This window comes from Nocardioides marmoribigeumensis (assembly GCF_031458325.1).
GTDB lineage: Bacteria > Actinomycetota > Actinomycetes > Propionibacteriales > Nocardioidaceae > Marmoricola_A > Marmoricola_A marmoribigeumensis.
In genome coordinates, this window is sequence record NZ_JAVDYG010000001.1 from 3,040,792 (window position 1) to 3,098,462 (window position 57,671).

Sequence of the window (57,671 nt, forward strand, 5' to 3'; positions counted from 1 at the left end):
GCCGACGACGCCGACATGTCGTCACTTCGCACCTGCATCTCCGGCGGTGCGGCGATGCCCGCGGAGGTGATGAAGGCGTTCGAGAAGACCTTCGACTGCATGGTGCTGGAGGGCTACGGCCTGTCCGAGACCTCGCCGGTGGCGTCGTTCAACCGGCCCGATCGGGAGCGCAAGCCGGGCACGATCGGCACTCCCGTGCGCGGGGTGGAGATGAAGCTGATCGACGACGAGGGCAACGACGTCGCCGGCGACGGGGAGGTCGGCGAGATCGCGATCAAGGGCGAGAACGTGATGAGGGGCTACTGGGGTCGGGAGGACGCGACCGCCGAGGCGATCGTCGACGGCTGGTTCCGCAGCGGCGACCTGGCCACGGTCGACGAGGAGGGCTACTTCACGATCGTCGACCGCAAGAAGGACCTGATCATCCGCGGCGGCTACAACGTCTACCCGCTGGAGGTCGAGGAAGCGCTCTACGAGCACGACGCGGTGGGTGAGGTCGCCGTGGTCGGCCTCCCGCACGACGACCTGGGCGAGGAGGTCGGCGCGGCCGTCGCGCTCAAGGCCGGCAAGGAGGCCACCGAGGACGAGCTCAAGGAGTTCGCCAAGGAGCAGCTCGCCGCCTACAAGTACCCCCGCGTCATCTGGATCGTGGACGAGCTGCCCAAGGGACCGACCGGCAAGATCCTGCGACGCGAGGTGTCGCCTCCCGACTCCGAGAGGAGCGAGTGATGACCGCGACGACGAACGAGTCGCAGGCGCAGGAGCGCATCGACGCCGCGGAGGACGTGGGCCACGACACCGGCGACGAGCTGTCCATGCCGCTGGACCTGCTGCTCGCCGACGCCGCGAGCAGCCCGTTGCGGCGGTTCCTGCCCGGCATGTCCGGGGTCCGCTTCGCGGCCGGCCTGGCGCGGCACCCGCGCCGCGTGGTCCGTCGTACGGCGGGGCTCGGGGTCGAGCTGGCCAAGGTCGGCCTGGGCAGGTCGGAGGTGGAGCCGCACGCCAAGAACCGCCGCTTCTCCGACGAGGCGTGGGCGGGCAACCCGCTGTTCAAGCGGACGCTGCAGGGCTACCTCGCGTGGGGCGAGGCGATGCGCGGGCTGGTCGACGACGCCGACCTCGGGTGGGGCGACGACCAGCGGATGACCTTCATCCTGGACAACCTCGTCGAGGCGTCCGCGCCGAGCAACAACCCGTTCCTCAACCCCAAGGTGATCAAGCGGATCCTCGACACCGGCGGAGGCAACCTGGTCGAGGGCGGCAAGCGGCTGGTGCGCGACTTCGCCACCGCGCCGCGGGTGCCGTCGATGGTCGAACCGGACGCCTTCGAGGTCGGCGAGGACATCGCGATCACGCCCGGCGAGGTGGTGTTCCGCACCGACGTGTTCGAGCTGATCCAGTACGCCCCGCAGACCGGCAAGGTGCGCGAGGTGCCGCTGCTGATCGTGCCGCCGACGATCAACAAGTACTACGTGATCGACCTGGCCGAGGGGCGCAGCCTGGTGGAGCACCTGGTGCAGCAGGGGCAGCAGGTCTTCTGCATCTCCTGGCGCAACCCGGACGCGCGGCACGCCGACTGGGGGCTGGACACCTACGGCCAGGCGATCCTGGAGGCGATGCAGGCCGCGCAGGACGTCTCCGAGCAGGACAAGGTCGCGATGCTGGGCATCTGCTCCGGCGGGATGATCGCCTCGATGGTGCTGGCGCACCTGGCGGCCATCGGCGAGCTCGACCGCGTCGCGGCGTACTCCCTGGCGGTGACGGTGCTCGACCAGGAGCAGGCCGGTCTGCCGAGCGCGCTGCTGTCGCACAAGTCGGCGGCGGCCTCGACCCGGGCCTCGCGGGAGAAGGGCTACCTCGACGGCCGCGCGCTGGCCGAGATCTTCGCGTGGCTGCGGCCCAACGACCTCATCTGGAACTACTGGGTGAACAACTACCTGATGGGCCATGCCCCCAAGGCGTTCGACATCCTCTACTGGAACGCCGACTCGGTGCGGATGACCGCGGCGATGCACCGCGACTTCATGGACCTCGCGATCCGCAACGCGCTGACCGAGGCCGGCGCGTCCGAGATGCTCGGCTCCAAGGTGGACCTGGCCAAGATCGACGTGGACTCCTACGTCGTGGCCGGGATCGCCGACCACCTGTGCAAGTGGGAGTCCTGCTACCGCACGACGCAGCTGTTCGGGGGTGACTCGCGGTTCGTGCTCTCCACGAGCGGTCACATCGCGGCGATGGTCAACCCTCCGGGCAACGAGAAGGCGTCGTTCCAGACCGCGTCGGAGAACCCACCGGAGGCGTCGGGGTGGCTGGAGAAGGCGTCCAAGGTCAAGGGGAGCTGGTGGGAGGACTACGTCGGCTGGCTGGCCGAGCGCACCGGCGACGAGCGGGACAAGCCGGAGCGCCTGGGGTCGGAGGGCTACGAGCCGCTGTGCGCAGCGCCGGGCACCTATGTCCATGACCGCTGAGCCCGTCGCCCTGCCCGATCGCGTCCGCACCGTCACGGTGCGGCGGATCGCGGTGCGCGTCTCGACGCGGGCCGCGGCGGGACGCTACGTCAACGAGCCACCGCTCCTGCTGTGCAACGGGATCGGGGTCAGTCTCGAGGTGCTGCAGCCGTTCGTCGACGCGCTGCATCCCCACCGTGGCGTGGTGCGCTTCGACGTGCCGGGGGTCGGCGGGAGCCCGCTGCCGCCGTACCCCTACACGGTGGCGGGGCTCGCCTCCTGGGTGACGGCGCTGATGGCCTCGCTGGGCCACACCCGCTTCGACGTGCTCGGCCTGTCGTGGGGCGGCGGGCTGGCGCAGCAGCTGGCGGTGCAGTCGCCTCGCCGGGTGCGTCGCGTGGTCCTGACCGCGACCGGCACCGGCTGGATGATGAAGCCGGCGCACCCCCGTGTGCTGGCCAAGATGATGACGCCGCGGCGTCACCGCGACCCGGCGTACGCCGCGTCGATCGCCGCGGAGATCTACGGCGGCACGATGCGCAGCAACCCCGAGGTCGGGGCGTCGCTGCTGCACGCGGCGACGCGGTCGGGACCGAAGCGGGGCTACTACTACCAGCTGCTCGCGATGACGGGCTGGACGAGCCTGCCGTTCCTGGGCCTGCTGCGGCAGCCGACGCTGGTGATGGGCGGCAAGGACGACCCGATCATCCCGGTGGAGAACCCGCTGATGCAGGCGCGCCTGATCCCTCACGCGCGGCTGCATCTCTACGACGGTGGCCACCTGGGCATCGTGACCGAGGCCGCGGAGCTGGCTCCTGTGGTCGACGCCTTCCTGGACGAGGAGCTGTCCGCATGACCGATCTCGAGGGCCACCTGCTCGAGGACTCGCCCGCCTCGGACTTCCTCGGCTTCGAGCTGCTGCTCGAGGAGGAGGACCGCTCGCTCCTGAGCAGCGTCCGCGCCTTCATGACGCGTGAGGTCGAGCCGGTGATCAACGACTACTGGACGCGCGCCGAGTTCCCGCACGACCTCGTGCCCGGGCTGGCGAAGCTCGGGATCGCGGGCTTGGCGTACGACGGGCCCGGCTGCCCTGCCCGCGGCGCACTCGTCGACGGCCTGGTCAACATGGAGATGTCGCGGGTCGACCCGTCGATGGGGACGTTCCTCGGGGTCCACGGCGGCCTGGCGATGGGCTCCATCCAGCTGTGCGGCTCCGACGAGCAGCGTTCTCGTTGGCTGCCGGCCATGGCGCGGATGGAGCTGATCGGCGCCTTCGGCCTCACCGAGCCCGACGTCGGCTCGGCCATCTCGGCCGGCCTCGCCACCTCGGCTCGACGGGACGGCGACGACTGGATCCTCAACGGCGCCAAGAAGTGGATCGGCAACGCCGCCTTCGCCGACCTGGTCATCATCTGGGCCCGCGACACCGACGACGGCGAGGTCAAGGGCTTCGTCGTCGAGAAGGGCACCGAGGGGATGGAGTTCTCCAAGCAGGAGGACAAGATCGCCCTGCGCGTCGTCCAGAACGCCGAGATCACCCTGACCGACGTACGCGTCCCGGAGACGAACCGCCTGCAGGAGGCCGACAGCTTCCGCGCCACCGCGAACGTCCTGCGCGTCACCCGGATGAGCGTCGCCTGGGCCGCGGCCGGCTGCGCCCGGGGAGCCTTCGAGCACGCCCTGCGCTACACCAAGCAGCGCGAGCAGTTCGGCCGCCCGATAGCGTCGTTCCAGATGGTGCAGGACCTGCTTGTCAAGATGCTCTCCAACGTCACCGCGGCGACCGCGATGAACGTCCGTGCGTCGCAGCTGCAGGAGGCCGGGCTCCTGCGTGACGAGCACGCGTCACTGTGCAAGGCGCACTCGACCGTGCGCATGCGGGAGACGGTCGGCTGGGCGCGGGAGGTGCTGGGCGGCAACGGGATCCTGCTCGAGCACCACGTCGGGCGGTTCGTGGCGGATGCTGAGGCGCTGTACTCCTACGAGGGCACGCGGGAGATGAACACCCTGATCGTGGGGCGCGCGATCACGGGAGAGAGCGCCTTCGTCTGAGCGCTCTGTCGCGCGGCTAAGAGGTCGGTTCGCCCAGGTCCACGTCGCTGATTGCCGCAACGACCGGTCGCTTCTGGGGCACACTGGTGTGATGACGACCTGGGTGACGTACTGGTCCGGACCCACAGCCAGCGACGCCGAGGGCGGACCCGTTGACCACGTTGCATCAAGCCAGTTCGGCGACGCCGGTCTATCTACGGACGACACCGTCTACGTCATCAGCTACGTAGCGGGGACTTTGCATGTGGTGACGTCTCTGAGAGTGGATTGCGTCGTCTCCGGGCCGGTGGCCGAGCAGATTCTCAAGCGCAAGGACCTGTGGTCAGCCCCTTGGCACGTCATCGCACAGGCCGAGTCGGTGCAGGAAGCGACAATGGCAGCGACGCTGACGAGTCGGCAGCTTTCGCAGATGAGGTTCATCAACAGAGACGGCAGCACGGCTCCTCCAGCACGCAACAAGAAAGGCCAGATCGATCCGCAGACGTTCCGCAGCACACGGCAGATCGATGGGTCGACCGCAGCCATGCTGGAGGCAGTGCTGACAGGAAGTCGCTGACCCGATCCAGGGCTTACTGTCGCGCTGGTCGGAGCAGTCGGCCACCTTCAGTGCAGCTGTTGGATAGCTGACGCGTGCCATGGACATGATGGCTGCATGGCATCCAGCAGCGGTATGACGGCCGCAGGTCACGTCTTCGTCGTTCATGGACGAATCGAGAACCTGACCCACGACGTGGCTGTGCTCCCGACCAGCACGAAGTTCAGCTTCAGGCCTTACTGGCACCCCATCCTCAGCACGAACACCGAGCAGTGGCGACCTGATGGCTGGCCCGCTGCCGGATTCGCTCGCGCCAAGGGGCGGGACGACATCTGGTTCGTCAATGTCGGTGGCAGGTCGAGCCACGGTGCCGACGCCCTCGTCGACCGATCCGTCGGCGCGCTGCGCGACATCGCCGCTACACGTCCCACTCCGTCGCGCAACCGCACCAAGGCGCTCGTGGCGTTTCCTGTCATCGGGATCGAAGGAGGCGGCCTCGGGCAAGAACGGGGCGACGTCGTACGGCGACTGCTGCCGGCGCTGACCGAAGCGGCTCGCGAGCTGGACCTCGACATCGCGCTGGTGACGCCAGATTCGTCGGTGTACGCCGCGGCTCAGCACCTTCGTCGCCAGGCGTCGAGCTGGGCGCTACCCGAGAACCAGATTCGGGAGGCCGAGCGGCTCGGAGAAATCGCTAGAAGCGGCGGACTGGCCCTGTTCATGGGCGCGGGAGTGAGCATTCCCGCTGGACTACCGACTTGGGGCGGACTGCTCGCTCAGCTCGCGGAGCGCCACCGCGTCGACACCTCTGGCAAGTTCCAGAAGCTCAGCGGTCTCGACCAAGCCCAGTACCTCCATAACCATGTCGAGAATCTCGGGATGGACGTCTGCTCCATCGTGGAGACGGTTCGAACACCCGCGCTCGGCCACGCCTTACTGGCGTCCCTCGGCTGTGCGGAGGCGGTCACGACCAACTACGACCGCCTGTACGAGGCGGCAGTGCTGATGCAGCGCGGGCCCGGCAACGTGGCAACCGTCCTTCCCTGGGAGCACCCGGACGCCGGCAAGCAGTGGATCCTCAAGTTGCACGGGGACGTGCAGAAGCCGGCAAGCATCGTCCTGACCCGACAGCAGTTCGTCAGCTTCGATGCACAGACGCGGCCCGCGGGAGCCCTGCTGCAGACCCTGCTGATGACCCGGCACGTGCTTTTCGTTGGCGCGTCACTCACCGACGACAACGTCATCCGTCTCGCCTACGAGGTCGACCACTTCCGCCGCAGCCACGATCTTGCCGGCACGGTCGGTACGGTGCTGGACGTTGAGGACGACGAGGTCAGGCGCGAGCTCTGGCGCGACCAGCTCTTCTGGGTCTCAATGGCAGGCGACGACGTCCAGCAGCGGTCTCGCACTCTCGAGGTCTTCCTTGACGCTGTGGCTGCTCATGCGTCGAGCGATGCCTCGTGGCTGCTCGACGAGCGCTTCAGCGGTCTCTCGGATGCCGACCGTGACCTTGCAGCGGCTGCCCGTGAGGTCTACAACCGCGCCTCTGGGGCTGGCCCGGAGTGGAAGGGACTGGCTGACTCGCTTGCACGGTTCGGCGCCCGCTCAGGTCGCTGAGCCCGAGACAGCGCCGAGCGCGGCTCCGCGCCGTGTCGAGGACCAGCTTCGGGTCGGTCTGCCCGGCGTTGGTTGTTACAGGCCGCCGGAGGAATCCCAGATTGCAGCGAACTCTGCCTCAACGGTGGGCCAGATCTGAACCATCGCATCGTCAATGCTCGTAACGATCGCGGTTTGCGGCGGGAAGATGACGAACTCGTGCGGGATCGTCCGGCCAGCCGAGTCTGTTCGCCCGAGCGGGTCGGGAAAGCGAATTGCGACCGTCGTACCAGTTCGGTAGCAGACACGGTCGACGGTGGGTGCGCCGGCAAACGCGTTGTCGTACACGGGCAGCGGATCCGCGAAGCCTCCGTCACGGAGGAAGCGGAAGCCCCATGTCCGGCCGCGAGTAGCCCAGATCAACTTCATCCGACGCTCTTGACGAGGACCGCTTCTTCCTCTGCCGTTTGCAGGTCCGCACGGAAGCCCGCCAGGGTCCCCGAGAGGTTCTCCTGCGTGGACGCTGCGGCGGTATCGAGGTCCTCGAGCCGGCTGCCGGCGGATTTCAACGCCTTCTCCACCCGAGGCAGCAGTCGGGTCAACGCGAGGCTGACTACGGTGGCGACCTTCCCCCTTCGGCCCGCGAGGATGGCGGCGAGGCCGGTGATGCTCCCGAGGGCGGCGGCCACGATCTCCGCTCCGCTGACCAGCTCGATCGCCACCTTGCGCGACACCCTGCCGGCCTGCACCCACCTGACGTGGCGCTCGAAGGGCAGGATCGCCGCCATCGGGAGGACCAGGTCGACGCCCACGCGGCGATCGACCTCGATGGCGCCTGGACTGAACTTCGCTGACGACATGATGACGAAGTCCTCACCGACGGACAGCGCACCGTCAGACTCGACCAGCCCGCCCAGCACGCTGCGCAGGTCGACTAGCTCGTCACCGACCTTCTCGATGACCAGCTCCTTGAACGCGTGCACATCCAGGTCGGGCAGCAAGTCGGACTTGGACAGAGCCACCACCCAGATACGTGGGAACACTGCGAGCGGCTCGCCGTCCACGAGCAGGTCGTCCTTCAACCGGATCAGGCTGTTGCGGAAGTTGCCGAGCAGCGACTTCAGGTAGCGCTCCTCCTCCCCGACATTGTCGAGGAGCTTCTGGCCGTCGACCAGGATCAGGGCTACGTGTGAGCTGAGGAGGTCCCGAAAGGTCGCGACCCGCCGTTGCTCCTCCTCAGGCCCGCTGACGTCATGCTCGAACCACTCGCCCGGGTAGTCGTGCCAGGCCAGGCGCATCGCGTCGTAGCTCCGGCCCGCTAGTGGCCCTGTCGCCTGCTCGCCCTTGAACTTCAGCAGGAAGCAGTAGGTCGTGGCCTTGAACTTGTTGGCCGCGGGGACGGTCGCTGAGTTTTTCATGCCGAGGTAGTTCTGGTGGAGATGGGTGCCCTGTCCGCCACTTTCGGCGACAAGGTGGAACGCGCTCTTCTTGATGTTGCGTGGCTCCTGGGCAGACCCGTAAAAGCTGGAGAGCATGACGGTCTTGCCGCTGCCGCTCTCTCCGAAGACGGCGATGTGCTGGTCGAGCACTTTCCTGCTGGGCATTCGTGGGACCTCAGTTCGGCTGTGCGGACAGATGGGAGGCGTGATGAGCGATCAGGTCGTTGATGACGGCGCTGGCTCCGCCGACGTACTCCGCCGGGACCCGTGACCGGGACCCGCTCGCCAGCATGAGCAGTGCCAGCCGCTGGGTCACCGGCTCGAGCAGCTCGAGCTCGGCGTCAAACCGGTCGGGGTCCTCCTCGACGACGTGATGCCGTTCGGCATAGAGCGAGACCGCCCAGCGGGCGTCCTGAGCGAGGTCGACGCGCACCTTCTTCGTCTTGCGCTGCTTCTCCAGCAGTCGCGCGGCACCCGGTGGTTCCTCGAAGGTCTCGTCGAGCACCTCGACGGATCGGATGTTGGAGAGCAGGAAGGTGCGCAGCGTGCCGTTGTACTCCACCGGTCCGGCGTCGACCTCCCACCCGCGACGCGTCTGGACGAGCCGGAGCGGTTCGATGACTCGCTCGCTGACGCCTTCCCGCCAGGAGCGGGAGTAGACGATGCGCACCCGCCGGTGCTGCTCCTCGGCCTGGCGTAGCGCGGCGACGAACTTGTTCCACGGGCCGACCTCAGGCTGGGTCGTCGGCGCGCCGTACATGGTCTCCGCGATCAGCTCGAGCGCACCCTCGAGGTCATTGTCCGACGGGTCGGACTCGAGCAGGGCCATGCCCGCGGTGTAGAGGACGGCGAGGTCACCGGCGCTGAGGTAGTCGGCGCCGAGCAGGTCCTGACGCCCCTCGCTCACCAGGCGTACGACGGTCGCCTCGCTCCGCTCGGACTCGGTGCCGCCGTCGTCGGTCTCGGGCTGCACGAACTCGATCGCGGGCCTTTTGAAGAGGTCGTAGTCCCACCCCCACGAGTCGAGCCCGACGTACGTGACCAGGTCCTCGCGAAGCGTCTCGACATCGACGCCGAGCTGCTCAGCGACCGTGTGCAGCGGGAGACCATCGGGGTACCCGGCGAGCAGCGTGAGGACCTGGGGCAGACGCGCGATGCGCTGGACGAACTTGGGGGCGGCCATCAGGCACCGACCAGGTCGCGCAGCTCGTCCAGGACCTCGTCGCGGAACTCCGGCGGGTCGACGATCTCCACCCGCCTCCCGAGCATGTAGATCCGTGCCCGGAAGGCCGCCCGGTGGGTGACGGTGTAGGTCAGGTCGACGACGCCGTCGTGCTCCTCCTCCTTGGCGGGTGGGAGCAGCCAGCGCTCGACGTCGGGCGTGAGCTCGGGGGACGTCCGCAGCGTCACCTCGAGGGGTGGGTCGATGTCCCAGCGCAGCGGGTGCAGCGCGAGCGGGGGAGTGTCGACCGGCTGCGCCGTGTCGGGCAGGTCGAGCGTCACCGCACTCATGCGCGCGACGGCGAAGTGCTTGAAGACGTCGCTCCCGTCCTCCTGGCCCGTGAGGTACCACTGGTTGTTCTTGAACCGCACCGCTCCCGGGTGCACCACTCGCGGCGTCCCTTTGTAGGAGAACCTCACCAGCGCCCGCGTCGTGACCGCCGTGAGGCAGAGCGACAGCTCGGTGGACTGCGGGATCACCTCGGAGTCGACGTCCGCCGGCAGGCTGCTCGCCTTCACTCCCAGTCGCTTCGCGAGGTCCGCACGCTCGGAGAGGATGACCGCTCGGTGGAGCGCGTCGAGCTGTGCCGGCGTCAGCCGAAGGCGGAGGCGGTTGTCGCCCGACACCATGCGGTAGCGCGCGGCCTCACCGGCGCCCGCGATGTTGTCGATCTGCCAGCCCTGGTCGCGCAAGTGCTTGAGGTCCTTGCCGAGCTGCGTGCCCGGGTCGGCGTCGCCGTACTCCGCGACCTCGAAGAGCCGGTCGCGTCGCACGCCCACGCTCCCCGCGTCCTCGAGCACGGCCATGATCCGCACGAGCCGGGTCATCGCCTTGAGCGCGTCGCGCCCCGGTGCCGCCAATGCAACCAGCCCCCGATCGTTGGTTGAGGTGCGAGCGAAGCGAGCCTCGACATCTCTTAGACCCTTGTGTCGGACCCCTCCCGCACCCTTCCGTCACCGACCACACCAGGTCAACCGCACGACCACAAGGGGGACCCCCATGAAGATCAACACGCTGCTCGACGTCGACCTCGTCGCCCACGAGGCTGAGGACGAGGTCGCGCTGCTCCTGGAGCTGCAGGCTCCGTCCGCGCCCATCGACGCGACGCGGCCGCGAGCCTCGCTGGAGGTCGTGCTCGACCGCTCCGGCTCCATGGCCGGCGGGCCGCTGGAGGGCGCGAAGAAGGCGCTCGTCGCGCTCGTACGCCGCCTCGAGCCGACCGACAACTTCGGCCTGGTCGCCTTCGACGACCACGCCCAGGTCGTTGTGCCGGCGGGCCCGCTCACCGACAAGGACGCCGTCATCGCACGGATCCAGTCGGTGCTGCCGGGAGGGATGACCGACTTGTCAGCGGGCTACCTCCGCGGGCTGCGCGAGCTCAGGCGAGTCGCGGGTGCCGGTGGCACTGTGCTCGTCGTCTCCGACGGTCATGTCAACTCCGGGGTCAAGGACCCCGACGAGTTCGCGACCATCACCGCCAGGGCGTATGCCGACGGCCTCGTCACCTCGACCCTCGGCTACGGCGAGGGGTATGACGAGACGCTGCTCTCGACGATCGCCAGGGCCGGCTCGGGCAACCACGTCTTCGCCGCCGACCCGGACGGGGCCGGGGCCGCCATCGCGGGCGAGGTCGACGGCCTGCTCGACAAGGTCGTCCAGGCAGTGTCCCTGACCGTGCACATGGGTCCGTCCGTCGAGCTCGTCCGCCTCTACAACGACCTCCCCGCCGAGCTCCTGGCACCGGGAGTGCTGACGATCGAGCTCGGCGACCTTTATGCCGACGAGGCCCGCAAGGTCCTGTTCAAGCTCATGGTGCCTGCGAGGACCGCCCTCGGTCTCGCTCAGGTGGCGACCCTCGAGGTCGCCTACGTCGAGGTGGCCAGGCTGGTCGAGCACGTCCACACGATCCCGATCACGGTTAACGTCGTCCCGGGCGACGAGGCGGCCGGTCGCGTCGCCTCACCGACGGTCACGTCTGAGGTCCTCTTTCAGGAGGCTCAAGACGCGAAGAAGCAGGCCTCCGAAGCGTTCGAGCGGGGTGACGTCGTCGCCGGCACTCGTCTGCTGGGCGAGACCAAGTCGCGGCTGGCGGAGGCGCTCGAGGTCGCACCGCAGGACGCGGTGCCCGACATCCGGGCCCAGCTCGAGGAGGTCGACCAGATGGAGACCTACACCCAGATCCACGGGGCCTCGTACGTCTCGAAGATGAGCCGGGACTCGTTCCACCGGAGCAACAGAAAGCGGGGCCGCGGCACGCCGCTATGAGGTACCTCCGGGCGTGGGTCAATCGAGTTTTGGGTCAGCACCGACCTGTTGAAACGGTCCGCGCATCGTTAACATCGCGGGCAGAATCTAGAGGAACCGACTCGGCGGGAGACAGGCAGGTCATGACAGAAGTAGCACCATTCGGCATCGAGATTTTCTCAAATGCTGCGCTGTTGAAGGTCGAGGCAGACTGGGGCCGCGGCATTCTTCTGGTCGATCCGCCCCGTCCGCACCCGGCGTTCGCGACCTACCTCGTTCAGATCGACAAGCGTGGTGAGGTGGTGTGGGTTAAGGGGATCTCCCGAGAGTTCGATGACGACGCTTACGGCTATCAAATCCGGTCCAAGGTCGACGAGGTGGCCGGGCAGGTGCGACGGCGTTATGGGTTTGGGTCGCAGAAGGACTTTCTCTACGCGGATTCGATTTGGGACGAGCCTCGCGACTGGGAGATGAGCATGCGGCAGAACGAGCGTGTCTATTCCTATGTCTGGGACCACACCTGCGCCAACTTGCCCGACCAGCTAGCGACCGTATATCTCGGTGCCTCCTGGTTGTCCGACGCAATGGTGATGATGATCGAGTACGCGTCTCCGAGGCTGGAGGCGGCGGAGCGTGAGCAACAGGAGGACTTGTCAGACCTGCTGTAGTCACCTGCCTCACCCGTGAGGTGACAGCCGGAGGCGCCGGGGGTCAATAGGTGTCGGTTCCTAATAGCCGCTCGCGTTCCGCCGCTACAACCTCACGTGCGACCTCGGCGTCCGTGATGTCCAGCGCCTCCGGCGCGCTTCCAGCTGTCTCAGACTCACGGGCGAAGTCCTCGAAGAGCTCCTTCTTGCGCGCCAGGATCTCGGTGATTCGCTGATCGACTCCTTCTTCAGACAGCAGCCGGTGCACCTGGACTGAGTCCAGCTGTCCCATGCGGTGTGCCCGGGCGATCGCTTGCCACTCCATGGTCGGCTTGAGCTGAGGTTCGCAGATCACGACGACCGAGGCCGCCTGCACGTTCAGCCCCACACCACCGGCGACAATCTGCGCGACCAAGACCGCTCCACGCTGGGCTGTCGAGAAATCGTCGACCATTTGCTGTCGCTTGGCTGGGGGCACGCCGCCATGTAGGGGTCCGATGACGCGGCCGGGCATCGCAGCAGAGACGATGTCGAGTACGTCTTTGAAGTACGAGAAGACCAGCACCTTGCGGCCGTTGTCTTCGGCCTCCTGCACGATCTCAATAAGCCGGCGCAGCTTCTCGGACTCGGCACCGCCTCTAAGAGCCGCTTGCCGCATTTGCATGAAGTTCCCGGCCAATACCGCCGTTCGATAATGACACCGGTCCTGGGCGGAGAGCGGCAGCCACTCGGTGACCTCGACGAGCGGAGGCAGCTCAGTCAGCACATCCTCCTGATTGCGCCGCAGGTACGCGGGAGCCACTTGCTTGCGGAACTGACGTGGCGCGAACTCAGTGGCAGTCACGGACAGGTCTGGACGGAGGTAGCCCACCAGGTTGCGGAACTCGTCGATTCGATTCTCTAGGGGAGTTCCGGTGAGCAAGATGGTCCGGCTGGCCTGTCGGATGAGACCTGCCGAACGCCGGCTCCGCTGAGCGTCTGGGTTCTTGATGTAGTGCGCCTCGTCGAAGGTGAGGCAGGCGACTGTGAAGCCGGAGGGAAGGCGGCCCTCGAGCCAGCCGAGGGTGTCGTACGTCGTGACAGCGACGCCACCGTGCCTGGACCATGATGCGAGGGCCTGGTCTCGCCCGGGACCGTGCAAACGATGTGCGCGCAGCTTCGACTTGGCCTGGATTTCACGCACCCAGTTCGTCACGACGGCGGCCGGGCAGACGACGAGGTGGTGATGGTCGCCCTTTGCTCGCAGGTGGGCCATTACGGCGAGAGCTTCGACAGTCTTTCCGAGCCCCATCTCGTCCCCGATGATCACCTTGCGTTGAACGAGCGCGAACCGAGCAGCGAAGGATTGGTAGCCGCGCAGCGAAGCTTTGAGCTGGGAGGTGTCGAGCTTGAGCCGGCGAATCGCGTCGACGATCTCAGCCGGCAGGTCTCCTTGCACCTTGGCTTCGTCCTCGACGAGGAAGCCAAGCTCGGCGAGAAGCGCATAGAAGTCGGCCGGCCGGGCGAGGAAGTCATCCCAGGGATCTTTCGCGGGTCCAGCTGAGCGCTCGCCGCCGGCGGCCAGCCGCTCAACGGTGGCCAGAGCCGCGCGTAGTTGCGGAACGCTCCGGGTCTCGGGAACCACGATCAACTGTCGCGTCTCGCGCGGGAGGCCACGGAGAAGGGGCCGGACGGTCGACACGGTCTCCAGGTCGTCGCTGGCTCCGCGGATCGAGCGGACGCGGTCCCAGTCCTGCAGCGCTCGCAGTAGCGCGGTCGCCTCCCGCGAGCGGTTCTTGAGGTCGAGCCGCACCGGCAGGTCGTCGAGGACCGTCTGCCAGAGCGTGCGTGCAGCCCCCAGCATCCGGTTTCCCGTGGTGTCTCCGACTCCGGGCAAGGTCAGGATGCGCGGACCTTGGTCGAGGACTTGCTGGACGGTAGTGATCCCCGCTGTCGTGAGTGCTCCCAGGCGCAGCTGCCCCTTGGTCGTCTCCTTCAGTCGGTCAACGGGCATCTCGCTGATCAGCCTGCGAGCGTCCGCCTGCCGTACGACGTCGCCCGCCGCCTTCGCCGCCCGCCTCACCTCGGTCTCACGCCGCAGCGCGCGGTCGATCTCGTCGAGGGCTGCCAGCGGGCCGGCAAGGCGGATCTGGGGCAGGAGCTCTGCCGCTGCCCCCACCAGCTTCCGCAGCCCGACGCCCCCATCGAGGGCGCTCTCGAGCGGGACGGTCGGCGTGCTGCCCGCGTGCCAGGTCTCGACCCGAGTGAGCTCGGCCTCAACCTCGGGGTGCCCCAGCCAGTGATGAAGATTCACCAGATAGGAAGCAGCCTGGCGCCCCTGCTCTCGGCGCTGCGCACTCGCGAAGCGGCGCCTGAGGCCGCCGAGGGCCTTCACGTCGTGCAAGGCCTGCTGGGCCCCGCCCGCCAGCTGGTGGACGCCCTGGCGCACGGTGGGGCTCCATGCCGGCGCGGTCTGCCGGCGTGCCAGCGCGGTCAGGAGTCGCAAGTCGGAGTCTGAGAGGGCCAGAGTCCGCCAGGCCACTCCGCCGCCGACAGCCTGGGCCGCCAGCCGGTCTCTCAGAGTTTGAGCGGCATCATGAGCATCGCCTTCGACTCGTTGCTGCTGGTTGGTCAGGGCCAGGCTGCGCCGCCGCCACGACCGCACGTGGTCGATGGCGGTCTGGAGATGTGGGTATTCCGCAGTTTCCATGGCTCCCCGAGTCGCTGGACGAGCAGCAGAGTAGTGAGTCCGGGCTGACAGGCGCAGCAGACCATGGAAGGGTCGGACCCTGTCGGTAGCGTTCTCGAACTGCCGTCCAGGGAGGTTGCTCGTGCAGTTAGAACAGCTCAAGGCGGGTCTGCGGATCGACGGCCTCATCCCGGCTGAGGTCATCACGGTGGTCGCTGCGCAGTGGCATGGCTCCGACGCCGTGGAACTTACGTACAAGAACTCTGCCGGTGGGCTGGGTCAGCAGGTCGTCTTTCGCAAGGACGAGGAGAAGCTCAGCATTGCCCAGACCGGCAGCCGAGCCTTCGACGCCTCCGCAAGCGACTTCAAACTCGTGGCCGAGGCTCAGCGGATCACGCTGGCCGGTCTCTTTGACCCGATGCTCGCAGTGGCGACGAGCGATGTGCAGCCGCTGCCGCACCAGATTCGGGCGGTATACGGCGAGTTGTTACCTCGCACTCCGCTCCGGTTTCTGCTTGCCGACGACCCCGGTGCCGGCAAGACCATCATGGCCGGCCTTTACATCAAGGAGCTGTTGCTTCGTGACGACGTGAAGCAGTGCCTCATCATCGCGCCCGGTGGACTTGTCGAGCAGTGGCAGGACGAGCTGTTCTTCAAGTTCGGTCTCCGGTTCGACCTGCTCACGAACCAGCTGATCGACGCCCAGGTCAACTTCAACGTCTTCGAGACCAACCCGCTGCTGATCGCGCGGATGGATCAGCTCTCCCGCAACGAGCAGCTCCAGGCGCAGCTCAAGGAGACCGAGTGGGACCTCATCATCGTCGACGAGGCCCACCGCATGGGGGCGCACTACTTCGGCGGCGAGCTCCGAAAGACTAAGCGCTTCCTGCTCGGCGAGCTGCTCGGTCAGATCACCCGTCACTTGCTCCTGATGACCGCCACGCCGCACTCCGGCAAGGAGGAAGACTTTCAGCTCTTCCTCACTCTGCTCGACCGCGACCGTTTCGAGGGAAAGCAGAAGAAGAGCGCTGACGTCAGCGGCATCATGCGCCGCATGGTCAAGGAAGACCTCCTGACGTTCGAGGGCAAGAAGCTGTTCCCCGAGCGCATCGCCGAAACGGTCCCGTACGAGCTCACGGCCCTGGAGTACGACCTCTACGAGGACGTAACCCACTACGTCCGCGAGGGGATGAACCGCGCCGAGCGCATCGGCGGCAAGCGCAAGAACACAGTCGGCTTCGCCCTCACCGTCCTCCAGCGACGCCTCGCCTCCAGCCCCGAGGCGATCTACAAGAGCCTGGTGCGACGCGCCGAACGGTTGGAGCGCAAGAAGCAGGAGATCCTCAACGGCACCTATCGCGAGGTCGAGCCCGACATCGACCTGAGCGAGATCGACGACGACGAGTTTAATGCCGAAGAGATCGAGGCAGCCGAGGAGGAACTGCTCGACGCTGCGACGGCTGCTCAGACAGTTGAGGAGCTCAACGCCGAGCTCATCGAGCTCGGCGAGCTCGTTAAGACAGCGCGTCTCGTACGCGAGGCCGGCACGGACCGCAAGTGGACCGAACTGTCCACCATCCTCCAGGACAACGCCCTCGTCACCGACGCCAACGGCTGGCCGCGGAAGTTCATCATCTTCACCGAACACCGCGACACCCTCGACTACCTCCAGGGCAAGATCGGCTCCCTGCTCGGCAAGCCGGACGCGGTTCGCGCCATTCACGGTGGAGTTCGTCGGGCCGAACGACGGCAGATCACCGAGGAGTTCACCAAGAATCGCAACTGCCAGATCCTGCTGGCCACCGACGCGGCCGGCGAAGGTCTGAACCTCCAGGCCGCTCACCTGATGGTCAACTACGACCTCCCGTGGAACCCCAACCGGATCGAGCAGCGCTTCGGCCGCGTCCACCGCATCGGCCAGGAAGAGGTCTGCCGCCTCTGGAACCTCGTCGCCTCCAACACGCGCGAGGGCGAGGTCTTCACCCGCCTGCTCGAGAAGCTCGACCAGATGCGCAAGACCTACGGCGGCAAGGTCTTCGACGTGCTCGGAGAAGCCTTCACCGACACCCCGTTGCGCAACCTCCTACTGGAGGCCATCCAGTACGGCGACCGCGCGGACGTGAAGGCCAAGATGCACGAGGTCATCGATGCCTCCGTAGGCGACGGGCTCAAGGACCTGCTGGACGAGCGCGCCCTCGCTTCGGACCACCTCGCCGACGCCGACCTGCAGGCCCTCCGCGCCGCGATGGACGAGGCCCGGGCACGTCGCCTTCAGCCGCACTACATCGAGCTCGCCTTCAAGGCAGCGTTCACCAAGCTCGGCGGACGTATCGCCAAGCGTGAGCAGGGCCGCTACGAGATTGCCAACGTGCCTCAGCACATTCGGTCCGGCGGCACGGGACCGATCGCCACCAAGTACGATCGGGTCACCTTCGACCTCAGCCACGTCCAGCCCGATGACCTCGCGCGGGCCGACCTCCTTGCACCCGGTCATCCTCTTCACGACGCGGTCATGACCGAGGCCATCCGCAACTTCGGCGGGGCACTCAACCAGGGCACGATCCTCGTCTCGTCCACGCTGGAGGAACCGCAGCTCCTTGTCGGCGTTGTCGAGGAGGTCGCCGACGCGACCGGCGAGTCCGTGGCCAGACGCTTCGGGTACGCCTTCGTCGACAGCTTCGGCACAGTTAGCCCCGCCGGGCCTGCGCCGTACCTGGATTGCGTCGCGGCACCAGCGGGTCCGGCAACGGACGCCGCGAGGCGACTGGGCTGGCTCGGCGACGCCGAGGACAGGGCGACGAGCTGGATCATCGCCAACCAGCTTCCCGAGTACCTCGCCGAGGTCCAGCCGCGCCGCCTTAACGAGCTGACCAAGGCACGCGACCTCGTCACCAAGCGCCTGAGCGCCGAGAGTGAACGACTCCTGCTCGACGCCGCCATTGCTTCGGAGAGGGAGCAGAAGGGTGAGAAGCCGAAGGAGTCCTCAGACAGCCTGAACCGCAAGGCTGTCGAACTCGACTCGCGACTCCGCAAGCGCCTCGCGCTCCTCGATCAGCAGCAGTTGATGTCGACGAAGCCGCCGCACATCGCCACCGCGGCACTGGTACTGCCCATCGGGATGATAGAAGGCGCGATCCCGGCGACTGCGCCGATCCACGCGAAGGAGACCAAGGCAGTCGAGCGTCGCGGCGTCGATCTTGTCCTTGCCCGTGAGCGGGAACTCGGGCGCAAGCCAGTCGAGCAGGCCTTCAATAACAAGGGCTTCGACATCCTGTCGGCCGACGCGAACGGCGACACCTATCGGATCGAGGTCAAAGCGCGCATTGAGGGCGCGAAGGACTTCTTCGTGACGCATAACGAAGTCATGACCGGCAAAAATGCCGTACCGCGCTACCGACTCGCGCTCGTTCGGGTCGATCAGCGCGGGGCGCAGTACGACGAGGTCCGCTACCTCAGTGACCCGTTCGCCACCACAGACCTTGGCGACTTCGAGGCCACCGGCGTCCGTGGCGACTGGGCAAGAACCTGGTCTAAGGGAACGGCGCCGTTCTGATGGGAACGAGTGGCTCAGGTCGTAGGACGCTGGTTGCTGTATTGAGTAATCCTCCGGTGACAGATGGTCAACGCACGCTGCGCCGCGTCGAGCTCGCCAGATCCATCCTTGGCTTCGATGCGCACGCTGTTGTCAACATTTTCGCGATTCCATCGCACGCAACTGGAGCGCTCGGCACTCTCGGGGTGGCGGAATCAGGATGGATCGATGCCCGACGGGAGATGTGCGCTGGGCTTGCCGGCGCAAAAGGGGTGCTGCTCGGCTACGGATCGTCCCCGCCTTCCGGCGCAGCGCGCGCGCAGTTCCGCGGACAGGTCGATTGGCTGGCTAGTCAGCTGTCAGAGTTGGCCGTGCCCGTTTGGCAGTTTGGAGACGGTCCCAGACATCCGTCGCGATGGCAGCGCTGGACGCATCGCGCATATCCCGGGATCGGATTTGAGGAGGCGGTGAGGCGCAGCCTTGTCCTGGTTGATCCCGAATCAACCATTGGCGCCCACCAGGTTTTGATTTGAGGGTCGAAGAAGAGCCGCACGATCAGGGTCGAGGACGAGCAAAGGGACGAGGACGTCGGTGCAGAAGCGGAAGTTAATCGAAGTGGCATTGCCGCTGGAGACCATCAACAGGGAGTCAGCTAGGGAGAAGTCGATCCGGCACGGCCACCCGTCGACCCTGCACCTGTGGTGGGCGCGGCGGCCGCTCGCCGCCGCTCGAGCGGTGATCTTCGCTCAGCTGGTCGATGACCCGTCCTCACGCCCAGACGAGTTCCCCACCGAGGAACTTCAGCGCAAGGAGCGAGAGAGACTGCACTCCCTGATTGAGCGACTCGTGGTGTGGGAGAACATCCGCGACAAGAAACTGCTCGCTGAGGCCCACGCCGAGATTCTCAAATCCACCGACGGCGAGCCGCCGACGATCCTTGACCCGTTCGCGGGTGGTGGCACCATCCCGCTGGAGGCCCAGCGACTCGGTCTCGAAGCCCGTGCCTCGGACCTTAACCCTGTAGCAGTGCTAATCAACAAGGCGCTCATCGAGATCCCACCGACATTCCGGGGCCAGCCGCCGGTCTATCCGGGCCTCGCCGATGCAGAGATCCGACTTTGGACGGGCGCAGAGGGGCTTGCCGCCGACGTGCGTGCCTACGGACGGTGGATGCGCGACGAGGCGGAGAAGCGTATCGGCCACCTCTACCCTCAAGCGGCCCTACCTGACGGCGGGAGGGCGCCAGTCATCGCTTGGATCTGGGCCCGCACCGTCACATGTCCCAACCCCGCGTGCGGGATTGAGATGCCCCTCGTCCGCTCGTGGTGGCTGGGCAAGAAGAAGGGCAAGGAGGCATATGTCGTCCCTGTGGTCGTCCCCGACACCAGCAATCCTTCGGGGCAGCGAGTGAGGTTCGAGATCGGGCACGACAAGGCCGGTGCCCCCAGCGCTGCCGGTGACGGCACTGTGTCCAAGACCGGAGCGGTGTGCCTTGCCTGCGAGGCCGCTGTCGACCTCAACTACGTCCGCGCCGAAGGGCGTGCAGGGCGCATCGGGGTTACGCTCATGGCCGTCGTTGCCGAGGGCAACCGTCAGCGAATCTACGTTGATCCCACCGACGAGCACAGTTACGCAGCCGACGTTGATCGACCCGACGACATCCCGGACACGCCGTTGCCAGCCGAGGCTCTTGGCTTTCGGGTCCAGTCATACGGCATGAAGAGCTGGGCGGACCTATTCACCAACCGTCAACTCGTGGCCCTGACTACCTTCAGCGACCTAGTTACGGAGGCCCGCGCCCGCATCATCGCTGACGGGGGCACCGACGCATACGCCGACGCCGTCGCCACCTACCTCGGCATGGGCGTGAGCCGAATGACGGATATCGCCAACGCTCTGTGCCGTTGGGAGAACACGAAGGAGCAGGTCCGGAATCTGTTCGGTCGTCAGGCGATCTCGATGCTTTGGGACTTCGGCGAAACTCGCCCATTTGGGAAGGCCGCAGGCGCTTACGAGGTGAGCCTCGGAAACCTGGTGAAGACGATCGCGGACACCGGCGGACCCATTGGCGAGGTCCGCCAGGCGGATGCGTCAAGCCGGTCATACGACGGCGTTCTCATCAGCACGGACCCGCCGTACTACGACAACATCGGCTACTCGGACCTGTCCGACTTCTTCTATGTGTGGCTGCGACGGTCCTTGCGCAAGGTGCAGCCAGATCTCCTCGCCACGATGCTCGTACCGAAGGCCGAAGAGCTCGTTGCTAACCCATACCGTCATGACGGCAAGCAGGGCGCGCGGGAGTTCTTCGAGAACGGCTTCAGGGATGTCTTCGCACACGCTCGGGAGACCGCATCCACGGAATACCCGATCACGGTCTGGTACGCGTTCAAGCAGAGCGACAGCGATGAGGCCGGAACTGCATCGACCGGCTGGGAGACACTCCTTGAAGGCATGATCCACGCAGGCTGGATGATCACGTCTACGTGGCCGACCCGGAGTGAGCTCGGTAATCGGATGCGGGGCCAGGAGTCGAACGCCCTCGCATCGTCGATCGTGTTGTCTTTGCGGCCTCGCCCCGACGGCGCTCCGACTACGGATCGACGCGGCTTCATTGCCGCGCTGGAGGCCGAGCTGCCCGCCGCGCTGCGAAAGCTTCAACAGGGACTGATCGCCCCGGTCGATCTTCCACAGGCGGCCATTGGACCGGGGATGGCAGTTTTCAGCCGCTTCGGTGCGGTGCTCGAGCCTGACGGTATGAAGATGACGGTTCGATCAGCGCTGTCGAGGATCAACGAGATTCTGGATCAGGTGTTGAACGAGCAGGAAGGCGACTTCGACTCGCCCTCACGGTTTGCAATCGCGTGGTACCGCCAACACGGCTACAACGTCGGGAAGTTCGGTGACGCGGACAACCTAGCGCGCGCGCGAAACACGAGCGTAGACGTCATGGAGCGAGACGAGATTCTCACAAGTCGCGCCGGCAGCGTTCAACTCGTCAAGCCTGGCGGCCTCCGCTGGGACTACGACATCCTTAAGGACACACACACCAGCAACTGGGAGGCTCTCCACCACCTGATTAAGGTTCTAGAGCGAGACGGCATCGCCCCGGCCGGTGACTTCCTTAATGGTGCGCTTACGCGTCCCGACGGCGCAGTTGACGCCGACCTCATCAAAGAGCTCGCTCACTTACTGTTCCGGATCGCTGAAGGCAACGGGTGGACGAAGGATGCGCTCAGTTTCAACACACTGGTCACTACTTGGCCCGAGATCCTCGTGATAGCCCGGTCCGTGAATGAGCCCACCGCGCAGCAGGGCGCGTTCGACTTCGACGGGGGAGATGAGGACTGATGGCTTTCCAGACACCGCAGCATGAATTGTCCGACTACTTGAAGTGGACCACCTCGGGGAAGATCCAGCTCCCTGACTTTCAGCGCAGTTACAAGTGGGAGGACGAGCGGATTCGTCAGCTGCTCGTGACTGTGCTTCGCGGGCACCCCATGGGAGCCGTCATGATGCTGGCCACCGGCAACGATCAGGTCCGATTCAAGCCTCGGGCAGTAGAAGGGGTAACCCTGGCCAACGGAGTTGAGGCTGACTGGCTGCTGCTCGATGGACAGCAACGACTGACCTCCCTTACCCAGGCGTTAACAGGCGACGGCGTAGTCAATACCAAGGACGCGCGCGGGCAGAAGCTGCAGCGCAAGTACTACCTCGACATGGATCTCGCTCTTCAGGGCGACGACCGGATGGACGAAGCTGTCAGATCCATTCCGGCCGACGGGACGATACGCAGTAACTTCGGCAAGCAGATCGACTTCGACATCTCGTCCGAGGATAAAGAGCTCGAAGAGCGTCACTTCCCGCTGCGTCTGCTCTACGATCCCCTCGGCGCTGCGACCTGGCTCACCAAACTGCCCGACGTTGCGACGACCATGCCCGCCTTCATGGCGCAGGTGATCCAGCCGACGAACACCTACGACATCCCAGCCATCCAGCTCGACAAAACGACCAGCAAGTCTGCCGTGGCGACGGTGTTCGAGAAGGTCAATACGGGTGGGCTGCCCCTCAACGTCTTCGAGCTCCTCACGTCTGTGTTCGCTGGTGATGCGGACTACTACGCCGAGCACGGTGAGGACTTCCGGCTCAACGACGACTGGCACCAGACGCAGGAGCACTGGAAGTCGCAGCCCGTTCTCGAGACCGTCGTCAGCACAGACTTCCTCCAAGCGGTCACCATGCTGACCACCCTCAAGCAGCACCGAGCGCACACGGGTGACCGACCCCCAGCTGTGTCGGCGAAGCGTGAAGACGTGTTGAAACTGACGTTGAAGGACTACATCGAGTGGCGGGACTCGCTGCGAGCGGGCTTCATCTGGGCCGCGACCTTCCTGGCCGACCGGCACGTGTTCAAGGCGAAGGAGGTGCCCTACGCGAAGCAACTGGTGCCGCTCGCCGCGATCAAGGTCGTCCTCGGCGCCGACGCTGACCTCATTGGGGTCAAGGAGCGCATCATCCGCTGGTTCTGGTGCGGAATTCTCGGCGAGCTCTATGGCAGTGCCAACGAGACCCGTTTCGCGCGCGACATCGAGTCGGTCCCGGGGTGGGTCAAAGATCCGAGTGCAGCCGTGCCGCGCACGATCGCTGACGCGAGCTTTGTTGAGTCCCGCCTGCTCTCGCTGAGTAGTCGGCGCGCAGCCGCGTACAAGGGAATCGCGGCGCTGGTGCTGGCGCAGGGCGCACGTGACTGGATGGAGGACAAGGCTCTCGACAAGGTGCAGTACGTCGATCTTGCCGTCGACATTCACCACATCTTCCCCCAGAAGTGGTGCGAGACCGCCGGCATCGACTGGTCCCGCTGCGACAGCATCGTCAACAAGACCGCGATCGGTGCGCATACGAATCGCGCGATCGGCGGGGTGGCCCCATCGGAGTACTTAGGCAAGATTGAGAAGCGTGCCCAGGTCGGCGCGCACAAGCTGGACGGTCTCGTGGCTGGACACCTTATCGACGCTGACTTGCTCCGTAGCGACGACTTCAACGGCTTTTTCGAAGCCCGTAGAGAGGCTCTCTGTCAGCTGATCGAAAAGGCAATGGGCAAGGACGTTCAGCGCGACCTGACGGCTGGTGAGGCTACCGAAGACGCGTCAGCCTTCGAGATTGAAGACCTGACCGACGGGGAGGACCACTTCGATGGCGTTGAGTAACCGCGACCGCATCGACCGCATGTTCCAGGTGCTCGCCCCGGCACTTGATGACTTCATCTCGACCGTCGTTGGGCAGGGCGACCCCGCCCTCGGCGCCGTCTGGACCAAGCTCGTGCAGGCGAAGGACAGTAAGAACGGCGCACCCTCGACGAAGACCTACGACGCGCTTGACCCCCAGGTGCAGTTCAGAATCCTTACCGAGGGCAACATTACCGCGGGCTTCAAACCGGGGTGGTACCCGTTCCACCAGGCCATAGGCCGCACTGGCGAGACCTTTGCCAGCGAGCTCCGCGAGGTCCGGAACGAGTGGGCGCACAACAAGACCTTCACCGACGACGACGCCTACCGAGCGCTCGACACCGGCGAACGACTGCTGAAGTTGATCGGTGCCGCCAAGGAAGCCGATGAGGTTCGCGGTATCCGCCTAAATCTGCGCCGCGTCACTGCCGACAAGGACGACAAGAAGGTCCTGAAGGCTGCCGTTGACAATCCCGAAGCCGCAGGCCTCCGGCCCTGGCGCGAGGTCCTCCAGCCTCACGACGATGTCGCCACGGGCAACTTCCATGCCTCCGAGTTTGCTGCCGACCTCTACAAGGTCGCCACCGGTGGCGAGGTCGACTCCGACTACGCCGATCCCGTCGAGTTCTTTCGGCGTACCTATCTAACGGAAGGTCTCCGTGACCTGATCGGCCGTGCCGTCCGTCGGCTCGCAGGAGACGACAACGCCTCGCCGGTCATCAATCTCCAGACAAACTTTGGCGGCGGCAAGACTCACTCGATGCTCTCGCTTTGGCACGTGGCAGCCGGGCTTCCTGTGGGCAACTTCCCGCAGGAGACCCAGGAACTCCTGAACGCGAGCGGCTACACCGGCACGAAGGTCAACCGTGTCGCCGTCGTCGGAAACCACTTCAGCCCGTCGGGCATGGCCAAGGACGACGGAACCTATGTCAACACCATCTGGGGCGAGCTTGCCTGGCAGCTCGGAGGTCCCGAGGCCTACGCGATTGTGGCCAAGGCCGACCGGGACCGCACCCACCCCGGGGACGCTCTCCACGAGCTGCTCGCTAAGTACGCGCCCGCCGTCATCCTGATCGACGAATGGGTTGCGTACGCCCGCTCGCTCGTCGGCCGTGACGACCTGTCTGGGGGCACGTTCGACGACCAGTTCACCTTCGCCCAGTCGCTGACCGAGGCCGCCAAGGGCACTAAGGGCGTCCTGCTCGCCATCTCGATCCCGGCCTCGGAAACCGGCGACGCGACGGACAAGATCGTTGCAGGCAACGCCGAAGAGGTCGGTGGCCAGAACGGCCTGGAAGCTCTCAAGCGCCTCCAGAACGTGGTCCGCCGTGTCGCGGATCAATGGCGCCCCGCGTCGTCTGACGAGGCCTACCACATCGTCAAGCAACGGCTCTTCAAGCAGCCCGATGCCGCTGCGCTGGCAGCCATCGGCGCCACAGCTCGGACGTACGTGGAGATGTACCGCAAGTACTCCGACGACTTCCCGCGCGAAGCACGCGACAGTGCCTACGAGGACCGGATCAAGCGGACCTACCCGATCCACCCGGAGCTCTTCGACACCCTCTACGAGGAATGGTCGTCGCTAGAGCGCTTCCAGCGGACTCGCGGTGTCCTCCGCCTGATGAGCACCGTCATCCACGCCCTGTGGACCGGAGAGGATCAGTCGCCGCTGATCATGCCCGGGTCCATCCCGCTGGCGACTTCGAACGTGAACGCCGAGCTCACGCAGTATCTGCAGGACTCCTGGAAGACGATCATTGATGCGGACGTCGACGGCCCCAAATCAGAGCCGGCCCGCATCGATAAAGAGAAGCCGCTCTTTGGCCAGCGCGCGCTCACCAAACGTCTCGCTCGCACGGTGTTTTTCGGCGCTGCGCCGACGATTGCTCCCGGCTCTGTCCACAAGGGGATCGGCACTCAGCGAGTGTTCCTCGGGACCGCGATCCCGGGCGATGTCCCGGGTAACTTCCACTCTGCCCTAACACAGCTGGGCGACCGCGCGACGTACTTCTATTCGGGCTCCGGCAAGTACTGGTACGACGTCCAGCCCAACATCACCCGCACAGCCAAGGACCAGGCTGAGCGTCTCCATAAGGAAGACGTCTGGGCCGAGATTGTCCGACGGCTCCAGGATCAGGGCCGCAAGCGCGGTGACTTCGCGGGCGTGCACGTGTGCCCCGAGTCCAACGCCGACATCCCCGATACCGACGAAGCTCGTCTCGTCATCCTGCACCCCAAGGTTGCGCATAAGCGTGGGGCAGAGTCGGCGGCCAAGGAGTTTGCTCACAAGGCGACCGAGCACCGCGGCAGCTCGAACCGCACCCACCGCAATGCCTTGGTATTTCTCGCGGCTGATGAGGCTCGGCTCGAAGAACTAGATAACGCCACCCGCGACTACCTCGGCTGGAAGCACGTCTTGTCGAACGAAGCGGATCTCGACCTCACGCAGAACCAGAAGAATCAGGCATCGCAACGGGCGACTCAGGCCGACCAGACGGTCACCTCGCGCTTGCTCCAAACGTTCACGTGGGCGCTCGTGCCGGCCCAGCCGGACCCGGGCGCGCCGTTCCTCATCCGGGAGACCAAGGTCGAGGGACAGTCAGACTCGCTGGCGGACAGGGTGTCTCGTCGGCTCGGGAATGACGGTGATCTGTCCACCCGACAGGCGGCGGCGACGATTCGGCTCGCCATCGGCAAGGTTCCCCAGATTTGGAAGGACGGCCACGTCTCCCTCGGCGCCTTGTGGGGCCTCTACAGCCAGTACCCATACATGCCCCGGCTCAGGGACCGGAGGGTGCTCAACGAGGGCATCGTGGACCTGCCGATGCTGTGGCAAACCGATGCCTTCGCGTTGGCCGTCGGTTTCGACGAGGAGACCGGCCGCTACGTAGGTTTGTGGACTCCCGAAGACAAGGAGGCTGCGCCTGTCGCGAAGGACTCGCTCCTGCTCGTTCGTCCCGAAGTCGCGCAAAATCAGAAGCGGAACGAGCCGCGCACTGACCCCGACCCAGATCCGCGGCCGGATCATCCGGGTCCGAGGCCCGACACGCCCAAGCCTGTTGACATCGCCTGGACTCGTTTCTATGGCGTCAAGACGCTGAACTCCGAGAAGATCGCGCTGGAGTTCAAGAATGTTGCTGACGAAGTGCTCGCTCATCTCCGCTCGGGAGAGAACACCCAGGTCACCGTTCGCATCGAGATTGAGGCAACTGACTCCTTGGGCTTCAGCGAGAGCCGGGTCCGCACGGTGTCGGAGAACGCCCGCACGCTGAAGTTCGACCAGTCCGGCTTCGAGAAGCAATGACCCTCGTCTATCGCTCGGTGTTCTCTGACGCGGACGGTCGCATCGTCGAGGCCGTGCTGCCCGCCTTCCGCTCGTGGTTGAGCTCGAAGGGTTTCAGTCCGCCCGAGGACGTTCCGGCGAGCGGGGTGGCCTTGGAGGCCGACGGCGGTGGCGACATGGCGTGGGTGGCCAGGTCCGCTCTCGACCTCCCGACAGGGGGAGTCCTGACGAGGCTCCGGCTGGTCGAGGAGTCGGAGTCGGCTCGCTGGGTCACGACTCTCGCCTGGACCAGCGAGTCCGACGGCAAGGAGGGTCGCCCCTGGGTATGGCTCGACCTCGAGCACGAACCAGTCGGCACCCAACCCCCGATCAGACCCGGTAGCCCGCGAGTTCTGCGTGACCTCCTAGCCGCTGGCGAAGCCTTTGATGACCAGGTGCCGCTGACAGCTGAGGCATGGACTGTCACAACTGGTCAGGTGGCTGAGCTCGGGCGCTACATCCTCTCGCCTACTCGTCAGATCCCCATTGTTGTCTTCGCCCATGACGGACAGTCCGCCTACGACCAGGACCAGCTGGCCCGCCGGCTCGCTCGGGACTTAGCTGGCGTCGCTGCGGTGTTCATCTTGGCTAGCGGTGAGGCGACAGACCGGTTGGCTCAGTCTCTACCGCCGGACTACGCCGTCTACGGCGGGTCGCTGCGCACGTACCTCGCTGGTGTCGGCGGCGAGCACGATGTACCCCTGCGCCACAGGGTTCTGGGACGGGCAACTCTCAAGGCGCTCAAGGCGCGCGCCTTCCCCGCCGTCAAGGACCAGATCCTGGAGCTGTCGACACATCGGGCGGCGCCGCTCCGCCTCGTGAGCTCAGCGCAGCAAACGCAGCCCTCACCCCGCCCTGTCGAGTCCAGCCCATCAATCCCAACCAGTGCGCCGCCCCAGCCGGTCGTACCAAGCCAGGCTGATGTCGCGGACACCCTCTCGGTGCCCAAGCTCTGGTTCACGCAGCGTGTCGCCGCCATCCGCGAGGCGCTCGGCCGGCGGGCGTCGGCCACGACCGACGCTGGTGAGGTGGACGAGCTCGATCACGCGCTTTCCGAGCTCGTCGAGGTGGTGCGTTCCGGCTCCGCTCCGCCCATCGATCATGTGGGTGCCGCCTCCATTCAGCTCGAGGAAGTCCGTCGCGACCGTGAGCTACTGGATCAGCTGCTGTCCACTTCGCAGGACGAAGTCGACCAGCTGACGGCCGAGCTCGCCGACGCGCGCCGCCAGCTCGATGAGACGCTGTTGGAGGCGACCGAGGCCGCTGAACTGGCTGACCGAGCCGAGCGGCGGGCTCGCTGGCTCCTAAGAGGCCAGATCGAGTCCTCTGAGCAACAGACGCCGCTCGCTCTTCCCGATGCGCCTCCTTCGGTCGCGGAAGTCCTTCTGCTGGCCAGAGAGCACCTGAGCGAGCATCTGTGGGTGGGCGACACTGATGAGACCGCGGCGGAGCTGGACCTAGCAGGCGCCTCCCAGCTTTATGCGATCAAAGCGTGGAGCGCGCTCATCGCTCTCGACGCCTACGCGCGAGCACGCTCAGAGGGACGCTTCTCCAACAACTTTTATGCGTGGTGCCAAGACGTCCCGTCGGGAGAACCAGCGATCTCTGCCACCGCAGTCGCCCTAGTCGAAAGTGAAACGGTGGCCAATCGGCCCGACCTTCGCGACGCACGCACCTTCCGAGTGCCGACCGAGGTCGAGCCCGGCCAACGTCTCTACATGCCGGCGCACATCAAAGTCGTGAAACGAGGCTCGCCCTGCCCGCGTCTTCACTTCCATGACGGCTCCGGCAAGACTGGCAAGGTCTACGTGGGGTATCTCGGAGAGCATCTTCCAACAGCCCGCTTTTCCTGACAGGGTTGATCGCCTGGCGTAGTTCTCGGTAGCCAAGGGGGTAACGAGTCGTGACCGCGACTGCGGATGAGATCAAGCTCGAGCAGGACTACTTCGACCGAGCCTGGGAGGCCCGCGAGGACACGCGACGAACGCTCTCATCGGCTCACGAGGCCGCCGCGGGGGGACGCGCAGCAGCCTCAGCGGTCAACAAGGGGGCGAAGGAGCGGCTAGCTAAGCTGGCTGATCCGGACGAGCCGGTCGCGATTGGCCGCTTCGACCAGGAGGACGAGACCTGGTATGTCGGACGCCACGCCATTAGTGACGATGAGAGCAATCTTCTCGTCATCAACTGGCAGGCGCCGGCAGCGGCGCCGTACTTCCAGGCGTCGGTGGACGATCCCTGTGGAGTGCTACGACGCCGTAAGTTCGAGACCGACCGCAATCGCGTTGTCAGCTTCGAGGAAGCGATCTTCGCCGAGCTAGCCGCGGCCGTCGGCGGGCTGACCGAGGCTCAGCGGGAGGGCATCGACGACTCCGTGCTGCGCGATTTGCAGCAGGATCGCACGGGCGAGATGCGCGACATCGTGCAGACCATCCACGAGGCGCAGTACGAGCTCATTCGTTCCGAACTCGGTCAGTTGCTTGTGATCCAAGGCGGACCAGGCACCGGCAAGACCGCCGTTGCCCTGCACCGCGTCTCCTGGTTGTTGTTCAACCACCTCGGGACTCTTAGCCCCGAGGACGTTCTGGTGGTGGGGCCGAACCCCACCTTCACGCGCTATATCCGCAACGTCCTCCCCGGGTTGGGAGACGCCGACGTCCAACATCAGGACGTTCGCTCCCTCGGACCTCAGAGCAGCACCGGACGTGCAGAGGACGTCGACGTCGCCCGACTCAAAGGCGCAGCGAGGATGGCAGGCTTGCTCGCCGTAGCTTTGCGCCAGAGAGTGCGCTTCCCGGCAGGATCCGAGTCCTTTGACGTGGGTTCCGGTAGACAGCGCGCCACCATCACCCGGAGCCAAGTCGAACCCCAATTACGTCGCTTCCTGCAGTCGCCGGGGGGCTACAACTCGGGTCGGACTGCCTTCCGAGGCTGGTTGAACGCCCAAACCGGCGACCAGCTCAGCCCCTCCCAGCTCGATGCCGCAGCAGAGCGGATTTGGCCGTCCCTGACGGCTCAACAGTTCCTGCGAGACCTATTCGGCTCCCGCGAGCGTCTCGTCGGAGCGGCCGGCGACGAGTTCACTGCGGGTGATGTCAACCGGCTGCTGAGGTCGGCCGCTCAGCGTGCTGCCGATGAGCAGTGGAGCGACGCGGACGTGGCGCTCCTCGACGAAGCCGACCATCTCATCAGCGGCACCAGCAGGCGGTTTCGTCACATCGTCGTAGATGAGGCTCAGGACCTGTCACCGATGCAACTGCGCTCTCTCCGTCGGCGATCGGTCAGCGGAAGCATGACGGTCGTAGGTGACATCGCACAGTCCACGGGCCCTTGGGCGCGGGACTCTTGGGACGAGGTTATCGGTGCTCTGCGCCAAGACCTGCCGGTAGCGAAGCGGGACCTCCACCTGGGCTACCGCGTCCCGCAACAGGTATTTGAGTTGGCCGCACGCTTGCTGCCACTAGCCGCCCCCGGAGTGGTGGCTCCGCGGGTCGTCCGGCGCGGGCCCGCGGACCCGCGCTTGGTGGCGGCGGACGAGGATAACCGTCATGAGCTGGTGATCAAAGAAGCTCAGGAGTTCGCAAGCCGCGGGCTCTTTGTGGGGATCGTCTGTCCCTTATCTTTGCGTGACGACCTCGTGACCGAGCTGACGGACAGAGACGTGGTCTGGAGTGACGCAGCGAAGGGCAATCTGAGCAAGTCGATCAATGTCGTTAGCCCCGAGGAGGCGAAGGGGCTTGAGTTCGACGCCGTGATTGTGGTCGAGCCTGAAGAGATCGTGGCCGAGTCTCCGAGCGGCTTCCGGCTGCTCTATGTGGCCCTGACCCGCACGACGCGTTACCTCTCAGTCGTGCATGTCGGCGCGGCACTTCCGCTGACTGCAGCGGCCGCTGCAGTCGCTCCCTCGCTGGCGCCGCCGTTGACGGAGGGCTCCGGGGATCAAGACGGATTGTTCGAGGTCGTAGCTGAAGCCGTCGAGCCTTCGGAGGGCGCCGAGACGCTCCTCGCCACCCGCTTCAAGACCCCGACGGAGGACACAGCCACGACGGAGTCGACGAACGCTAGCTCCGGCACTGCGAGCGCATCCCCTCGCGGTACGAACGGGTTGAGCTTACGAGAGCCTGGTGCGGGAGATCCTGGAGATGCCCTAGCGCGGGTCGTGTCGGAGAGCGTGGCGGCGTCTCTGGCTCAGAGCGTGCGCCAAAGCGTGGCGCCACCCTTATGGCCCTATGTCATCGATCGGTTGCGACGGGAGCTGGGGGTCTCGGACGCGGAGGTCTTCGATCTCTTCGGTGATTAGTGGTGGGCGCTGACCCGTCAAACCCGGGCGTCGATCCCTACTCGTGGAGCGGGTCGGAGCAACTAGTGCACCGGTCCTTGCCGGGCTCTGCCTTGAAGCCGCACATCTTGCATCTGGCAACTGCGGGCGGGGGTGGGGGAGGCGTGCGTCGCGGCAGAGGCGGAGCTGGGGTCGTCCTACTCGGAACTACACGTCGTCGGTGCGTCCGCGGCGACGCTACGTCCTTGCAGGCCCGGCAAACGATGGCTGATCGTGACCCGGCGTCCTCGGCGGTGATCTCGACCAGACTGGGAGAGTATCCATCTCTAGCCCGAGCGCGAGCCTGCAGAAGAGCACAGGCATTGGTTTCGTGGTACCAAGCCTTCACGCCCACATGAGGTGAGTGGACCAACCAACCCATGAGTGTCTCCGAGAGGACTCGCTGCGTGTTGCTCGCCCATCATGCCTCACAGGTCGAGATCGTGACATTGGCCGGACGAGCTGTCAGCATGCCTGAGTGACGATCGGGGGTCGCGATGGAGCCAGCTGAGGAGCGTGCGGCGCGCGCCGCAGCTATGCAGTGGTTGGACCAGCGTCCGGCTCCGCGCGTGGATTACAACTGGCTGCGCGACTTTAAATACAACGGTGTCCAGATCCCACTCATGGACCGCCAACGCGGCATCCGTAAGCCAGCAGGCATGCAGGCGGCGCTAGCGATCCGTACCACTTTCACCCCACCCGGTGGCACACCGCCGTACGCAGACTCGATCGGTCCCGACGGGCTGCAGCGCTACAAATACCGTGGCGACGACCCCAACCACGCTGAGAATCGAGCACTGCGGCGCGCTGGTGAGTTGAAGCTCCCGCTCATCTGGTTCGTGGGGGTGGCCGAGGGTGTCTATGAGCCCATCTACCCCGTGTGGGTGGTCAATGATGAGCCGGCGCAGCTGCAGTTCGCTCTTGCGGTGGACCCCGCTCAGCGCTTCCTGAGCCCAGCGGCGACCTCAGACCCGGACTCCCGCGCCTACGTTGAGCGGCTTACCAAAGCGCGCCTTCACCAACGGGTCTTCCGAACGCAGATCATGCTCGCGTACGAGACTCGGTGTGCTGTCTGCGCACTTCGCCATGACTCTTTGCTCGATGCGGCGCACATCATTGCGGATGGTCAGCCCGACGGGCTTCCGGTCGTGCCTAACGGGCTGGCGCTCTGCAAGATCCACCACGCGGCGTACGACGGCCGCATTCTCGGAATCCGACCAGACCTGACGCTGCACGTCCGTGAAGACATCCTGGCTGAAGTAGATGGGCCGATGCTGCGCCACGGACTGCAGGAGATGCACGATCAACGCCTGATGGCGATCCCCAAGGTGAAGGCGGCGCGACCGGACGTCGACAGGCTCGAGAGGCGCTATCAGGCATTCTTGGCCAGCTGACGCTCAGAGCCTCGGCAGGGTTGTGTCGGGGGTGGGCCTTACGGTCGGGCCCGCGCAGGGTAAGGCCCACTTCCGTCCGAAAGGCCACGCATGTTCCACCTCGACGACCAGGTCCACTGGAGTGCCTCGGACCTCACGGCGGCGGTGACGTGCGAGTACGCCCTCCTCAGGACGCTGGACCACAAGCTCGGGCGGGCCGCGAAGGCTGAGGTACCAGCGGATCCGCTTCTCGACCACATCGCAGCCTTGGGGGACCTGCATGAGCAAAAGTGGCTGGCGGCGCTCGAGGCTGCGGGCCAAGTCATCGGCCTCGAGCCGGTGGTCTTGCCCTACACGGCGGCGAAGCTCGTCGCTGCTCGGAACGCCACGCTCGCCGCGTTCGAGGCTGAGCCGGAGATCGTCTACCAAGCTGCGTTCTTCGACGGCGAGTTCTTCGGCTACGCAGACTTCGTTCAGCGCAGTGACGACGGTTGGGTGGTCTGCGACGCCAAGTTGGCGCGCTCAGCGAAGCCGAATGCCTTGCTGCAGCTCGGGGCGTACGCCGACCAGATTCAGGCGCTCGGACTGAAGCTGGCTCCCGAGGTTTCGCTCCTCCTGGGAAATGGCGAGCGGACTGACTTTGCGGTGACCGACATCGTCCCCGTGTTCAAGGAGCGCCGCGCTCGACTCCGCGCCATCCTGAGCGAGCACCAGACCGAGGGCCAGCCGGTGATCTGGGGGGACGAGCGCTACCTCGCTTGTGGGCGGTGCCCGGAGTGCGCGGCTGCGATCAACTCAGCGGACGACCCCTTCTTGGTGGCCGGTCTACGCCTGGACCAGCGCACGAAGTTGAGGGCTGCCGGGATCCTGACGACCGCAGCTCTCGCGACCGCGGCAGAGAAGCCTGAAGCGATGGCGCAGGCCACTTTCGACAAGCTGCGCTCGCAGGCAGCGTTGCAGCGGAAGCAGTCTCAGGCGGGTCCCGACGGTCCGGTCGAGTACGAGCTCCTCGAGTCGGCGCCCACGATGCTCTCGCTGCTGCCCGCGCCCTCCGAGGGCGACCTCTTCTTTGATTTCGAGGGCGACCCACTCTACGACGAGGGCGACCTCAGCAAGCTCGGGCTGGAGTACCTCTGGGGCATCCTCGATGCCTCCGGCCACTACGTCCCGGTCTGGGCGCACACCTCGGCTGAGGAGAAGGCGGCGTTCGTCGCCTTCATGGAACTGGTCGTCCAGCGGCGCGCACAGTTCCCCGATCTGCACATCTACCACTACGCGCCCTACGAGACGACGGCGCTCAAGCGCCTCGCGATGCGCTACCAGGTGATGGAGAAGGAGCTCGACGACCTGCTCCGGTCGGAGGTCTTCGTGGACCTGTATGCGACTGTGCGCGGAAGCGTCCGCGTCGGCCAGCCGTCGTACAGCATCAAGAAGCTGGAGCCGCTCTATATGGGCGACGAACTCCGCTCGGACGACGACGATGCGGTGGGCGACGGCGGAGCCTCGGTTGTGGCTTATCACGAGTATCGCGAGTGGGTCGGGTCGGACCCCGAGGGGGCAGCCAACCGACTTGAGGCGCTCGCGGACTACAACGAGTACGACTGCCTCTCGACGCTGCGGCTGCGCGACTGGCTGCTGCAGCGCGCCGACGAAGCGGGCGTTCGCGACCAGATCGTCCCTCGGATCAAGGACATCCAGGGCGAGGAGCTCGTCGCCGGAGGCGATCCCTTGTTCGTCGACTTGATGGCACGATCCGGACCTGAGCTGCCTGCGAAGCGCACGCCCGAGGAGCAGGTCTACGCCATGCTCGCGACGGCGCTGGGCTATCACCAGCGGGAGTCCAAGCAGCAGTGGTGGGAGCACTTTGAGCGTCTGTCGAACCCGCTCAGCGAGTGGCAGTCCGCACGTGACGTGTTCATCGTGGAATCGGCGGAGGTCGTCGAAGACTGGACCCTGCCCGGTGGGACAGCGAAGAACGAGCGCCGCATCGTCCGCCTGGTTGGTGACTGGATGCCGGGGAGCAAGCCGGGCTCACAGGCGCGCGTCGCCTACCGCACCCCGGCCCCGCCAGGTTCCTACGGACCGGACGGGGCGCCCCACGCCGCTGCCGATTGCAGCGCGCTCGCCCTGGACGACGACGATCCTCGGGTCGTGCTCCTGACGGAGTCGAGGGAGCCGTCGGACACCTTCGAGGACCTGCCAGTTGCCCTGGTCCCTGCTGCGCCGCCGCGGACCGCCTGGCTCGAGGCAGCCAGCCGGGAGATTGGCATTGCTGCCAAAGGCGCCGGCTCGCTGCCTGGGAGCGCTGTGCTCGACCTCATGGCGCGGCGCTCTCCGCGACTCAGTTCAGCTGGTGCGCTACCCGCGAGCGGGATCGCTAGGGATGACGTGGTGGCCGCGTTGACGGACATGACCGACTCCTATGTCGCGATTCAGGGACCGCCGGGTACCGGGAAGACCTACACCGGTTCGCGCGTCGTCAAGGAGCTCGTCGAGCGCCACGGCTGGCGGGTCGGGGTCGTCGCGCAGTCTCACGCCGTCGTCGAGCACATGCTCGGGGCGATCGTGAAGGCCGGCGTCGATGCCACGCTCGTGGGAAAGGCGAAGACCAAGAGCAAGAACCCGACCTGGACCCCCCTGAGCAACGTGTCGAAGTTCCTGAAGGACCATGCCGCCTCCGGCTGCGTGGTCGGCGGGACTGCCTGGGACTTCGCCAATCCCAACACGGTCCCGCGCGGAACCCTGGACCTGCTTGTGATTGATGAAGCCGGCCAGTTCTCCCTGGCGTTCACCCTCGGAGCATCGGTCGCGGCTCAGCGCCTGCTCCTGCTGGGCGACCCTCAGCAACTTCCTCAGGTCAGCCAGGGAACCCACGCCGAGCCGGTCGACGAGTCTGCGCTCGGGTGGCTGATGAACGGACACGACACGATTCCGAGTGGGTTGGGCTATTTCCTCGGCGAGACGTTCCGTATGCACCCAGCACTGTCGGCGAAGGTCTCGGCCCTGTCGTACGACGGGCGGCTTCAGTCGGCTGATTGCGCGTCGGATCGCACGCTCGACGGGACCGAGCCGGGGTTGACCGTGGTCGAGGTGGACCACACCGGCAACAGAGTCGAGTCGGTCGAGGAGGCTGCTGAGGTTGTCCGCCAAGTCCAGGCTCACCTGGGACGGAGCTGGTCGGACCCGGCCGATGGCGATGCTCCGCGGCCGCTCAGGGAGGCCGACATTCTCGTCGTCGCGCCCTACAACGCACAGGTGGCTTGCGTCCGAGACGCCCTCCGAAGCGCGGGTTTCGATGGTGTGCGGGTCGGGACGGTCGACAAGTTCCAGGGGCAGGAAGCGCCGGTCGCGATCGTAACGATGACGGCCTCGTCCCACGGTGACGTACCGCGAGGAATGGGCTTTCTATTGAGTCGGAACCGGGTGAATGTCGCGGTGTCGCGCGCGCAGTGGAAGGCCATCATGATCAGGTCGTCGTTGCTGACCTCCTTCATGCCTTCCAGTGTTCACGGTCTGCTCGAGTTGGGGGCTTTCATCGGTCTGTGTGCAGACCGGCCTCAATGATGCGTCGGGGAGTTGGACGGTGGGTTTGCCCTCGGATCCTTTGAAGGGGCACTGAAGGTCAGCGACTCCGAGACTTGGCTCCCCGCCAGCCCGACCGGGTGGTCTTGCCAGCACGGCGCCGATTGGCTTGGCTAGACCAACTCGGAAGAAGGGTGGGGGCGTGGCCGACGAGGGCAGTGCGCGCAAGAACAAGACATTGAGACGCTTCAACGGGGCGGAAGCGAGATGACCGGACAGACACAGACCCTCGTCTTCGTGCACGGCGTGGGCGGCATGATCTCCCGTGAGAATTGGCTCGGGCCGCTCAGCGAGTCCATGGTCCGCGCCGGACACTCCCGACCGGAGAAGTCCGGGATCAAGATCATGTCGATCCGGTATCAGAACAGCCTGACCGAGCCGACCGACGGCAAGCCGCCGGCAGAGACCTGGCACGGACGATCGGACGCGGCGGCCCACGCCGACTTCCAGCGAGGGCGACACTCGGCCGAACGACTGCTCGTCCAGCATCGCTACGACCCGCCGTTGTTCGGCCTGGAGGATCTGCAGCCGGGTGCACCGCTCCTGGCGGGGGCTGTCGAGAAGCTGTCGCGCTTGCTGCGTGAGGAGGCGCGCCGTTATCGCACGGACGCCCGCGCGCGGGCGAGTGTCGGACGTTCTGTGGTGGGACAGCTGCCGGACCAGGGCCGGGCGGTCATCGTCGCCCACAGCCTCGGCTCGGTCGTGATGCTGGACCTGCTCAAGAAGCTCCCGCCCGACCTCACCGTCGACCGGCTCATCACGATCGGGAGCCCGCTTTCGTTGGCGAGCTTCTGGCCGTTCATCAAGCCGGGTGGGGACTTTCCGCACGATCGGGTGAAGTCCTGGGTCAACGTCTTCGATTCCCTCGATCCGGTGAGCGGTGGTCTCGGCGTGGCCCACCTCCATCCTGAAGCCGTCGACGCGGCCGTTCACGTGGGCAGCCTGCACCGGCTGGTCAGCAACCACGCGGCGAGTGCCTACCTGTCGCTGCCGGTGCTGGGCGCGTTGGTCGGCGACGCGCTGTACGGCGTCCCAACGCCGAAAGCATCCACCTCCGACTCGTTGCCCGACCGAGTTCGGGGATCCGCCTGGATGCCCTTCCTCCTGGCCTCGGCCTATGCCCGTCAGCTCTCCCTGACGTGCGGCGACCGCAGGACACGGTGGCGCGGTCGCTTCGACACGGCGCGGTCGACGTCGGTGCGTCGGCTCCTCGACGGCGTAAATGACCAGGTGCTCGAGCAGCCCGACGCGCACCCAGTACCCACCGAGAGTGACTTCCTTGACCACGCTGCCCACCTGGTGGAGGGGCAGTGGGACGACCAGGAGCTCGTCCCCCTCGTGATCGGCCTGCTGCTGGGGTCGCCTGTGCCGCCGTTCCGTCTCGACATTCATCGGGACCATCAGGGCGAGGCGCTCGTTTCCCTGCTCAACCGGGTCCGCCGGCGAGGCAGCGACCTCAGCGACCAGCGCTTTGCGACAGCACTGCTGGAGTCGCTCGAGGACGCCAAGGACGCCCTTGGTGACTCCTCGCTCCGAGGGTTCCTGCTTCTGGGCGGAGCGCTGGTTCTCGCCGCGACCGGGGTCGGCGTCATGGCTGCGGCGCCCACGGGGCTGGCCGGCGCCGCACTCCTGACCTCGACGCTGGCCAGCTTCGGTCCGGGCGGGATGGTGGGCGGCATGATCACGATCGCCGCGGCCTCCGGGGCTGGCTCCGCCCTGGTCGGCGCGGGCATTGCCGCGTCTGGCGCCGAGCAGGCAGCGGAGATGCGCGCCTTCGTCCGCTTCGCCGAGCAGCTCGCCCAGCAGAGCCCCGAGCGCTTGGCCTCCGCGATGCGCGGTGTCCTCGCTACCGTGCTCGTGCAGGAGCGTCTACGGATGCCCTCCAAGGCCGATCAACTCAGGCAGGTCGTGACCCAGGCCCTCGCCAGCGTGGTCAACGAGCAGAACCTGCACCACGAGCTCCGGTCGCGCGAGGCGACCGAGTGGGAGGCCCGGCGCAAGATCCTGCTGCGGGGACTCGAGTTTCTCGACCGTCGCTTCCCGAGTCCGGGTCGGGACCTGGTCGTGCGAGCGGTGACGAAGGAGTCCGGTGAGCTCACGCTCAGTGCGAAGGAGCGCCAGGCACTGCCCCACGTGGATCGCCCTGCGATCTCATCATAGGGCTCGACGCCGCGGGTTGAGTCGGAGGGTGGGCCTACCTTCGGACGACACGAAGGGGGGTTCAGATGAACGACAACACTAGTGAGACCAACCGCCGCGACGCCGAGCTCGACGAGCTGTGGAACCAGCTAGAGGCCGGGCTCTCGGCGTACCTGGTCCGCATGACCGACCCCGATGAGCAGGACCACCTGCTGCTCGAGGTGCCTGACCCGTACGACGACGGGTGCGGCTGCCCGCCCTACGCCCAGTTCGCGGCGTTCGGCGACGGGCTGATGGTGCGGGCCGAGATCTCCGGCAACGCCTACCTCCGGCCGCAGTTCCACCTCGACCGTGCCGGTCAGGCGGTGCTGACGGGCTTCGGCTGGCTCGGCCACGACGAGGGGGAGCCCAACTGGTTCGTCGAGGTCGAGCTCGGCGGCGTCGAGGCGGTGGCCAGCCAGGTTGTGACGATGCTGCGCGACCACTTCGGCGTGGCGCACCCTCAGCTGCTCACCCACCAGGCGTGGGGGCCGGCGGCGGAGCACGTCGACCTGCTCGGGCTCTGCGCGACCGGCGATGTGCCCGAGGAGACGGTCGCGACGCCCGCTGTGGTCTCCGCGGACGCTGTCTTCCCGGACGGCCCGGCCGAGCTCAATGCGCTCGTCGCCGAGGTGCTCCGCGCGAAGTACCAGGCGGAGCCGAAGGCCGACGACGACGGCGACTTCGTCATCCCGCACCTCGGGCAGCCGGTGTTCGTCCGTGCTCGGGACGAGCAGCCGGCCGTCGAGGTCATCGCTCGGGTGGCGCATGGCGCCTACTCCCGGCGAACGGCGGCCGTCGAGGTCGGGCTGCTCAACCGTGACCACGGCTGGGTGAGGTGGGAGCTGCACGACCGCGACGTCTTCCTGCGGCTGCTCATCCCGGCCATGCCGTTCGTGCCGAGGCACCTCGACGACCTGCTCGACGTCTTCCTCGAGAAGCTCTCCGAGACGCGCGACGACCTCGCCCTCCGACTGCGGGCGAAGGTCGCCTGAGGTGCGGCTCACCACGGCCCAGATCGACCGGGCCTGCGGCGCCGTCCTCGGCTCGGCTGTCGGAGACGCACTCGGGGCGGGCTACGAGTTCGGGTCGGCCACTGTCGGTCCTGACGGTCCGCAGATGATCGGCGGGGGACTCGGCAACTTCGAAGCGGGGGAGTGGACCGACGACACCACCATGGCGTGGTGCATCCTCGATGTCGCCGCCACCGGTGCCGACCTGCGCAGCGAGGACGCGCTCACCCAGGTCGGCAGACGCTTCCGCGGCTGGTACGACACGCACCCGCCCGACATCGGCAACCAGACCCGGACGATCCTCGGCCAGGTCGGCCCCGAGCCGACGGGCGCGACGCTGACCGCGGCGGCCCACGATCTCCACGCTCGGACCGGCCACACGGCCGGCAACGGCTCGCTGATGCGGACCGCCCCGGTGGCCCTGCGCTACCTCGAGGACCCGGTCGGGTTGACGGAGGCGGCACGCAGGATCGGAGCGCTGACGCACTACGACCAGCGCGCCCAGGAGGCATGCGTGTTGTGGTCGCTGGCGATCCGGCACGCGATCCTCCACGGCGAGCTCGACGTCCGCGTCGGGTTCAAGCACCTGGACGAGGACGCCGTGGCGTTCTGGGAGGAGCACCTTCGCGCTGCTGAGACGCGCGAGCCCAGCACCTTCGTGCCCAACGGGTGGGTCGTCACAGCCCTGCAAGCGGCCTGGTCCGCCATCGCACAGAGCTCGACCACCGGGGGAGCCAAGGACTGCGCGCACCTGGTCGACGCGCTCGACACCGCCATCCGGATCGGCGACGACACTGACACGGTCGCGGCGATCGCAGGCGGGCTGCTCGGCGCCCGCTGGGGCGCCTCGGCCGTGCCCGCGCGGTGGCGCCGGGTGCTCCACGGCTACCCCGGGATCACCGGTGATCGCCTGGTCGAGCTGGCTCACCTGGCCGCCACCGGTCGTCCTGGGAAGCACGGGTGGCCGGGTGTCGCACGGGTCGACTACTCGCCGTACGTCTGGAGCCCAACCCTCGTGCGTCACCCGTACGACGACGGCGTGTGGCTGGGTGACGCTCTCGCGCTGGACGACCTGTCGCCAGACGTGACCGCGGTGGTGAGCCTCTGCCTCCTCGGCAGCGAGCAGGTCCCGCCGGACATCGAGCACATCGGGTTCCGGCTGATCGACGAGGCTGACCCGGCCTCGAACCCCAACCTCGACTTCGTGCTTCGCGACACCGCCGAAACCGTCGCAGCGCTGAGGGCGGAGGGTCACGTCGTGCTGCTGCACTGTGTCGCAGCCCAGAGCCGTACGCCGACGGTCGCGATCGCCTACGCGGTGCATCAGGGCGCGTCGCTCGAGAAGGCCGCGCATGCGGTGCTCCAGGCGCTTCCGAGGTCTCGCCCCAATCTCGGGTTCCGGGCAGCGCTCGGCCGGATGGAGTCGTATGTTCGGAGCTCAGACGAGCGCAGACACTCGGGGGACGCGTGACGATCGACCTGGCCTTCGGACCGAAGCTGCTGGACGACACTCCGGCCTTCGCCAACGGGGCCGAGCGGGTGGTGTGGCAGGCCCTGCGCGACCAGCTGGGGCCCGACGACGTGCTCGGCGCCGGAGTGCGGTTCACCCACCAGGGTCACGACCGCGAGGTCGACCTGCTCGTCGGGATCGCCGGGGCCGGCGTCACGACCGTCGAGGTCAAGGGCGGGTCCGTCTGGCTCGAGGGCGGCGACTGGTGCATGCGCCGCGGCGGGGAGGTCGTCACGGTCGACCCGGTCGGGCAGGCCCGCAACGGCAAGTACGCGCTGCGCGACTACGTCAACGCCGATCCCCGCTGGCAGCGGCGCCGGATGCGGATGGCCCACGCCGTCGCGCTGCCGCACACTGACGTGCCGGCGGACTTCGCCACGCCGGACTGCCCGCGCGACTCGGTGTTCGGACGGGGAGACCTCGACGGCCTGGTCGACGGGTTGCGGTGCCTGCTCGACCAGCAGACCGGTCACCCACCCACCAGCGCCGCCGACCTCGCCGTCCTCGCCGACGTCCTCGGTGGCCGCTTCCTGCCGCAAGCCACCCTGCTCGCCGAGGCCTACGAGCGCGAGGACGACGCCCAGCACCTGACCGAGCAGCAGGCGATGATCCTGGACGCGATCCGTCACCTCAACCGTGTGGAGGTCCGCGGGGGAGCGGGCAGCGGCAAGACGTGGCTCGCGATCGAGCAGGCGCGACGGCTGGCGGCGCAGGGGCAGCGAGTGGCGCTGGTCTGCTACTCACGCGGGCTGGCGTCGTACTTCCACCGTCGCGTGGCGACCTTCAGGAGCCACCGCCACCGCCCGGCGTACGTCGGGCTCTTCCACGGGCTCGGGGAGCACTGGGGCGCCCGGCTGCCCGAGTCCACCGACGACCGCGAGGGCTGGGAGGTCCGGCTCCCGGCCGAGATGACCCGCCTCGCGGAGGACCTGCCGGAGAACCACCGCTTCGACGCCGTCGTGGTTGACGAGGCGCAGGACTTCTCCGACACCTGGTGGCCGGCCCTCCTCAGCGCTCTCAGGACCGAGGAGTCGGGGATCTACGTCTTCTCCGACGAGAGCCAGCGGGTGTTCGCCCGGTTCGGCGGACCGCAGGTCTCCCTGCTCCCGCTCATGCTCGACGCCAACCTCCGCAACACCAAGCAGATCGGCCAGACCTTCACCGACCTGGCGCCCTTCCGCATGCGCCTGCGTGGTGGCGACGGGCCGGACGTGCGCTTCCTGCCGTGCTCGGCGGACGAGGCCCTCGACCTCGCCGACGAGGCCGTCGACGACCTGCTCGACGACTGGCGCCCGGAGGACGTCGCGCTGCTCACCACCGGCAGCCGTCACCCCGAGCAGAAGGCGAGACAGGAGCGCGGACAGGACCACTACTGGGAGTCGTTCTGGGACGAGGACCAGGTCTTCTACGGCCACGTCCTCGGGTTCAAGGGGCTCGAGCGGCGCGTGGTCGTCCTGGCGGTCAACGACACCCACCTCGAGCGGGCCCGCGAGCGCCTGTACGTCGGGCTGTCGCGCGCCCGCGACCAGCTGGTCGTGTGCGGCGATCCCGACTACATCCGGGAGGTCGGCGGGGAGTCGCTGTGGCGGACGCTGCAGGCCTGAGGAGCAGGCGTCCCCAGGGACTCCACGCTCAAGCCGGCGTCACCGGCTCCCCGCAGTCGTGACAGAGCACCTGGTCGGTCGTCTCGCCGTCCGGCGTCGTGCCGGTCTGGCCGCAGAAGTCGCAGACCCAGTCAGCCATCGGGCCGACCTCAGTCGCAGCTGTCGCAGATCCCCGTCGCGGGGAGCGCCATCTGGCACGTCGGGCAGAGGGTGGCGGCCTTCTCGGCGTGGTACTTCTTGCGCGCCCGGGCGCGGGAGGCGGTGAGCTTGTCGGTGAGCGCGCGGTGGCCGCCGTTGCTGGGCAGGCCTGCCGCGTCGCACTGCTGGTAGCACTTCAGCCGCTCGTCGGCCGCGTGGACGTCGGGGTCGGCGGGACGTTGGCCGGTGACGGTGAGGACCGTCTCGGCGTAGTCCGTGCCGACGCTGCCGTCGGTGTTGATGCACAGCGCCGACAGCAGCGGCTCGTCGCGCTCCGCGCAGTCGCGTGCGACACGGGCGAGGACGGAGCCCATCCAGTGGTGGGCGGGCTTGGAGGTCCGGATGCCGCTGCGTCGCTGGACGGCGGTCGCGAGGTCCTTGGTCGAGATGACCGCGTGGTAGGTCTTCGCCGTCTCGAGCAGCTCCTCGCGGGCCGCCAGCGCCCAGGCGGCGTGCGAGTCCTCCGTGCCGACGTCCGTGGACTCCTGCCACGAGCCGGTCGCGGACTCCCCGCGGCGCAGGTCCTCGACAGTCATGACCTCGAAGCCGAGATCGACCAGGATCTTGGCCGCCGCGTCCTTGCTGCCCGAGAGGTCGGACGAGGTCGCGGGACGGCCCTCGGCGTGCTTGAGCGCCACGCCCAGCACCGCCTTGGAGTCGTAGGTCCGGCCCTCGTGGACCACGACGTAGTCGCGTGACGGGCCGAACCCGTAGCGGTTCAGGAACGAGGTCGCGCCGCGTGCGTCGTACTCCTGCATCGCCAGGTGGACATGGTCAGCCGTGACGGCATCGAAGAGGGGCACCCTCCGAGCCTATGCCCGACCTGCCCTCTTCCCCTCATCGAGGCGTTGCGAGGTGACGCAGCGCTCAGTCAAGTCTCACGCGCTCACCCATCTGGGGTACGACGGCCGGCCAGCCCAGCTCGTCCTCGATCCGCCGCGCGAAGGCCACCGAGGCCGTGCGCTCGCCGTGCACGACGAAGGCCGTGCGGGGTGGCGAGGGCATCCGTCGCAACCAGGACATCAGCTCGTCGGCGTCCGCGTGCGCGGAGAACTCGTCGTCCACGACGACCTCGGCCCGCACGGGCACGTAGCGGCCGTGGATCTTGACGTGCCGCGCCCCCTCGGCCAGGTCGCGGCCGCGCGTGCCGACCGCCTGGTAGCCGGTCAGCACCACGCAGTTGCGCGGGTCCGGCAGCTGGTGGGCGAGGTGGTGGACGACGCGACCGCCCGAGGCCATGCCGGAGGCCGACACCACGATGCAGGGGTACGACGGCGCGTTGAGCTCCTCGGACTCCAGCGGCGAGGCGGCGGTCCGGAGGTCGGGCAGCCCGAACGTCCGCGGCAGCCCCTGGTCCTGCAGCGCCCGCTCGTAGACCCGCAGCGCCGCCAGCGCCATCGGGCTGTCCACGAACACCGGCGTCCGCGGCACCGCGCCGGTGCGCATCAGCTCGCCGAGCTCGAGCAGCACCAGCTCGGTCCGGTCGACCGCGAAGGCGGGGATGAGCACCGTCCCACCCCGCTTGATCGTGCGGCGGATCGCGTCGGCCAGCGTGGACGACCGCGGCGGGTGCCGGCGGTCGCCGTACGTCGACTCGACGACGACGAGGTCCGCCGCCGGCGGGTCCTCGCGCACCGGGACCAGCGGGTGCCGGGGCCGCCCGAGGTCGCCGCTGAACAGCACCGCCGACCCGCCGACCTCCAGCGTCGCGGTGGCCGACCCGAGGATGTGCCCGGCCGACCGCAGGGTGACCGTGACGCCGTCGGCCGCCTCGGTCTCCGCGTGGAAGGCGACCGGCACGAACAGCCGGCGGGTCCGCTGCACGTCGTCGGCGTCGTACAACGGCAGCGCGGGGGAGTGCTTGGAGAACCCGGCCTGGTTGGCGTAGCGCGCGTCCTCCTCCTGCAGGTGCGCGCTGTCCTCCAGCACGATCACGGCGAGCTCCGCGGTCTCGGGCGTGCAGAGGATCGGGCCGTCGAACCCGTCGCGCACCAGCCGCGGCAGGAACCCGCAGTGGTCGAGGTGCGCGTGGGTCAGCACGACCGACCGCAGCGTCGCCGGGTCGATCGGGAACGCCTCCCAGTTGCGCTCCCGCAGGCTCTTCACCCCCTGGTAGAGCCCCGCGTCGACCAGCACCCGCTCGCCGCCGTGCTCCACCAGGAAGCGGCTCCCGGTCACCGTCCCGGTCGCGCCGAGGAAGGTCAGCATCGGCGAGCTCACGCCTCCACAGTGCTGGCCCGACGACCGCCCTTCACGAGCCGACCGGACGTCGTACGCCGCCGAAGGTCACCACTTCTCCCGCCGACCCGCCCTGTCCTGCCCCGGCGCCCGCGCGCAGGGTGGAGGCGGGGGACCAGCGAAGCGGAACGGACGGAGGACGTCATGCATGCCCACCAGTGGAAGGTCAGCCTCAACCTCAGCGAGAGCGGTCCCCACACGGTCGCGGAGGCGGTGCTCCACACCGACGCCGGCACCGAGCTGCGCCACGAGGGCCGCGCGCGCCGCCACCCCACCGACCGCGACGTCCCCGAGATCGGTGACGAGCTCGCGGTGAGCCGCGCCCTCATGGGGCTGGCGCAGGACCTGTTCGAGGCGACCGTCGCCGACGTCGAGCAGAACACCGGCGCCGAGGCCGCGATCTCGCTCTGAGGGCCCACGCCCCGCCGGGTTAGGCTGCGGCGATCGTGACCGCGGACAGGACCACGGGGGTGGGGGTGGCGACCAGGTGCGCTGAGTGCGGGACGTCCTCGACCGGCTTCCCCACCTGCCCGATGTGCGGCCTCGAGCTGCCCGCGGACCCCGCGCCCGACCGTCCGGTGCGTTCCCGCTCGATGAGCTCCCTGCCGAGGCCGCCACGGCGTCGCCGCCGCCTGGCCCTGGCCCTCGTGCCGGTCCTGCTCGTCGCGGGCGTGGCCCTCGTGCTCCAGCCCTGGGACGGCGACCCCGCCCCGACGAGCGCGCCCGCCCGCACCACCACCGCCACGCCCACCACCCGGGCCCCGGCGCCCAGCCCGACCCCCCGCGCCCGACCCCGGCGCTGCTGGAACGGCGCGACGGTCACCGGCACCGCCCGCTGCCCCCTCCCCACCGGCGCCCAGGCGATCGCGGTCTCCTCCTCGACCTTCGCCTCCGCCCGCCGCGCCGGTCGCTGCCGGCCTGCGAGCAGCACGCCCGGGGTGACGAGCTTCCTCTGCTCGGTCGGTGGGGCCCAGCTGCGGTTCGCCTGGTTCGCCTCCCCCCGCCGCCTCGCCACCCACGTCGCGCGGACCTACCCGTCCTGCCGGCGGGTCAGCTACGTCCTGGTCTGCCGCGGCCCCGGCCGCCAGGCGCTGAGGTACGCCGACCCGCGCCTCGGCCTGCAGGTCTCGGCCCCGACCTCGGCCCGCGCCACGCTGCTCCGGGTGCCGATCAACCCGAGTCGACGAATCCTCCACGGCTCGCTGCTGCTGCACCGATAATCGACCCGGGGGTGGGAGGGTCACCCCCAGGGTTGGCTCGCGTGTCTTCTGGGCACACTGGCCGCGGGAGAGGGTGGGAGGCCCATGCACCGGTGTGAGCGCTGTGGGACGAGGGGGACCGGAGGCTCGGTCTGCCCCCGCTGCGGCGCGCCACTGGTCGCCCGGCGCCGCCGTACGACCCTCCTGGTGGGCCTCGTGCTCGCCCTCGCCGGCGGCCTGGCCGCCGTCCTGCTCAGCTCTCCCGGCGCGACCGAGGCCGAGGACGTGCGCGGCAAGACCTCCGCCTCGGGCGGCCCGGACCTCGTCGCCACTCCGAGCCGGACCCCGTCGGCCACGCCCGCCCCGCCGCCGCTGCGCACCTGCTGGGACGGCTCCACGATCCGGTCCACCGCACGGTGCCCGGTCCCGCGGGGCCACGAGGGCCTCGAGGTCGTCTCGCCGACCTTCGCCGAGGCCCACCGCGCCGGCCACTGCCGTCCCTCGCCCGACGACCACACCGCGGGCGGCTACCTCTGCCTCGTCGACGGCGCCGAGCTCCACTTCGCCTGGTTCTCCGACATCGAGAAGCTCGACGCGCACTTCGCGGGCATCTACCCGACCTGCCGCCACCGCGGCACCGTCGCGATCTGCCACGGACCGGAGCGCGAGGCCCTGAGGTACGTCGACCAGCGGTTCCTCTTCGAGGTCACGTCGCTGCGCTCCCAGCGCGACGTGCTGCTCGGCGTCCGCCTGAGGCCCGCCGACGAGCTGCTCGAGGGCGACGAGGTCAGCTGACCCCCGCGGCCTCGGGCACCCAGGTGCCACCGGTCGCCCGGTAGTCCAGCCACGCCGGCGTGCCACCGGCGGCCTCCCGCAGCGCCTCGGCGTCCTGCGCGCTGGAGGGGACCGCCGACGTCCCCCGCTTCTCGGCCGCGCAGCGCTGCTGCGCCTTGTCCCACGTGACGGTCTGGCGGGTGAGGCTCCACGACCGGTCCGCCGCCCGGCAGGCGACCCGCAGGGGAGTGCCGCAGCCCCGGGAGACGAAGCGGCCGGTCGCGTCCGTCGCGGCGCAGTCGCGGGTGCTCGGCTGCCCCTCGGCCCACGACCAGACGAAGGCGTCGAGCCGGCCGTCGGCCGGACGCAGCTGGTCCACCGAGAGGAAGTTGAGCCCGCAGCGGTCGAGCTCGCGCGCGGCCTCCGGCGTCATCACCCCGGCGCCCTGCGTCGAGCCCACGACCGTGCGGTCCTCCCACTGCCGCTTCCACACCCCGTCGCCCCACACCGACGGCCCGAGCGGGTCGCAGGTCGGGGAGCCGGACGTCGCCTTGAAGACCGCCTGCTGCCGCGGGAGCGGGCTGCTCCACGACACCCCGGTCCAGGCCGTCCCCTGGCCGCACCCGGCGACCAGGACCACGCGCGCCCCCGAGGCGCGGATGTCGTCGGTGGAGAGCGTCGGGTCCAGGGTCTGGCAGGAGCCGCTCGCGGCCGGGCGGTAGAGCTCGTCGCCGAGGACCTCCTGGAAGTCCGCGGCGGCCGCGTCCCACACCGCGGAGCCGGACGGGTCGGCATAGCCACCGCCCACGTCGCCCTCGAGGAACACGACCTCGTCCTCGTTGCCGGGGGTGTCCAGCCAGTCGCGGACCTCCTGCAGGCGCTCGGAGAGCGGACGCTCGGTGGTGCAGAACTCGTGGCACGCGCCCGCGTCCTGCCCGACCAGCCCCGGCAGCGCGTGCGTGTCGAGCTCGAGGTGCCGCACGTCCATCCGGAGCTGGTCGCCGAGCTCGTAGACCTGGTTGGGGTCGAGCTCGGCCACCCCTGGCAGCGGCGAGTGCATCGTGTTGAAGCTGTTGTGCGTGCTGAGCACGTGGACCTCGGCCAGCGGGAGCGACGCGCCCAGGTCCTCCTGCAGCTGCAGGGCGCGGTGCGTCCAGGAGCCGTCGTACGCCGCCACGGCGGCCGGGTCGGGCCCGCCGGTCAGGGCCTCGACCCCGTTGGTGAGCTGGCCGGTCAGCGAGCCGACCGGGTCGGCGTACGCCGTGGGGGTGGCGAGCGCGACGAGCGCGGCGGCGGCGAGGGCGAGCGTCTTCACGGGTGGGCAACGAGCCGGCGCCCGGAGCCGTTACGGCGAAGGGCCCCGGGGACCGAGTCCCCGGGGCCCTTGCCAGCAGCAATTACTGCTTCGGGTTCGTGACCTCCACGGTCAGGAAGCCGTCGTCCTCCGACAGGACGGTCGCGACGACGCCGGCACCGGCCACCTTGGTGGAGTTGAGCGGGTTGCTCGAGCTCCAGTAGCGGTTGGGGTCGGAGTCGTTGAACGACCGCTGCTGACGACCGGTCGGGCCACAGGCCTGCTGGGTCTGGACGGTCTGGTTCTTGCCCTTGCCGACGAGCACCTCACGGTGCAGGCAGACGGGGTCGACCTGGTCCAGCCCGAAGGTCGCGTCGAACGGCTGGCGGCGGTTGCTGGGTGCAGCCGTCGTGCCCTCGTAGGAGAACTTCGCGGGCGAGGCGTCGACCGGGAGCGACTGGCCGTAGCCGTTGTGGTCGATCGTGTTGTTGTCGACCTGACGCTTGTCCTGGAACCACACCAGCAGACCGTCCTGGAACGGGAAGTGCTCCACCCAGTTGGGGGCCGTGTAGCCCTTGCTGAACTGGTAGGGGCCGTTCTCCAGCGTGGCGTCGGCGCCGACGTACTGCCGGTTCTCCAGCCAGTAGTACTGCGGCGCGACCCGCGAGGCGGTGCCGTCGGTGGCCTTGAAGCCCTTGGGCGTGAAGCCGGTGCTGCCGTCCTCGGCGCCGTCGGACAGGACGGTCTTGTTGCCGGCCTTGAACACGATGTTGTCGAGGAACGCACCGGCCAGGGCCACGCCCGTGTCGGTCTTGTAGAGGAAGCGGAACTTCGACGCTGCGCCCGGCGAGTAGGAGTACCTGATGCCGGTCCACTTGCCGTTGGAGCTGCCGGTGATGGAGCCCGCGTTCTTCCAGTGGATCCCGTCGGTGGAGTACTGGCCGATCAGGTAGTCGTAGTTCTTCTCGATGTCGTACCACGCCTTGGCGGTGACGGTGATCGTCTTGGCCGCGGGGAGCTTCTCGGTCGTGGTGAGGCGGTTGGCGAGGTCGTCGCCCGTGCCGGTCCACCAGGACTTCGCGCCGGCGTAGGGCTTGGTGTACTCCGCCGACATCTCCTTGTCCTCCAGCGGCACCATCACGGCCTGGTCGGCGCCGTCGTAGGTGTTCGCCGACGGGCCGAGCTTGAACGTGGCCGCCTTGCCGTCGGGCTGGGCCACGGAGTAGTCCAGCCAGCCGAGGAAGAACTTCTCGTCGGGGCCGAAGCCGTTGGCGTGCGTGCCGATGCCGGTCGGGTCGCCGTACGACATCCACGAGCCGGACGACATGACGGTCCAGAACGACGTGCCGTTCTCACCGCCGGCGGTGTCGTAGAAGTCGGGCAGGCCGAGGTCGTGGCCGAACTCGTGGGCGAAGACGCCGAGGCCGCCGTTCTCCGGCTCCACGGTGTAGTCGCCGACGTAGAGGCCGGTCTCGCCGATCTGCACGCCACCGAGCAGGGAGTACTCGCCGTTGTCGCCCGCGAGACCCGGGCCGGTCTGGCCGTACTCGTCGCCGTGGACGTAGGAGCGGTGCGACCAGATCGCGTCGGCGCCGCCGTTGCCCTCCTCGCCCTCGCCGGCGTGCACCGACTGGAAGTGGTCGATGTAGCCGTCGGGCTCGTTGTAGTTGCCGTCGCCGTCGAAGTCGTAGCGGTCCCAGACGTCGAACTGCGAGAGGTAGTCGGCGATCTGCGCGTCGGACTTGCCGGCCGCCTTCTGCTGGGCGTACCAGGTGTCGACCGCGTCGTTGACGTAGTCCCAGGCGCCGCCCTCGTCCTCACGCGGGTTGGCCCCGTAGTAGGCGCCGTTGTGGGGCAGCGTGACCCAGTCCTCGGTGGTCACGTCCACCGAGTAGCGGCCGCCGGACTGCTCCTTGTAGTAGCCGGCCATCGACTCGTTGGAGTCGCCGCTGAAGATGTTGTCGTAGTACGCCTTGGAGAAGTCCTTCTCCCACACCGTCGAGTTGTCCTCGGCGCGGACCGGCTCCTTGATCTGGTTGTGCTCGGGCCCGGGGGTGCCGCCGTAGGTCTTGTCGACCTGGTCGCCGTACTCCGCCAGGACGGTCCAGATCTTGTCGGTCTTCTCGCGCGGGAACTCCACGAACGCCGACGGGTCCTGCGGGCTCGCGGCGCCGACGCGTACGACGGCCCCGCCGCCCGCGCGCTGGGTCAGCTTGGCCTTGCCGGAGGTGAGCAGCTCCAGGGCCCTGGCGCGCTTGGCGGCCACCTCGTTGGCGAGGGGCCCGGGCCGGTTGTCCGGCCGCTTGGCGGTCGTGTTGGTGGCGGTGCCCGGATCGGTCACGGCCTGGGCGGTCGTCGGCTGCATCAGCGCGGCGGTGACGGCTGCCGCCACCACTGCTGCCGACGCGCCCTTGCGGGGTGTCTTCACGTGTCTCCTCGAGTGCGGTTCACGACGAGGACCGGCGCGGGAGGTCTTCCCGCTCGACCGGACCTCGGAGCGGACGCTACGTCAGGAAGGACGTGATCGGAACCACCCCGGGGCGGCGAAAATCTCGGTTTCTGACCGATTCGTCGCCGGATCGTCCCGTGGACCATGCCCCTGGACGCACGACAAGGCCCGCCGCACACGAGGTGCGACGGGCCTTGGAAGACCTGGGGTCAGGTCAGATCGCGCGGACCTGCGAGGCCTGCGGGCCCTTGGGGCCCTGCACGATGTCGAACTCGACCTGCTGGTTCTCCTCGAGCGACTTGTAGCCGTTGCCCTGGATCTCCGAGTAGTGGACGAAGACGTCCGGCCCCTCAGTGGGAGCGATGAAGCCGAAGCCCTTCTCAGCGTTGAACCACTTGACGGTTCCCTGTGCCATGTTGCATTGCCCTTTCACGAGCGTGTGATGGTGAAGACGAATCCGACACAGGCAGTGAAGACACAGCAGTGAAAACCAAGACCAGCGAAGAACTCTGTTCCTACCCTACGCCCTCGAGGCCCAGAAGCCGATTCGGGCGGTCGCCGTGTCGGTCCGAAGGTCTCTCGGACGCCCGCCGGACGGGCCGGGCACGACGGCGATGTCGCCCACCTCACCCTCCGCAGCCACGCCGGCGCGCTCACCTGGCGAGAGGATGGAGGTGTCAGGTCGGAGCGACGCTCCGCGCCCTCCGACACCACCGTGTGGAGGAGGTCCGTGATGACCACGGCCATCGATCCCAACGGGACGCCCTCGAACGCGCTCAGGTCGCGCAACCGTCCTGTCCCGCTCGTCCTCGGCGTCCTGCTCGCCCTCGTCGGACTGCCGCTGCTGCTCGGAGGCCTCGGTCTCAGCTGGGCCCTGGCGACCCAGCGTGATGCCGACGGCTTCTTCACCCTGCCGAGCGAGCACCTGACCACCAGCGTCACCGCACTGAGCAGCGGGGCGGTCGAGCTCGGCCAGGCGGACTCCGACCGGTTCTGGACCGAGCACGACCTGGCGACGCTGCGGCTCGACGCCCGCTCCACCAGCGGCTCGGTCTTCGTCGGCGTGGCTCCGACCCGTGACGTCGAGGCCTGGCTCGCCGGCACGTCGTACGACGAGCTGACCGACGTGCGCACCGACCCGTTCCGCTACTCCCTGACCCGGCACGGCACGGAGGGGACCCTGGGCAGCACACCCGGTGAGCAGACCTTCTGGACCGCGCAGGCCACCGGCCCCGGCACCCAACGGCTGGTCTGGGACGTCGACCCCGGGACCTACACGCTCGTGGTGATGAACAGCGACGCCACCGCCGGCGTGGACGTCGACCTCACGGTCGGTGCCCGCTTCGGCTTCCTCGTCCCGATCGCCGTCGGCCTGGTCGTGGGCGGTGTCCTGCTGATCGCCGTCGGCGGCCTGCTCATCGCGTACGGCGTGCACCCGGCCGGCCCCGCGGTCCCCACCCAGCGGACGACCGTCCCGGTGGGGGTGACCGAGACTCCGCGGCCGTCACCGGTCCACGTCACCGGCTTCCAGGACGAGCACCTGAGCCGCGGCCTGTGGCTGGTCAAGTGGCTGCTCGCCCTGCCGCACTGGATCGTGCTCGCCGTGCTGTGGGTGGTCTACGCCGTCCTGACCGTCGTCGCGTTCTTCGCGATCCTCGTCACCGGTCGCTACCCGCGCTCGCTGTTCGACCTCGACGTGGGGATCATGCGCTGGACCTGGCGGGTGCAGTTCTACGCCACCAGCGCGATCGGCACGGACCGCTACCCGCCGTTCACCCTCGGACGCAGCGACTACCCGGCCGACCTCGACGTCGACTACCCCGAGCACCTCTCGCGGGGGCTCGTGCTCGTGAAGTGGTGGCTGCTGGCGATCCCGCAGCTGCTCGTCGTCGCGGTCCTCGCCGGCACGTGGAGCGGGTCCAGCGACCGGTCGCACCTGGTCGTCGGGGGTCTGATCGGCGCGCTCACCCTCGCCGCGGGCCTGCTGCTGCTGTTCACCGGGCGCTACCCGCGGCCGCTGTTCGACCTCCTGGTCGGGCTCAACCGCTGGGTGTTCCGGGTGCTCGCCTACGTCTCGCTGATGACCGACGACTACCCGCCGTTCCGGCTCGACCAGGGCCCCGAGGAGCCCGAGCCGCCTCGGCCCGCTGGCGCGCCTCCGGTCGCGCCGTTCAGCCAGGTCGAGCAGACGGCGGGTGACCGGGTGACGCCGTGAGCGCGACGCGCACCGACCTGCACTGGCTCCCGCTCGGAGCCGGTGGTCGGTGCGTCCGCACCAACGGCCGGGTCTACGAGCGGGTGCTGGCGACCGCGCAGCGTCGTACGCCGTGCGAGCTGTTCCACGCCGCCCTCCTCGTCCACTCGCCCGAGGGCACGACGGTGCTCGAGGTCGCGCCCGTCTGGGACTGCCCGGACGGGCGGACGGACCACGGCGCTGTCGTGACCGGGCCGGTCGGGCTCCGGACGCTCGGGCGCTGGTCGCTGTTCCGCTACGAGGTGCGGTGCTGGCGAGACGGGGTCCTCCCCGACCTCGACGCGACCGTCGGGCAGCCCGTCACGCTGACCGAGGACGCGGCCGTCGGCCCTCGCCTGGTCGAGCTCGCCCCACGGGTTCCCGCCCTGACCTGGGGCCGGGACGAGCTCCGGCTCGCCCGGACTGGGCCGGGCGAGCCGTCGGTCCTGCTCAGGCGGTGTCCCACCGGAACAGCCGGGACGCCACGAACGTGAGGACGGCGGCGAAGGCGAGCAGGATCGCCATCGGGACCAGCGCCGAGGCGGGCCCCTCGCCGCGGACCATCACGTCGAGCATCGCGTCGTTGAGGTGGCGCAGGGGGAGGGCCTTCGAGACGACCTGCAACCAGGACGGCGCGCCCTCCAGCGGGAAGAACGAGCCGGACAGGAACGCCATCGGCAGGACGAGGAAGTTGGCCAGGTTGACCGCTCCCTCCGTCGTGCGGGACAGCGCACCGGCGAGGAGCCCGAGCGACATGAACGCCAGCGTGCCGGTGACCAGCAGGGGGACCGCCATCCACCAGGCGCCGTCGAGCTGCAGTCCGAAGGCGGCCATCCCGAGACCGACGAAGATCGCCAGCTGCACCAGGGCGATCGTGATCGTCACCAGCACCCGGGCGCTCACGATCGCCCCGGCCGGGGCCGGTGAGAGCTGCAGCCGTCGCAGCAGCTTGCTCTCCCGCCAGCCCTGCAGCGTGGCGGCTGCCCCGAAGGCCGCGCTCATCGCGACGGCCCAGCCCAGGAGGCCGGGCGTGACGAACTGGATGGTCTTGAGCGAGTCGTCCTCGACCCGCTCGGTGCGAAGGGTGAAGGCCGGCGGCCTGCCGGACGCGGCGACGTTGGCGGCGTCGACGAACGCGCGGAGCGTGCCCTGGGTGATCGCCGCCCGGACGGCGTCGGTCTGCGTGTAGTGCGCGACCAGCGTGTCGCCCCTCATCTCGACCGCGACGTCGGCATCGCCCTTGCGCACTCGGGTGATCGCGCCGGCGCGGTCCTGGGTGCGGGTGGTCTCGAACGTCTCGTCCCACGCCTTGCGGGCGTCGGCGGGGAGGTCGTCGATCAGCGGCACCGCTCCGACCTGCACGAGCTCGACCTTGGACTGCTGCGGGTCGTTGAAGATCCCGCCGAACAGCACCAGGAACATCAGCGGGAAGACGAGGGCGAAGAACACCGACGCCCGGTCCCGCACGAATCCCTTGAGGATCGCCAGCGCGATCGCACGGAAGGCGGGGCTCACGGGCGGTACTCCCGCCCGGTCAGGTCGAGGAAGACGTCGTCGAGGGTGGCGGGTCGCGCGTCGGGTCCGGACCGGGCGTCGAGCGAGGCGCGCAGCTCCGCCGGCGTCCCGAGCCGGAGGATCCGGCCGCCGTCCATGATCGCCACGCGCTCGCACAGCAGGTCGGCCTCCTCGAGGTGGTGCGTGGTGAGCACGATCGTCCGCTGCGACTCGGTGAGGCTGCGCAGCAGGTCCCACAGGTTGTGCCGCGCCTGCGGGTCGAGAGCCGCGGTCGGCTCGTCGAGGAACACCAGCTCGGGGTCGTGGACCAGCGCGCAGGCGATCGCGAGCCTCTGCTTCTGCCCGCCCGACAGGTTCTCGGTGCGCGAGGACGCCTTCTCCGCCAGGCCCACGCGATCGAGCCACGCCTCCGCACGGTCGGGCGGCACGTCGTACAGCGCCCCGAAGGTGCGGATCTGCTCGCGCGCGGTGAGGCGCTCGAAGAACGCCGAGGTCTGCAGCTGCACGCCGATGCGGCGCAGGAGCGCGGTGTCGCGCGGGTGGGACGGGTGCCCCAGCAGCTCGGCCCGCCCCGCGTCCGGCTTGCGCAGTCCCTCGAGCAGCTCCAGCGTCGTGGTCTTGCCGGCGCCGTTGGGTCCGAGGATGCCGAAGGTCTCGCCGACCCCCACCTCGAGCGAGACACCGTCGACCGCACGCAGGTCGCCGTAGGTCTTGACCAGGTCCTGGGCTACGACGGCGCGCTCCATGCGGTCAACCTACGGGCACCACCAGGACCGGGCAGGTGGAGGTGCGGATGGCGGTGCGGGCCACCGAGCCCAGCCGGTGGGGCAGCGGGGTGTGGTGGGTGTGCCGGCCCACCACGAGCAGCCGGGAGGTCGCCGCGAGCCGGGACAGCGCGTCGGCGGGCCACTCGTGCAGCGCCTGGACCTCGATCGGGAGGCCGGGGTGCTGCTCGAGGACCGGCCGCGCCGCGGCCAGCAGGTCGTGCTCGAGACGGGTGTCCCACTCGGGGTCGATCCTGGCGCTGATCAGGTCGTCGTACACCGAGTCGAGGTGCCACCCGTGCACCAGCCGCAGCGGGGCCCCGGTGGACGAGGCCTCTGCTGCGGCCGTCTCCAGCACCTGCTGGGGCGCGCCCCCCTCGTGGACGCCGACCGTCACCCACTCGCCGGTGTGGTCCGGCGACCAGCCCTCGGGCACGGCCACCACCGGGCAGTGTGCGTGAGTGGCGACCGCGGTCGTCGTCGAGCCGGTGTGGATGCGGTGGCTCCGGTCGCGGTGGCTGACCACGACCAGGTCCGCGTCCCGGCTCAGGTCGACCAGCATCTGCCCGGGCCGCCCGTCGTCCAGCACGGCCTCCGGCTTGTCGACGCCCTCCGGCGCCACGTGGAGGTAGGCCTCCACGCAGCCGTGGAGGAGGTACGACGCGGCCTCGGCCAGCGGTTCGTCGGCCACCAGCACGCTCGGTGGAGGAGGCGGGAGCACGTGCCCGTAGGCGTGCGCGAGGGTGACGCGCTCGCCCGTGCGGGCGGCTCGCTCCCCGGCCCACCGCAGGGCCGCTGTGTCCTGGCCCTTCCCGGTCACTCCGACGACGATTCCGTGTGCGCTGGTCATGACGACGTCCTTCCGTGCACGTCCAGCCTTCCGCTGCCCACTGGTGGACCCCAGGGCCGATGGGCACCAGCCCCGACCCCACCTGGCCCTGACCGGGGCCAGGCTCCCCGGGTTCGATGGGAAGCCGGGCACGGGCGAGCCCGACTACCCATCGAGCAGCACCTCAGAGGAGGGGACATGACGTCCGAGACCGACCGGGAGACGACGTGAGCGACACCCGGTCCCTGGCCCGGGCTGGGGTCGAGCCGGGCATCGACCGAAGCCACACGCCCCAGGAGAGGTACGCCGCCCTGGTCGCCGCCTGCACCACCCGGCTCGGGCTGGAGGCGGCGTCGTACGCCGTCCTGACGCCCGGCCGCGGACTCACCCCGCTCGCCGCGGATCCGCTGGGTCGTGTGCTCGCGCTCCTCGAGCGGCACCTCGACCAGGGGCCGGCGACGGACGCCCTCCGCACCGGGGCCGTGGTCGGCGCCGACGACCCGGCGACCTTGCGCAGACGCTGGCCGGCCATCGCTCTCGAGCTCGAGCGGCGCGGCATCTCGAGTGCCTACGGCATCCCGCTGCACGACCGGGCGGACGGGGGGCCGGTCAGCGGAGCTCTCGTGCTCTACGCGGGACGTCCCCTCGAGGCCGCCGAGGTCAGGCTGGCCCGGTCCTTGGCGACGGTGTGGGCGCCCGCCCGCCTGCCCGCGAGGACTCGACCTAGCCGGCAGCGCGCGCGGCTTCCAGGGCGGCGCCCCCGATCGCCGACATCCGGCCGTCGGCGATCGGCTGCAGCCGGTTGCCGAGCCGGTTGCTCACGAACGCCAGGGAGAGACCGGTCTCGGGGTCGGCCCAGGCCCCTGACCCGCCGAAGCCGTAGTGGCCCACCGACCGCCGCGGCATGCGCTCGACCCGGAGCCACGCCGGGTGGAAGCCCAGTCGCCAGTGCGGACGGATCCCGAGCACGTAGTCGCGGCGCCGGGTCTGGGTCTCGCTGAGCTGGGCGATGCGCTCCGACGACAGGTAGCGGTTGCCGTCCAGCACGCCGTCGTTGGCGATCGCGGCGTACATCCGCGCGAGCGCGGGGGCGCTGAACACGCCGTTCCACCCGGGCATCACCGCGTCGTGGGCCCGCGGGCTGCGCGCAAGCTCGTCGAACCCCTCGGCCATGCCGGCCTCGGCGATCGCCCGCAGGCCCGGCAGGCCCGAGAGGATGCGACCGGTGGTGCTCCACGGCATCGGACCCGGCTTCACGGTGGGGAACACCCGCGCGATCCGCACCCGGGACTCCTGCGGCACGTGGAACCACAGCTCCTCCGCACCGAGCGGGTCCGAGACCTCCTCCTTGAGCAGCGTGGTGAAGTCCTTGCCCGTCACGCGGGCGGCGAGCTCGGCGACCAGGTTGCCGTAGGTCACCGCGTGGTAGCCCGGCCCCTGGAACCGCCGCGGGTCGGGTCGCGCCGCGGCCAGGGCGTCGGCGAAGGCCCGGTAGTCGAGCAGGACCTTCTGCGTCGGCGCGACCTCGCGCACGTTGTGCAGGCCGGCCCGGTGCGACATCAGCTCGCGGACGGTGATGCGCTCCTTGCCGGCGGCCGCGAACTCCGGCCAGTAGGTCGCGACCGGCTGGTCGTAGTCGACGAGGCCGCGGTCGGCGAGCCGGTGCACGACGGT

At 68.2% G+C, this 57,671-nt stretch carries 39 protein-coding genes and 1 pseudogene (2 of these 40 only partly in view); 26 read left to right on the plus strand and 14 right to left on the minus strand.

Annotation, left to right across the window (positions count from 1 at the left end; all coding sequences use genetic code 11):
• The 6 genes from J2S63_RS14600 to J2S63_RS14625 all read left to right on the plus strand — a co-directional run.
• Nucleotides 1-729: the end of a long-chain-fatty-acid--CoA ligase gene (locus tag J2S63_RS14600; protein WP_310303659.1), read on the plus strand. It extends 780 nt beyond the left edge of the window; only the last 729 of its 1,509 coding nucleotides appear in the window; the start codon falls outside the window, past its left edge; it ends in the stop codon at nt 727-729.
• On the plus strand, nt 729-2,468 hold the full coding sequence (locus J2S63_RS14605; RefSeq protein ID WP_310303661.1) for a PHA/PHB synthase family protein: 1,740 nt from the start codon (nt 729-731) through the stop codon (nt 2,466-2,468). Before J2S63_RS14600 ends, J2S63_RS14605 begins: the two co-directional genes overlap by 1 nt.
• Entirely contained in the window at nt 2,458-3,303 is an 846-nt protein-coding gene (locus J2S63_RS14610; RefSeq protein WP_310303663.1) for an alpha/beta fold hydrolase, read from the plus strand. The genes J2S63_RS14605 and J2S63_RS14610 overlap by 11 nt, the downstream gene beginning before the upstream one ends.
• Complete coding sequence (locus tag J2S63_RS14615) at nt 3,300-4,499, plus strand: acyl-CoA dehydrogenase family protein (RefSeq protein WP_310303665.1); 1,200 nt, start codon at nt 3,300-3,302, stop codon at nt 4,497-4,499. The genes J2S63_RS14610 and J2S63_RS14615 overlap by 4 nt, the downstream gene beginning before the upstream one ends.
• Before the next feature lie 91 nt (nt 4,500-4,590).
• On the plus strand, nt 4,591-5,055 hold the full coding sequence (locus tag J2S63_RS14620) for a hypothetical protein (RefSeq protein WP_310303667.1): 465 nt from the start codon (nt 4,591-4,593) through the stop codon (nt 5,053-5,055).
• Between the two features lie 96 nt (nt 5,056-5,151).
• Complete coding sequence (locus J2S63_RS14625; RefSeq protein ID WP_310303669.1) at nt 5,152-6,651, plus strand: SIR2 family protein; 1,500 nt, start codon at nt 5,152-5,154, stop codon at nt 6,649-6,651.
• 75 nt (nt 6,652-6,726) lie between these two features.
• Here the strand turns inward: J2S63_RS14625 and J2S63_RS14630 are convergent, their stop codons facing one another.
• The 4 genes from J2S63_RS14630 to J2S63_RS14645 are packed head-to-tail and all read right to left on the minus strand — an operon-like array spanning nt 6,727 to nt 10,151.
• Complete coding sequence (locus tag J2S63_RS14630; RefSeq protein ID WP_310303672.1) at nt 6,727-7,059, minus strand: hypothetical protein; 333 nt, start codon at nt 7,057-7,059, stop codon at nt 6,727-6,729.
• The gene (locus J2S63_RS14635) at nt 7,056-8,219 is read right to left on the minus strand and encodes a hypothetical protein (protein WP_310303673.1); all 1,164 of its coding nucleotides are present in this window, start codon (nt 8,217-8,219) and stop codon (nt 7,056-7,058) included. The genes J2S63_RS14630 and J2S63_RS14635 overlap by 4 nt, the downstream gene beginning before the upstream one ends.
• 25 nt (nt 8,220-8,244) lie before the next feature.
• Complete coding sequence (locus tag J2S63_RS14640; protein ID WP_310303675.1) at nt 8,245-9,252, minus strand: helix-turn-helix transcriptional regulator; 1,008 nt, start codon at nt 9,250-9,252, stop codon at nt 8,245-8,247.
• Nucleotides 9,252-10,151, minus strand: a complete 900-nt coding sequence (locus tag J2S63_RS14645) for a helix-turn-helix transcriptional regulator (RefSeq protein WP_310303677.1) — start codon at nt 10,149-10,151, stop codon at nt 9,252-9,254. Before J2S63_RS14645 ends, J2S63_RS14640 begins: the two co-directional genes overlap by 1 nt.
• 139 nt (nt 10,152-10,290) lie before the next feature.
• Here J2S63_RS14645 and J2S63_RS14650 point away from each other — a divergent pair, with 139 nt between their 5' ends.
• Together J2S63_RS14650 and J2S63_RS14655 are read left to right on the plus strand one after the other, a co-directional pair.
• Nucleotides 10,291-11,556 (plus strand): vWA domain-containing protein, encoded by a 1,266-nt coding sequence (locus J2S63_RS14650; protein ID WP_310303678.1) that lies wholly within the window; start codon nt 10,291-10,293, stop codon nt 11,554-11,556.
• Nucleotides 11,557-11,678: 122 nt separating this feature from the next.
• Nucleotides 11,679-12,203, plus strand: coding sequence for a hypothetical protein (locus J2S63_RS14655; RefSeq protein WP_310303680.1), 525 nt, complete (start codon nt 11,679-11,681; stop codon nt 12,201-12,203).
• 43 nt (nt 12,204-12,246) lie between these two features.
• On the opposite strand, the gene J2S63_RS14660 is transcribed toward J2S63_RS14655, so the two are convergent.
• A complete protein-coding gene (locus J2S63_RS14660; RefSeq protein ID WP_310303682.1) occupies nt 12,247-14,871 on the minus strand; it encodes a DEAD/DEAH box helicase in 2,625 nt (874 codons plus the stop codon).
• Between the two features lie 121 nt (nt 14,872-14,992).
• Between J2S63_RS14660 and J2S63_RS14665 the strand changes: the two genes are divergently transcribed.
• From J2S63_RS14665 to J2S63_RS14720, 12 genes are all read left to right on the plus strand, one after another.
• Nucleotides 14,993-18,403, plus strand: coding sequence for a helicase-related protein (locus J2S63_RS14665; RefSeq protein ID WP_310303683.1), 3,411 nt, complete (start codon nt 14,993-14,995; stop codon nt 18,401-18,403).
• Between the two features lie 570 nt (nt 18,404-18,973).
• Nucleotides 18,974-21,733 (plus strand): DUF1156 domain-containing protein, encoded by a 2,760-nt coding sequence (locus J2S63_RS14670; protein ID WP_310303685.1) that lies wholly within the window; start codon nt 18,974-18,976, stop codon nt 21,731-21,733.
• The gene (locus J2S63_RS14675; RefSeq protein ID WP_310303688.1) at nt 21,733-23,589 is read left to right on the plus strand and encodes a GmrSD restriction endonuclease domain-containing protein; all 1,857 of its coding nucleotides are present in this window, start codon (nt 21,733-21,735) and stop codon (nt 23,587-23,589) included. Before J2S63_RS14670 ends, J2S63_RS14675 begins: the two co-directional genes overlap by 1 nt.
• Nucleotides 23,576-26,911, plus strand: coding sequence for a Swt1 family HEPN domain-containing protein (locus J2S63_RS14680; protein ID WP_310303690.1), 3,336 nt, complete (start codon nt 23,576-23,578; stop codon nt 26,909-26,911). The genes J2S63_RS14675 and J2S63_RS14680 overlap by 14 nt, the downstream gene beginning before the upstream one ends.
• On the plus strand, nt 26,908-28,782 hold the full coding sequence (locus J2S63_RS14685; RefSeq protein WP_310303693.1) for a hypothetical protein: 1,875 nt from the start codon (nt 26,908-26,910) through the stop codon (nt 28,780-28,782). The genes J2S63_RS14680 and J2S63_RS14685 overlap by 4 nt, the downstream gene beginning before the upstream one ends.
• A 50-nt stretch (nt 28,783-28,832) precedes the next feature.
• Entirely contained in the window at nt 28,833-31,226 is a 2,394-nt protein-coding gene (locus J2S63_RS14690; RefSeq protein ID WP_310303695.1) for a HelD family protein, read from the plus strand.
• Between the two features lie 587 nt (nt 31,227-31,813).
• Complete coding sequence (locus J2S63_RS14695) at nt 31,814-32,638, plus strand: HNH endonuclease (protein WP_310303697.1); 825 nt, start codon at nt 31,814-31,816, stop codon at nt 32,636-32,638.
• A gap of 90 nt (nt 32,639-32,728) precedes the next feature.
• Entirely contained in the window at nt 32,729-36,181 is a 3,453-nt protein-coding gene (locus tag J2S63_RS14700; protein ID WP_310303699.1) for a TM0106 family RecB-like putative nuclease, read from the plus strand.
• 225 nt (nt 36,182-36,406) lie between these two features.
• Nucleotides 36,407-38,359 carry a lipase family protein gene (locus tag J2S63_RS14705; protein WP_310303700.1) on the plus strand — a complete coding sequence of 651 codons (1,953 nt, stop codon included), beginning with the start codon at nt 36,407-36,409 and terminating at the stop codon, nt 38,357-38,359.
• 65 nt (nt 38,360-38,424) lie between these two features.
• The gene (locus tag J2S63_RS14710; RefSeq protein ID WP_310303702.1) at nt 38,425-39,372 is read left to right on the plus strand and encodes a TY-Chap domain-containing protein; all 948 of its coding nucleotides are present in this window, start codon (nt 38,425-38,427) and stop codon (nt 39,370-39,372) included.
• 1 nt (nt 39,373) lies between these two features.
• Nucleotides 39,374-40,861 (plus strand): ADP-ribosylglycohydrolase family protein, encoded by a 1,488-nt coding sequence (locus J2S63_RS14715; protein WP_310303704.1) that lies wholly within the window; start codon nt 39,374-39,376, stop codon nt 40,859-40,861.
• A complete protein-coding gene (locus J2S63_RS14720) occupies nt 40,858-42,504 on the plus strand; it encodes an ATP-binding domain-containing protein (protein ID WP_310303706.1) in 1,647 nt (548 codons plus the stop codon). The genes J2S63_RS14715 and J2S63_RS14720 overlap by 4 nt, the downstream gene beginning before the upstream one ends.
• 149 nt (nt 42,505-42,653) lie before the next feature.
• On the opposite strand, the gene J2S63_RS14725 is transcribed toward J2S63_RS14720, so the two are convergent.
• Both J2S63_RS14725 and J2S63_RS14730 read right to left on the minus strand, forming a co-directional pair.
• A complete protein-coding gene (locus J2S63_RS14725) occupies nt 42,654-43,505 on the minus strand; it encodes a ScoMcrA-related endonuclease (protein ID WP_310303708.1) in 852 nt (283 codons plus the stop codon).
• A gap of 64 nt (nt 43,506-43,569) precedes the next feature.
• Nucleotides 43,570-44,922 carry an MBL fold metallo-hydrolase RNA specificity domain-containing protein gene (locus J2S63_RS14730; protein ID WP_310303711.1) on the minus strand — a complete coding sequence of 451 codons (1,353 nt, stop codon included), beginning with the start codon at nt 44,920-44,922 and terminating at the stop codon, nt 43,570-43,572.
• A 162-nt stretch (nt 44,923-45,084) separates the two neighbouring features.
• Between J2S63_RS14730 and J2S63_RS14735 the strand changes: the two genes are divergently transcribed.
• The 3 genes from J2S63_RS14735 to J2S63_RS14745 all read left to right on the plus strand — a co-directional run bounded on the left by J2S63_RS14735 (nt 45,085) and on the right by J2S63_RS14745 (nt 46,934).
• Nucleotides 45,085-45,351 carry a DUF1876 domain-containing protein gene (locus J2S63_RS14735; protein WP_310303713.1) on the plus strand — a complete coding sequence of 89 codons (267 nt, stop codon included), beginning with the start codon at nt 45,085-45,087 and terminating at the stop codon, nt 45,349-45,351.
• Between the two features lie 35 nt (nt 45,352-45,386).
• Nucleotides 45,387-46,160, plus strand: a complete 774-nt coding sequence (locus J2S63_RS14740) for a hypothetical protein (protein WP_310303716.1) — start codon at nt 45,387-45,389, stop codon at nt 46,158-46,160.
• A gap of 186 nt (nt 46,161-46,346) precedes the next feature.
• Nucleotides 46,347-46,934, plus strand: coding sequence for a hypothetical protein (locus J2S63_RS14745; RefSeq protein ID WP_310303718.1), 588 nt, complete (start codon nt 46,347-46,349; stop codon nt 46,932-46,934).
• On the opposite strand, the gene J2S63_RS14750 is transcribed toward J2S63_RS14745, so the two are convergent.
• The 3 genes from J2S63_RS14750 to J2S63_RS14760 form a co-directional block, all read right to left on the minus strand.
• Nucleotides 46,927-48,228, minus strand: coding sequence for a phosphoinositide-specific phospholipase C-related protein (locus J2S63_RS14750; RefSeq protein ID WP_310303720.1), 1,302 nt, complete (start codon nt 48,226-48,228; stop codon nt 46,927-46,929). The genes J2S63_RS14745 and J2S63_RS14750 overlap by 8 nt on opposite strands.
• 82 nt (nt 48,229-48,310) lie before the next feature.
• Entirely contained in the window at nt 48,311-50,635 is a 2,325-nt protein-coding gene (locus J2S63_RS14755) for an immune inhibitor A domain-containing protein (RefSeq protein ID WP_310303722.1), read from the minus strand.
• Nucleotides 50,636-50,870: 235 nt separating this feature from the next.
• On the minus strand, nt 50,871-51,071 hold the full coding sequence (locus tag J2S63_RS14760) for a cold-shock protein (protein WP_310303725.1): 201 nt from the start codon (nt 51,069-51,071) through the stop codon (nt 50,871-50,873).
• A 318-nt stretch (nt 51,072-51,389) separates the two neighbouring features.
• On the opposite strand from J2S63_RS14760, the gene J2S63_RS14765 reads away from it, so the two are divergent.
• Together J2S63_RS14765 and J2S63_RS14770 are read left to right on the plus strand one after the other, a co-directional pair.
• Nucleotides 51,390-52,871, plus strand: coding sequence for a DUF4389 domain-containing protein (locus J2S63_RS14765; protein WP_310303727.1), 1,482 nt, complete (start codon nt 51,390-51,392; stop codon nt 52,869-52,871).
• Nucleotides 52,868-53,383, plus strand: coding sequence for a hypothetical protein (locus tag J2S63_RS14770; protein WP_310303728.1), 516 nt, complete (start codon nt 52,868-52,870; stop codon nt 53,381-53,383). Before J2S63_RS14765 ends, J2S63_RS14770 begins: the two co-directional genes overlap by 4 nt.
• On the opposite strand, the gene J2S63_RS14775 is transcribed toward J2S63_RS14770, so the two are convergent.
• From J2S63_RS14775 to J2S63_RS14785, 3 genes are read right to left on the minus strand one after another with little or no spacing between them, the layout of a single operon-like run.
• Nucleotides 53,340-54,404 carry an ABC transporter permease gene (locus J2S63_RS14775; protein WP_310303730.1) on the minus strand — a complete coding sequence of 355 codons (1,065 nt, stop codon included), beginning with the start codon at nt 54,402-54,404 and terminating at the stop codon, nt 53,340-53,342. The genes J2S63_RS14770 and J2S63_RS14775 overlap by 44 nt on opposite strands.
• On the minus strand, nt 54,401-55,150 hold the full coding sequence (locus tag J2S63_RS14780; protein WP_310303732.1) for an ABC transporter ATP-binding protein: 750 nt from the start codon (nt 55,148-55,150) through the stop codon (nt 54,401-54,403). The genes J2S63_RS14775 and J2S63_RS14780 overlap by 4 nt, the downstream gene beginning before the upstream one ends.
• Before the next feature lie 4 nt (nt 55,151-55,154).
• Nucleotides 55,155-56,018, minus strand: coding sequence for a universal stress protein (locus J2S63_RS14785; protein WP_310303735.1), 864 nt, complete (start codon nt 56,016-56,018; stop codon nt 55,155-55,157).
• Nucleotides 56,019-56,134: 116 nt separating this feature from the next.
• Here J2S63_RS14785 and J2S63_RS21325 point away from each other — a divergent pair.
• Nucleotides 56,135-56,671: pseudogene (locus J2S63_RS21325) on the plus strand (GAF domain-containing protein); the annotation flags it as partial.
• A gap of 49 nt (nt 56,672-56,720) precedes the next feature.
• Here J2S63_RS21325 and J2S63_RS14790 read toward each other — a convergent pair.
• Nucleotides 56,721-57,671 carry the 3' portion of a serine hydrolase domain-containing protein gene (locus tag J2S63_RS14790; protein ID WP_310303736.1) on the minus strand. 243 nt of this gene lie beyond the right edge of the window, so 951 of the gene's 1,194 nt are visible here — the last part of the coding sequence; its start codon lies beyond the right edge, outside the window; it ends in the stop codon at nt 56,721-56,723.

Excerpts from the sequence above, each read along its gene's own strand:
- J2S63_RS14605 (WP_310303661.1), top strand. The coding sequence starts at position 729 with ATGACCGCGACGACGAACGAGTCGCAGGCGCAGGAGCGCATCGACGCC.
- J2S63_RS14610 (WP_310303663.1), top strand. The coding sequence starts at position 2,458 with ATGACCGCTGAGCCCGTCGCCCTGCCCGATCGCGTCCGCACCGTCACG.
- J2S63_RS14615 (WP_310303665.1), top strand. The coding sequence starts at position 3,300 with ATGACCGATCTCGAGGGCCACCTGCTCGAGGACTCGCCCGCCTCGGAC.
- J2S63_RS14620 (WP_310303667.1), top strand. The coding sequence starts at position 4,591 with ATGACGACCTGGGTGACGTACTGGTCCGGACCCACAGCCAGCGACGCC.
- J2S63_RS14625 (WP_310303669.1), top strand. The coding sequence starts at position 5,152 with ATGGCATCCAGCAGCGGTATGACGGCCGCAGGTCACGTCTTCGTCGTT.
- J2S63_RS14630 (WP_310303672.1), bottom strand. The coding sequence starts at position 7,059 with ATGAAGTTGATCTGGGCTACTCGCGGCCGGACATGGGGCTTCCGCTTC.
- J2S63_RS14640 (WP_310303675.1), bottom strand. The coding sequence starts at position 9,252 with ATGGCCGCCCCCAAGTTCGTCCAGCGCATCGCGCGTCTGCCCCAGGTC.
- J2S63_RS14650 (WP_310303678.1), top strand. The coding sequence starts at position 10,291 with ATGAAGATCAACACGCTGCTCGACGTCGACCTCGTCGCCCACGAGGCT.
- J2S63_RS14655 (WP_310303680.1), top strand. The coding sequence starts at position 11,679 with ATGACAGAAGTAGCACCATTCGGCATCGAGATTTTCTCAAATGCTGCG.
- J2S63_RS14660 (WP_310303682.1), bottom strand. The coding sequence starts at position 14,871 with ATGGAAACTGCGGAATACCCACATCTCCAGACCGCCATCGACCACGTG.
- J2S63_RS14675 (WP_310303688.1), top strand. The coding sequence starts at position 21,733 with ATGGCTTTCCAGACACCGCAGCATGAATTGTCCGACTACTTGAAGTGG.
- J2S63_RS14680 (WP_310303690.1), top strand. The coding sequence starts at position 23,576 with ATGGCGTTGAGTAACCGCGACCGCATCGACCGCATGTTCCAGGTGCTC.
- J2S63_RS14685 (WP_310303693.1), top strand. The coding sequence starts at position 26,908 with ATGACCCTCGTCTATCGCTCGGTGTTCTCTGACGCGGACGGTCGCATC.
- J2S63_RS14700 (WP_310303699.1), top strand. The coding sequence starts at position 32,729 with ATGTTCCACCTCGACGACCAGGTCCACTGGAGTGCCTCGGACCTCACG.
- J2S63_RS14705 (WP_310303700.1), top strand. The coding sequence starts at position 36,407 with ATGACCGGACAGACACAGACCCTCGTCTTCGTGCACGGCGTGGGCGGC.
- J2S63_RS14710 (WP_310303702.1), top strand. The coding sequence starts at position 38,425 with ATGAACGACAACACTAGTGAGACCAACCGCCGCGACGCCGAGCTCGAC.
- J2S63_RS14735 (WP_310303713.1), top strand. The coding sequence starts at position 45,085 with ATGCATGCCCACCAGTGGAAGGTCAGCCTCAACCTCAGCGAGAGCGGT.
- J2S63_RS14760 (WP_310303725.1), bottom strand. The coding sequence starts at position 51,071 with ATGGCACAGGGAACCGTCAAGTGGTTCAACGCTGAGAAGGGCTTCGGC.
- J2S63_RS14765 (WP_310303727.1), top strand. The coding sequence starts at position 51,390 with ATGACCACGGCCATCGATCCCAACGGGACGCCCTCGAACGCGCTCAGG.
- J2S63_RS14780 (WP_310303732.1), bottom strand. The coding sequence starts at position 55,150 with ATGGAGCGCGCCGTCGTAGCCCAGGACCTGGTCAAGACCTACGGCGAC.
- J2S63_RS14785 (WP_310303735.1), bottom strand. The coding sequence starts at position 56,018 with ATGACCAGCGCACACGGAATCGTCGTCGGAGTGACCGGGAAGGGCCAG.